The 56,874-nt window shown below is 69.6% G+C and carries 50 protein-coding genes and 2 pseudogenes (1 of these 52 only partly in view); 30 read left to right on the top strand and 22 right to left on the bottom strand.

The genetic code is table 11. From position 1 onward, the window contains the following. From lipA to IE325_RS44945, 3 genes are all read left to right on the top strand, one after another. Positions 1-956, top strand: the 3' portion of a protein-coding gene (gene lipA / locus IE325_RS44955) for a lipoyl synthase (protein ID WP_190076013.1). 10 nt of this gene lie to the left of the window's left edge; the window shows 956 of its 966 coding nt (coding positions 11-966); the start codon falls outside the window, past its left edge; its stop codon occupies positions 954-956. 256 nt (positions 957-1,212) lie between these two features. Continuing rightward, positions 1,213-1,413: an SCO2195 family GlnR-regulated protein gene (locus tag IE325_RS44950; RefSeq protein ID WP_190076012.1), complete on the top strand. Its 201-nt coding sequence runs from the start codon at positions 1,213-1,215 to the stop codon at positions 1,411-1,413. A 47-nt stretch (positions 1,414-1,460) separates the two neighbouring features. Beyond that, positions 1,461-2,162 carry a DUF4191 domain-containing protein gene (locus IE325_RS44945; protein ID WP_190076011.1) on the top strand — a complete coding sequence of 234 codons (702 nt, stop codon included), beginning with the start codon at positions 1,461-1,463 and terminating at the stop codon, positions 2,160-2,162. Between the two features lie 78 nt (positions 2,163-2,240). Here IE325_RS44945 and IE325_RS44940 read toward each other — a convergent pair whose 3' ends face one another. Continuing rightward, positions 2,241-2,708: an RDD family protein gene (locus IE325_RS44940; protein ID WP_190076010.1), complete on the bottom strand. Its 468-nt coding sequence runs from the start codon at positions 2,706-2,708 to the stop codon at positions 2,241-2,243. Between the two features lie 198 nt (positions 2,709-2,906). On the opposite strand from IE325_RS44940, the gene glnA reads away from it, so the two are divergent. The 4 genes from glnA to pspAB all read left to right on the top strand — a co-directional run bounded on the left by glnA (position 2,907) and on the right by pspAB (position 6,299). Then, positions 2,907-4,316, top strand: a complete 1,410-nt coding sequence (gene glnA / locus IE325_RS44935; RefSeq protein ID WP_190076009.1) for a type I glutamate--ammonia ligase — start codon at positions 2,907-2,909, stop codon at positions 4,314-4,316. Positions 4,317-4,424: 108 nt separating this feature from the next. Further along, positions 4,425-4,694, top strand: a complete 270-nt coding sequence (locus IE325_RS44930) for an SCO2583/SCO2584 N-terminal domain-containing protein (protein ID WP_190076008.1) — start codon at positions 4,425-4,427, stop codon at positions 4,692-4,694. Between the two features lie 104 nt (positions 4,695-4,798). Continuing rightward, positions 4,799-5,716: a zinc metalloprotease HtpX gene (htpX, locus tag IE325_RS44925; RefSeq protein ID WP_190076007.1), complete on the top strand. Its 918-nt coding sequence runs from the start codon at positions 4,799-4,801 to the stop codon at positions 5,714-5,716. Between the two features lies 1 nt (position 5,717). Then, a complete protein-coding gene (gene pspAB, locus IE325_RS44920; protein ID WP_190076006.1) occupies positions 5,718-6,299 on the top strand; it encodes a PspA-associated protein PspAB in 582 nt (193 codons plus the stop codon). Between the two features lie 22 nt (positions 6,300-6,321). Here the strand turns inward: pspAB and IE325_RS44915 are convergent, their stop codons facing one another. Further along, a complete protein-coding gene (locus IE325_RS44915) occupies positions 6,322-6,609 on the bottom strand; it encodes a hypothetical protein (RefSeq protein ID WP_190076005.1) in 288 nt (95 codons plus the stop codon). A 224-nt stretch (positions 6,610-6,833) separates the two neighbouring features. Here IE325_RS44915 and IE325_RS44910 point away from each other — a divergent pair, with 224 nt between their 5' ends. Next, complete coding sequence (locus tag IE325_RS44910) at positions 6,834-7,571, top strand: alpha/beta hydrolase (protein WP_190076004.1); 738 nt, start codon at positions 6,834-6,836, stop codon at positions 7,569-7,571. Positions 7,572-7,584: 13 nt separating this feature from the next. Here the strand turns inward: IE325_RS44910 and IE325_RS44905 are convergent, their stop codons facing one another. Further along, complete coding sequence (locus IE325_RS44905) at positions 7,585-8,934, bottom strand: DUF2252 domain-containing protein (protein WP_190076003.1); 1,350 nt, start codon at positions 8,932-8,934, stop codon at positions 7,585-7,587. Between the two features lie 314 nt (positions 8,935-9,248). Here IE325_RS44905 and IE325_RS44900 point away from each other — a divergent pair, with 314 nt between their 5' ends. Continuing rightward, positions 9,249-10,439 carry a winged helix DNA-binding domain-containing protein gene (locus tag IE325_RS44900; RefSeq protein ID WP_190076002.1) on the top strand — a complete coding sequence of 397 codons (1,191 nt, stop codon included), beginning with the start codon at positions 9,249-9,251 and terminating at the stop codon, positions 10,437-10,439. A 296-nt stretch (positions 10,440-10,735) separates the two neighbouring features. Here IE325_RS44900 and IE325_RS44895 read toward each other — a convergent pair whose 3' ends face one another. Further along, positions 10,736-11,056 carry a hypothetical protein gene (locus tag IE325_RS44895; RefSeq protein WP_190076001.1) on the bottom strand — a complete coding sequence of 107 codons (321 nt, stop codon included), beginning with the start codon at positions 11,054-11,056 and terminating at the stop codon, positions 10,736-10,738. 222 nt (positions 11,057-11,278) lie between these two features. Between IE325_RS44895 and IE325_RS44890 the strand changes: the two genes are divergently transcribed. The 9 genes from IE325_RS44890 (at position 11,279) to IE325_RS44850 (ending at position 20,429) form a co-directional block, all read left to right on the top strand. After that, positions 11,279-11,644: an arsenate reductase family protein gene (locus IE325_RS44890; RefSeq protein ID WP_190076000.1), complete on the top strand. Its 366-nt coding sequence runs from the start codon at positions 11,279-11,281 to the stop codon at positions 11,642-11,644. A gap of 123 nt (positions 11,645-11,767) precedes the next feature. Further along, on the top strand, positions 11,768-12,484 hold the full coding sequence (locus IE325_RS44885; protein ID WP_190075999.1) for an SCO2207 family protein: 717 nt from the start codon (positions 11,768-11,770) through the stop codon (positions 12,482-12,484). A gap of 249 nt (positions 12,485-12,733) precedes the next feature. Then, positions 12,734-13,765, top strand: a complete 1,032-nt coding sequence (gene glnII, locus IE325_RS44880) for a glutamine synthetase (RefSeq protein WP_190075998.1) — start codon at positions 12,734-12,736, stop codon at positions 13,763-13,765. A 99-nt stretch (positions 13,766-13,864) separates the two neighbouring features. Continuing rightward, positions 13,865-14,800, top strand: coding sequence for a DUF6891 domain-containing protein (locus IE325_RS44875; RefSeq protein WP_373315360.1), 936 nt, complete (start codon positions 13,865-13,867; stop codon positions 14,798-14,800). Between the two features lie 251 nt (positions 14,801-15,051). Next, a complete protein-coding gene (locus IE325_RS44870; protein WP_190075997.1) occupies positions 15,052-15,594 on the top strand; it encodes a winged helix-turn-helix domain-containing protein in 543 nt (180 codons plus the stop codon). A 72-nt stretch (positions 15,595-15,666) separates the two neighbouring features. Beyond that, the gene (locus IE325_RS44865; protein WP_190075996.1) at positions 15,667-16,692 is read left to right on the top strand and encodes an NAD-dependent epimerase/dehydratase family protein; all 1,026 of its coding nucleotides are present in this window, start codon (positions 15,667-15,669) and stop codon (positions 16,690-16,692) included. Between the two features lie 52 nt (positions 16,693-16,744). Further along, complete coding sequence (locus tag IE325_RS44860) at positions 16,745-18,019, top strand: sensor histidine kinase (RefSeq protein WP_190075995.1); 1,275 nt, start codon at positions 16,745-16,747, stop codon at positions 18,017-18,019. Beyond that, positions 18,004-18,657 (top strand): LuxR C-terminal-related transcriptional regulator, encoded by a 654-nt coding sequence (locus IE325_RS44855; protein ID WP_190075994.1) that lies wholly within the window; start codon positions 18,004-18,006, stop codon positions 18,655-18,657. The genes IE325_RS44860 and IE325_RS44855 overlap by 16 nt, the downstream gene beginning before the upstream one ends. Before the next feature lie 203 nt (positions 18,658-18,860). Then, entirely contained in the window at positions 18,861-20,429 is a 1,569-nt protein-coding gene (locus IE325_RS44850; RefSeq protein WP_190075993.1) for a DUF1996 domain-containing protein, read from the top strand. 68 nt (positions 20,430-20,497) lie between these two features. Here IE325_RS44850 and IE325_RS44845 read toward each other — a convergent pair whose 3' ends face one another. Next, complete coding sequence (locus tag IE325_RS44845) at positions 20,498-20,926, bottom strand: hypothetical protein (RefSeq protein WP_190075992.1); 429 nt, start codon at positions 20,924-20,926, stop codon at positions 20,498-20,500. A 71-nt stretch (positions 20,927-20,997) separates the two neighbouring features. Here IE325_RS44845 and IE325_RS44840 point away from each other — a divergent pair, with 71 nt between their 5' ends. The 5 genes from IE325_RS44840 to IE325_RS44820 all read left to right on the top strand — a co-directional run bounded on the left by IE325_RS44840 (position 20,998) and on the right by IE325_RS44820 (position 26,339). After that, a complete protein-coding gene (locus IE325_RS44840) occupies positions 20,998-21,561 on the top strand; it encodes a tetratricopeptide repeat protein (protein WP_190075991.1) in 564 nt (187 codons plus the stop codon). A 114-nt stretch (positions 21,562-21,675) separates the two neighbouring features. Beyond that, on the top strand, positions 21,676-23,601 hold the full coding sequence (locus IE325_RS44835) for a hypothetical protein (RefSeq protein ID WP_190075990.1): 1,926 nt from the start codon (positions 21,676-21,678) through the stop codon (positions 23,599-23,601). 82 nt (positions 23,602-23,683) lie between these two features. Beyond that, complete coding sequence (locus IE325_RS44830; protein WP_190075989.1) at positions 23,684-24,562, top strand: metal-dependent hydrolase; 879 nt, start codon at positions 23,684-23,686, stop codon at positions 24,560-24,562. Further along, complete coding sequence (locus IE325_RS44825; protein WP_190075988.1) at positions 24,562-25,593, top strand: PDR/VanB family oxidoreductase; 1,032 nt, start codon at positions 24,562-24,564, stop codon at positions 25,591-25,593. The genes IE325_RS44830 and IE325_RS44825 overlap by 1 nt, the downstream gene beginning before the upstream one ends. 56 nt (positions 25,594-25,649) lie before the next feature. Next, on the top strand, positions 25,650-26,339 hold the full coding sequence (locus IE325_RS44820; protein ID WP_190075987.1) for a TetR/AcrR family transcriptional regulator: 690 nt from the start codon (positions 25,650-25,652) through the stop codon (positions 26,337-26,339). Positions 26,340-26,346: 7 nt separating this feature from the next. On the opposite strand, the gene IE325_RS44815 is transcribed toward IE325_RS44820, so the two are convergent. The 5 genes and pseudogenes from IE325_RS44815 to IE325_RS44800 all read right to left on the bottom strand — a co-directional run. After that, the gene (locus tag IE325_RS44815) at positions 26,347-26,703 is read right to left on the bottom strand and encodes a 5-carboxymethyl-2-hydroxymuconate Delta-isomerase (protein ID WP_190075986.1); all 357 of its coding nucleotides are present in this window, start codon (positions 26,701-26,703) and stop codon (positions 26,347-26,349) included. Positions 26,704-26,731: 28 nt separating this feature from the next. Next, positions 26,732-28,336, bottom strand: coding sequence for a fused response regulator/phosphatase (locus tag IE325_RS44810; protein ID WP_190075985.1), 1,605 nt, complete (start codon positions 28,334-28,336; stop codon positions 26,732-26,734). A 74-nt stretch (positions 28,337-28,410) separates the two neighbouring features. After that, positions 28,411-33,816 carry a pullulanase-type alpha-1,6-glucosidase gene (gene pulA, locus IE325_RS44805; RefSeq protein WP_190075984.1) on the bottom strand — a complete coding sequence of 1,802 codons (5,406 nt, stop codon included), beginning with the start codon at positions 33,814-33,816 and terminating at the stop codon, positions 28,411-28,413. Between the two features lie 115 nt (positions 33,817-33,931). Next, positions 33,932-34,042: pseudogene (locus IE325_RS47320) on the bottom strand (non-reducing end alpha-L-arabinofuranosidase family hydrolase); the annotation flags it as partial. A gap of 55 nt (positions 34,043-34,097) precedes the next feature. Next, positions 34,098-35,288, bottom strand: a pseudogene (locus tag IE325_RS44800) (glycoside hydrolase family 30 protein); the annotation flags it as partial. Positions 35,289-35,625: 337 nt separating this feature from the next. Between IE325_RS44800 and IE325_RS44795 the strand changes: the two are divergent. Further along, positions 35,626-35,949, top strand: coding sequence for a hypothetical protein (locus IE325_RS44795; RefSeq protein ID WP_190075982.1), 324 nt, complete (start codon positions 35,626-35,628; stop codon positions 35,947-35,949). Between the two features lie 24 nt (positions 35,950-35,973). Here the strand turns inward: IE325_RS44795 and IE325_RS44790 are convergent, their stop codons facing one another. Beyond that, positions 35,974-37,332 carry an alpha-amylase gene (locus tag IE325_RS44790; protein ID WP_190076028.1) on the bottom strand — a complete coding sequence of 453 codons (1,359 nt, stop codon included), beginning with the start codon at positions 37,330-37,332 and terminating at the stop codon, positions 35,974-35,976. A 328-nt stretch (positions 37,333-37,660) separates the two neighbouring features. On the opposite strand from IE325_RS44790, the gene IE325_RS44785 reads away from it, so the two are divergent. Next, positions 37,661-39,724 carry a carbohydrate-binding module family 20 domain-containing protein gene (locus tag IE325_RS44785; RefSeq protein WP_190075981.1) on the top strand — a complete coding sequence of 688 codons (2,064 nt, stop codon included), beginning with the start codon at positions 37,661-37,663 and terminating at the stop codon, positions 39,722-39,724. Positions 39,725-39,789: 65 nt separating this feature from the next. Here IE325_RS44785 and IE325_RS44780 read toward each other — a convergent pair whose 3' ends face one another. From IE325_RS44780 to IE325_RS44765, 4 genes are all read right to left on the bottom strand, one after another. Beyond that, positions 39,790-41,451, bottom strand: coding sequence for a glycoside hydrolase family 13 protein (locus IE325_RS44780; protein ID WP_190075980.1), 1,662 nt, complete (start codon positions 41,449-41,451; stop codon positions 39,790-39,792). Positions 41,452-41,566: 115 nt separating this feature from the next. Next, the gene (locus IE325_RS44775; protein WP_190075979.1) at positions 41,567-42,466 is read right to left on the bottom strand and encodes a sugar ABC transporter permease; all 900 of its coding nucleotides are present in this window, start codon (positions 42,464-42,466) and stop codon (positions 41,567-41,569) included. Positions 42,467-42,479: 13 nt separating this feature from the next. Next, positions 42,480-43,484 (bottom strand): carbohydrate ABC transporter permease, encoded by a 1,005-nt coding sequence (locus IE325_RS44770; protein WP_190075978.1) that lies wholly within the window; start codon positions 43,482-43,484, stop codon positions 42,480-42,482. A 109-nt stretch (positions 43,485-43,593) separates the two neighbouring features. Then, complete coding sequence (locus IE325_RS44765; RefSeq protein ID WP_190075977.1) at positions 43,594-44,865, bottom strand: extracellular solute-binding protein; 1,272 nt, start codon at positions 44,863-44,865, stop codon at positions 43,594-43,596. 378 nt (positions 44,866-45,243) lie between these two features. Here IE325_RS44765 and IE325_RS44760 point away from each other — a divergent pair, with 378 nt between their 5' ends. Then, entirely contained in the window at positions 45,244-46,278 is a 1,035-nt protein-coding gene (locus tag IE325_RS44760) for a LacI family DNA-binding transcriptional regulator (protein WP_268256408.1), read from the top strand. Between the two features lie 142 nt (positions 46,279-46,420). Further along, positions 46,421-47,341 (top strand): phosphatase PAP2 family protein, encoded by a 921-nt coding sequence (locus IE325_RS44755; RefSeq protein WP_190075975.1) that lies wholly within the window; start codon positions 46,421-46,423, stop codon positions 47,339-47,341. Here IE325_RS44755 and IE325_RS44750 read toward each other — a convergent pair. Further along, positions 47,329-50,328 carry a bifunctional [glutamine synthetase] adenylyltransferase/[glutamine synthetase]-adenylyl-L-tyrosine phosphorylase gene (locus tag IE325_RS44750; RefSeq protein ID WP_190075974.1) on the bottom strand — a complete coding sequence of 1,000 codons (3,000 nt, stop codon included), beginning with the start codon at positions 50,326-50,328 and terminating at the stop codon, positions 47,329-47,331. The genes IE325_RS44755 and IE325_RS44750 overlap by 13 nt on opposite strands. Before the next feature lie 121 nt (positions 50,329-50,449). Here IE325_RS44750 and IE325_RS44745 point away from each other — a divergent pair, with 121 nt between their 5' ends. Together IE325_RS44745 and IE325_RS44740 are read left to right on the top strand one after the other, a co-directional pair. Continuing rightward, complete coding sequence (locus IE325_RS44745; RefSeq protein ID WP_190075973.1) at positions 50,450-50,971, top strand: pyridoxamine 5'-phosphate oxidase family protein; 522 nt, start codon at positions 50,450-50,452, stop codon at positions 50,969-50,971. Next, positions 50,971-51,423 carry a VOC family protein gene (locus tag IE325_RS44740; protein ID WP_190075972.1) on the top strand — a complete coding sequence of 151 codons (453 nt, stop codon included), beginning with the start codon at positions 50,971-50,973 and terminating at the stop codon, positions 51,421-51,423. Before IE325_RS44745 ends, IE325_RS44740 begins: the two co-directional genes overlap by 1 nt. 52 nt (positions 51,424-51,475) lie before the next feature. Here the strand turns inward: IE325_RS44740 and IE325_RS44735 are convergent, their stop codons facing one another. The 6 genes from IE325_RS44735 to IE325_RS44710 all read right to left on the bottom strand — a co-directional run bounded on the left by IE325_RS44735 (position 51,476) and on the right by IE325_RS44710 (position 56,119). Then, on the bottom strand, positions 51,476-51,910 hold the full coding sequence (locus tag IE325_RS44735) for an ATP-binding protein (RefSeq protein WP_229912540.1): 435 nt from the start codon (positions 51,908-51,910) through the stop codon (positions 51,476-51,478). A 58-nt stretch (positions 51,911-51,968) separates the two neighbouring features. Next, positions 51,969-52,361, bottom strand: a complete 393-nt coding sequence (locus tag IE325_RS44730; RefSeq protein ID WP_190075971.1) for a VOC family protein — start codon at positions 52,359-52,361, stop codon at positions 51,969-51,971. Continuing rightward, entirely contained in the window at positions 52,358-52,660 is a 303-nt protein-coding gene (locus tag IE325_RS44725) for an ArsR/SmtB family transcription factor (RefSeq protein WP_190075970.1), read from the bottom strand. Before IE325_RS44725 ends, IE325_RS44730 begins: the two co-directional genes overlap by 4 nt. A gap of 106 nt (positions 52,661-52,766) precedes the next feature. After that, on the bottom strand, positions 52,767-54,698 hold the full coding sequence (locus IE325_RS44720; RefSeq protein WP_190075969.1) for a S53 family peptidase: 1,932 nt from the start codon (positions 54,696-54,698) through the stop codon (positions 52,767-52,769). 138 nt (positions 54,699-54,836) lie between these two features. Then, positions 54,837-55,457, bottom strand: coding sequence for a DUF305 domain-containing protein (locus IE325_RS44715; RefSeq protein WP_190076027.1), 621 nt, complete (start codon positions 55,455-55,457; stop codon positions 54,837-54,839). Next, the gene (locus IE325_RS44710) at positions 55,457-56,119 is read right to left on the bottom strand and encodes a thioredoxin-like domain-containing protein (protein WP_190075968.1); all 663 of its coding nucleotides are present in this window, start codon (positions 56,117-56,119) and stop codon (positions 55,457-55,459) included. Before IE325_RS44710 ends, IE325_RS44715 begins: the two co-directional genes overlap by 1 nt. Positions 56,120-56,242: 123 nt before the next feature. Between IE325_RS44710 and IE325_RS44705 the strand changes: the two genes are divergently transcribed. Continuing rightward, positions 56,243-56,677: an Rrf2 family transcriptional regulator gene (locus IE325_RS44705; protein WP_190075967.1), complete on the top strand. Its 435-nt coding sequence runs from the start codon at positions 56,243-56,245 to the stop codon at positions 56,675-56,677. The last annotated feature ends 197 nt before the right edge of the window (positions 56,678-56,874 follow it).

Raw genomic sequence — 56,874 nt, 5'->3', positions numbered from 1 at the left:
TCACACCCGACGGACGCAAGATGCTGCGCCTGGAGGTCAGGAACGCCCAGACCCCCATCGAGCGCAAGCCCGAGTGGATCAAGACCCGGGCGAAAATGGGCCCCGAGTACACGAAGATGCAGAACCTCGTGAAGAGCGAGGGCCTGCACACCGTCTGCCAGGAAGCCGGCTGCCCGAACATCTACGAGTGCTGGGAGGACCGCGAGGCGACCTTCCTCATCGGCGGCGACCAGTGCACCCGGCGCTGCGACTTCTGCCAGATCGACACCGGCAAGCCCGAGGCGCTCGACCGTGACGAGCCGCGCCGCGTCGGCGAGTCCGTGGTCACCATGGACCTGAACTACGCCACCATCACCGGCGTCGCCCGCGACGACCTGGAGGACGGCGGCGCCTGGCTGTACGCCGAGACGGTCCGCCAGATCCACCAGCAGACGGCGGAGCGCGAGGCCGGCCGCACCAAGGTCGAGCTGCTCGCCCCGGACTTCAACGCCGTACCGGAGCTGCTGGCCGAGGTCTTCGCCTCCCGCCCCGAGGTCTTCGCGCACAACGTCGAGACGGTGCCCCGGATCTTCAAGCGCATCCGCCCGGGCTTCCGCTACGAGCGCTCCCTGAAGGTCATCACCGAGGCCCGCGACTACGGCCTGGTCACCAAGTCCAACCTGATCCTCGGCATGGGCGAGACCCGCGAGGAGATCAGCGAGGCGCTCCGGCAGCTGCACGACGCGGGCTGCGAGCTGGTCACCATCACCCAGTACCTGCGCCCGTCCGTGCGCCACCACCCCGTGGAGCGCTGGGTCAAGCCGCAGGAGTTCGTGGAGCTGAAGGACGAGGCCGAGCAGATCGGCTTCTCCGGTGTGATGTCCGGCCCGCTGGTGCGCTCCTCGTACCGCGCCGGCCGGCTGTACCAGATGGCCGTGGAGAAGCGCGGTTCGTACGTCGCCTCGCAGGCCGTCTGATGGCACGGAGTGCCACCGCGAGCGTGTGAATCTGCGCACAAGCAACTACGCCGCAGTAGCGACCAGTTGACGCGGCCCTGGACGTCCCCGCAGATAGGGGCCTCATCAGGGCCGCGTCAAGCTTTTCGGACGGCGCATCAAGGCTTCATTGGTGTTTGACCGGTCGGTCACGCCCTGGTAACACCAATCAGTGACCCTGGTTGTACACCCCGTGCACCACCCACCGAAGCCGCCATCCCGAGGGGGGACCTCCACCATGCAGGCCGCGCCCGTCCGCGCCACCGCCATCCCGTCCTTCACCGATGCACTCCGTGCCGTCGAGTCGATCCTCATGAGCGGCGGCCAGCGCACCGCCCGCCGCAACGCCTGGACCTCCGTCCTGGAGGACCGCCGCCGCGCCAAGGACCGGGTGGAGGCGGAGCGCGTCCTGGAGCAGACCCTCTCTCCCCGCCTCTGAGCACGCTGCCGTCGAAGGCGCTTGTGCGGCCACGTAGACTTCGTGGCATGGCGAGGAAGGAACCTGCAGCGGACGCTGCGAACCCCGGGCGACTCAAGCAGATCGCTCTGACCTACAAGATGACCCGCAGGGCCGACAAGAAGATCGGTCTTGTACTCGCGGCAGTCGGAATCGTCACCCTCGGTGTCTTCCTCGCGATCGGTTTCTTGATCGGTCACCCCATCTATCTCGGCATCCTGGGCCTGCTGCTCGCCTTCCTCGCGTCGGCGATCGTGTTCGGGCGCCGGGCCGAGCGGGCCGCATTCGGCCAGATGGAGGGCCAGCCGGGCGCGGCGGCGGCCGTACTGGACAACATCGGCCGGGGCTGGTCGACGACCCCCGCGGTGGCGATGAACCGCAGCCAGGACGTGGTCCACCGGGCCGTCGGCAAGGCCGGCATCGTGCTGGTCGCGGAGGGCAACCCGAACCGGGTGAAGACCCTGCTGGCCGCCGAGAAGAAGAAGATGAACCGCATCGTCGCGGACGTGCCGGTGCACGACATCCTGGTCGGCACGGGCGAGGGCCAGGTCGAGCTGAAGAAGGTGCGGACCACCATGCTGAAGCTGCCGCGCGTACTCACCGGCCCCCAGGTGACCGCCACCAACGACCGGCTCAAGGCGATGGGCGACCTGATGAGCAACATGCCGTTGCCGAAGGGCCCCATGCCGAAGGGCATGAAGCTGCCGAAGGGCGGGCCGAAGGCCCGCTGACTCTCCCTCGTACGAGGATCTGTACGAGAAAGGGGGCGCCCGGAGATCACTCCGGGCGCCCCCTTCGTCGTACCGCCGTCAGATCCGCACTTCCACGGTCCCCGCGAGCCGGTCGTGCAGGCCCCGGCCGTCGCGGTCCCAGATCAGGGCCGGGATGGCGACGCACAGCAGGGCCGTGCGCAGCAGGGCGCGCAGCGGGTTGACCGTGCCGGTCTCCAGGGTCACCACGCGCAGGCCGAAGAGCCGCTTGCCCGGGGTGAAGCCGACGGTGCCGACGGTCAGGGCGCCCATCACGAAGAACAGCAGCAGGGCCCAGTTGCTGGTCGACTGGCCGTAGCCGTCGGTGATGAGACCGTATGCGATCAAGACGCAGATGGCCCAGTCCACGGCGAGTGCTCCGAGCCGCCGTCCCGGGCGGGCGATGGAGCCGGGGCCCTCCTCCGGAAGGCCGAGCTGCTGACCCCTGTATCCGAAGTCGACACCGGCGTTCTCGGCGGCCGCGCGGGGGCCGGAGAGCCAGGATCCGATTGCTTGCCTCTTGTCCACGCGACCACGGTACTGTGCCCGTTTTGCGATGTGGACAGGTGGGGTGAGGTGCGGGATGTCCGGTTAACGTGTGTGAAACAAATGGGTCACGCCCGAGAAATCACCCGTCCCTAGGGTCGAGGTCAGCGTGTGCCACCGCACTGGCCGCACGAACGAACTACCACCCCGGCGCGGACGGTCGGGAGTAGGAGGAGCTGGATGTTCCAGAACGCCGACGAGGCCAAGAAGTTCATCGCGGACGAGGACGTCAAGTTCGTCGACGTCCGGTTCTGCGACCTGCCGGGCGTCATGCAGCACTTCACGGTGCCCGTCGAGGCGTTCGACCCGGACGAGGAGCTCGCCTTCGACGGATCGTCGATCCGTGGTTTCCAGGCGATCCACGAGTCCGACATGGCCCTGCGTGCCGACCTGTCGACGGCCCGTGTCGACCCGTTCCGCCGCGACAAGACCCTCAACATCAACTTCTTCATCCACGACCCGATCACCGGCGAGCAGTACAGCCGTGACCCGCGGAACGTGGCGAAGAAGGCCGAGGCGTACCTGGCGTCGACGGGCATCGCCGACACCGCCTACTTCGGCCCCGAGGCGGAGTTCTACGTCTTCGACTCGGTCCGTTTCGCCACCACCTCGAACGAGTCCTTCTACCACATCGACTCCGAGGCGGGCGCCTGGAACACCGGTGCCCTGGAGGACAACCGTGGTTACAAGGTCCGCTACAAGGGCGGTTACTTCCCGGTCCCGCCGGTCGACCACTTCGCCGACCTGCGTGCCGAGATCTCCCTGGAGCTGGACCGTGCCGGTCTGAAGGTGGAGCGCCAGCACCACGAGGTGGGCACCGCCGGCCAGGCCGAGATCAACTACAAGTTCAACACGCTGCTCGCCGCGGCCGACGACCTTCAGCTCTTCAAGTACATCGTGAAGAACGTCGCCTGGCGCAACGGCAAGACCGCGACCTTCATGCCGAAGCCGATCTTCGGTGACAACGGCTCGGGCATGCACGTCCACCAGTCCCTGTGGACCGGCGGCTCCCCGCTCTTCTACGACGAGGCCGGTTACGCGGGCCTGTCGGACATCGCCCGCTACTACATCGGCGGCATCCTCAAGCACGCCCCGTCGCTGCTCGCCTTCACCAACCCGACGGTGAACTCGTACCACCGTCTGGTGCCGGGCTTCGAGGCCCCGATCAACCTGGTGTACTCGCAGCGCAACCGCTCGGCCGCGATGCGTATCCCGATCACGGGCTCCAACCCGAAGGCCAAGCGCGTCGAGTTCCGGGCGCCCGACTCCTCCGGCAACCCGTATCTCGCCTTCTCCGCCCTGCTCCTCGCGGGCCTGGACGGCATCAAGAACAAGATCGAGCCGGCCGAGCCGATCGACAAGGACCTCTACGAGCTGGCTCCCGAGGAGCACGCGGGCGTCGCCCAGGTCCCGACCTCGCTCCCGGCCGTCCTCGACCGCCTCGAGTCCGACCACGAGTTCCTCCTCCAGGGCGACGTTTTCACGCCGGACCTGATCGAGACGTGGATCGACTACAAGCGCGCGAACGAGATCGCCCCGCTGCAGCTGCGTCCGCACCCGCACGAGTTCGAGCTCTACTTCGACGTGTGATCGACGCCTGACCGAGGCCACTGCGCCCGCGCCCCCGCTGCCCTACCGGCAGCGGGGGCGCGGGCGTATGTTCTATTCTTCCGTGGAGACGACACGGGGGTGGACGGGATGCCGGAGCGGCACGAACAGGACGACCAGGAGCGGGAGTTCGACCTCAAGTGGGCGGACAACGCCGAGCACAAGGAGCCCTCGGCACGCGCCCGGATGCTCGCCGCGCGCTGGAAGGAGAACCCTCCCGGCCCGGTGCCGTTCCGGGGTGAGCCCGATCATGTGGCGCGGCGGCAGCGCCGGTCGGGCTGGGTGTCCACGGCCATCGTGTTCGGCTGTGTCGCCGGGGTGATCGTGCTGCTGGGGTACGTCAACTTCCGCACCTACTGACCGGGGGCCTTTGCTGCTCCTAGGACCGATCGCGACCCGTTCATGGGCGTCGTCGGGTGCACACTGGGCAGTGGGACGAGTGCCTGAGTGCGGGGTGGTGCAAGATGCAGAGCCGCTTCCGGAGTGACCGGCGGTTGACCGCTCGTATGGGGGTCACGCTGTTTCTGCTCGGGTTGTTGTACGTGGGGTTCGTCGTCGCGCTGATCGTGCTGCTGAAGTCCTGGGTGCTCGTCGTGGTCGTGGCGGCGGGGCTGCTGGGGGCGCAGTACTGGTTCTCGGACCGGGTCGCGCTGTTCGCGATGCGGGGGCGGGTCGTGGAGCGGGACGAGTATCCCGAGCTGCACGGGGTCGTCGACCGGCTGTGTGCGATCGCGGATATGCCGAAGCCCGTGGTCGCCGTTTCGGATATGGACATGCCGAACGCGTTCGCGACGGGGCGCAATCCCGATCATGCCGTGGTCTGTGTGACGACCGGGCTGCTGCGCCGCCTCGAACCGGACGAGCTGGAGGGTGTGCTCGCGCACGAGCTGTCGCATGTGGCGCACAAGGACGTCGCGGTGATCACCGTCGCCTCGTTCCTCGGGGTGATCGCGGGGCTGATCGTGCGGTTCGCCTTCTACAGCCAGCTCTTCGGAGGCGGGCGGCGGGACCAGAACACCGCCGTGATCTTCGCCGCGGTGCTCGGGGTGTCGGCGGCCGTCTACGCGATCAGCTTCCTGCTGATCCGGGCCCTGTCCCGGTACCGGGAGCTGGCCGCGGACCGGGCGGCGGCGCTGCTCACCGGGCGTCCCTCGGCGCTGGCGTCCGCGCTCACCAAGGTGTCCGGGGACATCGCCCGGATCCCGACCAAGGACCTGCGGACGGCGCAGGCGTTCAACGCCTTCTACTTCACGCCGGCCCTGGGCCGCGACCCCGGTATCGCGCGGCTCTTCTCCACCCACCCGAGCCTGGAGCAGCGGATCGACCAGCTGGGGCGGATCTCCACCGAGCTGGGTGAGGCCGCGGCTCCCGGAGGGGCGTGAGATGGGGCTGCTGGACATTCTGCTCGGCCGTACCAAGCCGGTCGTACCCGATCTCGACCAGCTCTTCGCACTGCCGTCGGCGGCGGTGACCCTGGAGGCGGCGGCCGGGTTCCGGCCGACCGGCAGCGGGGCGGTGTGCTTCGCCACGGTCGAGGGCGCGGCCTTCGAGCAGACCCACCGCGAGGTCCAGGCGCTGCTCGACGCGGACGCCGAACGCGACGGCCGTCCCGTGCGCCTGACCCGGGACGACTACGGCTACTCCTGGCTGGTCTCCGAGCGGGCACCGGACCAGCTGCCGGAGCTGGTCAACGATCTGCACGCGGTGAACAGCGCGATGGAGGTCAACGGGTTCGGACCACAGCTGCTGTGTTCGCTGGCGGGGTTCGAGAAGGACGAGCATCGGCTCGCGCTCGTCTATCTCTACAAGCGCGGCACCTTCTATCCCTTCGCGCCGCTGCCGGGGACGGCCGAGCGCCGCGACAACCCGCTGGAGCTGCGGGTGAAGGCGACGCTCGGGAACGATCTGCGGATCGAGCAGGACCTGAACCGCTGGTTCCCGCTGTGGGGTGCCCCCGGTCTATGACCAGGGGCACCCGACCAGGGGCTCAGCTGCTCTTCTCGCGCTGCTGACGGCGCGACTCCAGAGGACGCTCGCGGCGGTAGCGGCGCTCCCACTTGGCCTGCATGTCGCGGCGGTCGCGGTAGGCGCGGTAGTCCGAGGGCATGGACCCTCCGGACGAGGATCCTCCCCCGGCTCCGCCGCTCGACGCGGAGGCGTCGCGGCCGTACCGCAGGTACAGGAACAGCACGGCGACGGCGGCGAGCCAGTACAGGTTGTTTCCGAATCCCAGGATCACCAGGACGGCGGTCCCGGACAAGACGATGGTGCCCATCACGGGCCTCCGTGTGCGTGGGTGTTGAAATCGATGTCCCGACGGGGCGCTGGGGAAGGCGGCCGTCCGTCGGTGCGTAGAGAGTAGCCCCGAGCCCGCAGGGTGACCCCCGCCCTGCGGAAAGCGGCGTGAACTGCTCCGTTACGCGTGTCCAGGGTAGGGAGACGGTCACTCGGCGTGCATCTCCTTTTCCCGGGACCCAAGTGCCGTGAATGAATGGGCACATGACCGACCTCTTCTCATTCACACACGCCCATGACGGAGAACTGCTCAGCGGGGTGTACGGCGGTGACGCCGACGCCCAGGCCACCGTGGTCCTCCTGCACGGCGCGGGCATCGGCACCAAGGACCGGCTGCTGCCGCTGCTCGCCGAGTTCGTGTCCCGGGGCCGGCGCGGGATCGCCTTCGACTTCTCGGGGCACGGCGAAAGCACCGGCGAGCTGCGGGAGTTGAGCCTGCGGCGCCGCTTCGAGCAGGCCGTCGCCGTCATCGACACGCGGGTGCCGGCGGGCGGTCGGCTGGTCCTGGTGGGATTCAGCATGAGCGGACAGACGGTGGCGGATCTCGTCGGGCACTACGGGGAGCGCGTCGCGGCGGTGGGGCTGTGCGCGCCCGCGGTGTACTCGAAGGAGGCGTGGGATGTGCCGTTCGGCGAGGGGGACGGACGGTTCAGCGAAATCATCCGCAGGCCGGACGGCTGGCGCGGGGCGCCCGCGCTCGATGTGCTGCGGGACTACGAGGGGCGGGCGGTGCTCGCGGTGCCGGAATCGGACGCGATCATCCCGCCGGCCGTGACGGAGGCGATCCAGGACGCGCTGAGCGCTCACGCACGGTTCACGCGGTTCGATGTGCCGGGCGCGGAGCACATGCTGGGGATGTGGTTCGAGGAGCACGCGGAGGACCGGCGGGAGTTCGTGACGACGGTGCTGGCGGACGGGGCGGGTGACGGCGGGAGCCGCTGACGGTCGGCTCTGGTCAGATCTCGGGTGCGGCCCGCACCACCCCCGCCTCGACGGCCGCGCGCAGGGCCGTGTGGTCGGCGGCGGTCTGGTCGGCGTAGGCCATGGCGAAGTCGGCGACCGCGCGGTCGAAGGTGTCGGCGCCGCCGAGGTAGCCGGCGATGGCGATACGGTCGCCGGAGCGGGCGTGGGCCCGGGCGAGGGCGGTGCCGCACAGCCGGGCGTATGCGCTCAGCTCGTCCGGGCCCATCCCGGCGACGTCCGCCGTGCCCTTCATGTCGCGCAGCTGACGCCAGTAGAACGCCCGCCCCTGCGGCCCCGACATCCAGCCCAGGAAGATGTCACCGGCGGCCTGCAGCAGCCGCTGGCCCGCGACGACGCGATGGCCGGGGTGGACGTACGGCCCGCTCGGCAGATGCTCCTCCAGTACGGACTGCCGGGCCTCCTTGATCTGCAGGAACAGCGGGTCGCCCGCGTCGCGTCCGGCGAGCAGCACGATGAAGCAGCGCAGGCCGACGCTGCCGACGCCGACGACCTTGCGGGCGGCGTCGACGAAGCGGTAGCGGTCCAGGAGCAGTCGGCGCTCCTCGGAGAGGGTCGAGCGGTAGTCGCTGAAGATCTTGCGCAGGGAGGCCATGTCGGAGGTGCCCGCGCGTTCCAGGAGCGGCGGGTCGTGGACGATGCGTCGCCGTCCGTCGACGGTCTCGGTCAGCTTGCCGAAGGCCCGCAGGCTGGTGCGGCGGCGGGCGCGGCCGAGGCTGGCCTCGACCCGGCGATGGCGGCGGGTGGAGCGGATCAGCGGCAGGAGCTGCTCGGCGTCGATGCGCGTGTACCAGACGTCGAGCTCGCCCAGCCGGGCCAGCCGGCGCATCGCGAGGCGGTACCCGGCGACGGCCTCCCGGGCGGCGTGGGCGGCCTTGGCCTCCGGGTGGCCGTTCTCGCGGGCGGCCACGGCGACGGAGGTGGCGAGGCGTTTGACGTCCCACTCGAACGGGCCGGGGAACGTCTCGTCGAAGTCATTGAGGTCGAAGAGCAGGTGGCGTTCCGGGGAGGCGTACACACCGAAGTTGAGCAGATGGGCGTCGCCGCACAGCTGCGCGGTGAGGCCGGTGTGCGGGGCGGCGGCGAGATCGGCGGCCATCACGGCGGCACCCCCGCGCAGGAACGCGAACGGCGACGCCGCCATCCGCCCGTATCTGATCGGCAGCAGCTCCGGCAGCCGGTCACGCCCCTGCCGTTCCAGCACGGAGACGGGGTCCGGGCGGTCGACGGACGCGATCCACGCGGAGTGCGCGGAACGGCGGGCACGCTTGCGGGCGGCCTTGCCCCGCAGGCATCGGTCGGCGGGGTTGATCGGGCTCGTCATGAGGCGACGGCCCTGCGTCCGACGCCCTCGTGTCCGACCGACATGTCCTGAAGCTGCCGCGCACCGACCACCCTGCCCATCGAGCCTCCCGCTGCCCCAGCCGTCCGGCGCGGACGGTCCGCCACCTCCTGATCGCAGTGAATGCGGGGGCGGGGGGTTGCGCATGTCGGGGCGGCGGATCGGGTGACGGGGGAGGTGGGTGGGCGGTGGCCGTGCGACGGCGGGTGGTGGACGGGTGGCGGCGGGCGAGGGCCGTTGTCAGTGGGGAGCGGGAGGATGGAGGCAGGTGTGGTCGGTCGTGGGTGGAGGTCGGGATGGGCGGCGGGGTGCGGTACATCGGGGTGGCCGAGCGGCGGGCTCGGCTGGGGCTGCGGCATCGGCTCGCCGGGGAGGCGCGGGCGCAGGGTCCGGCGGACGTGGCCCAGTCGCTGGTCGCGCTGCACGGCAGCGATCCGGCGACCGTGTATCTGGCCGTGGGCGCGCGGCTGACGGACCCCGCGAAGACCGTCGCCGAGACCGAGCGCGTGCTGTACGAGGACCGTGCGCTGGTCCGGATGCACGGCATGCGGCACACCGTGTTCGTGTTCCCCGCCGAGCTGACCGCCGTCGTGCACGCCTCCACCGGCCTCACGGTCGCCGCCCGGGAGCGGGCCGCGCTGATCAAGCACATGGCGTCGGCGGGAGCGCCGGACGCGGCCTGGCTGGCGGAGGTGGAAGAGTCGACGCTGGCCGCGCTGGCGCGCCGCGGACAGGCGACGGCGGCCGAACTCGCCGAGGACGAGCCGCGGTTGCGTGAGCAGTTCGTGTACGCGGCCGGGAAGAGCTACGAGGGAACGCACAGCGTTTCGACACGGCTGCTGAGGGTGCTGGGCGTCGAGGGGAAGGTCGTGCGGGGACGGCCGCTGGGCTCCTGGTTGTCCACACAGTTCCGGTGGGCGGTGGCACCCGAGCATCCCGAACTGGAGGTGGCCGAGGCCCAGGCGGATCTCCTGCGGCACTGGCTCGCGGCATGCGGACCGGCGACGGAGGCCGACCTCAAGTGGTGGACGGGGTGGCGGGTGACGGAGGTCCGCCGGGCACTCACGGCGATCGGGGCACAGGCCGTCTCCCTCGACGAGGGGACGGGGTACGTCGTCGACGGCGACGTCGGCCCGGTGGCGGGGCCCGCCGAGCCATGGGCGGCGCTGCTGCCGGGGCTCGACCCGACGGCGATGGGGTGGCAGGCGCGGGACTGGTATCTCGCACCGGAGTTGCGGCCGTCCCTGTTCGACCGGAGCGGCAATGTGGGGCCGACGGTGTGGTGGAACGGGCGCGTCGTGGGCGGGTGGGCCCAGCGTCCGGACGGGGAGATCGTCTGGCGGTTCCTGGAGGACCTCGGCGGCTCGGAGCGCCGCGAGGCCGATGCGGCGGTCGCGGTGGAGGCGGAGCGACTGCGGAGGTGGCTGGGCCCGGCCCGGGTCACCCCTCGGTTCCGGACGCCGGTGGAGCGGGAGTTGGGGAGCTAGGGGCGGGGCGAACGCTTGCGGACACCGGCGCCGCAAGCCGGGCGGGCGGGATCTCCCGACCCGCCGGTGCGCATGCTCCTCCGGATCGGCGGCCCCGCTCAACACCGGTCCCCCACCCCGTTCCAGCTGGCGGAACATCTCAACGCCGCTCGCATCCCCCAGCCCGTCCGGCGTTTGAGGACAAGGCCCCTTCAGGGCCGGCAGCGGGGGTCTGCTGGGGGCGGCAGCCCCCAGGCGGGGGCGCACACTACAACGCCGGGCGCGTCCGGCACACGGACGGCACCCGGCGTCACGGCTTACCTCGAGTACCGCATCAGCGCCCTGACCATGTGGCACGTCGTGGTCGACGGCGGATGGACGCCGATCGTCTCCGCCGTGTCCCGGATCGTCTCGTCACGCGCCTGGTTCGGCATGTAGACGCCCGAGTCGAGCAGCGCTATCGCGAGGCGCATCGCCTTGAGGCGACGGTTGTGCGTGATGTACCACTCGCGCGGGCGCCCCGGCGGCAGCGCCCGCTTCTCCAGCGGTGCGTACGGCAGATCGAGCAGCACCGGATGCTTCGCGGTGGACTGGGTGGGCAAGGCCTTGCGGGTCGGCTTCAGTGCGGCAGCGGGCACAGGCATCCTCCTGTCGCGGTCAGAGCGCCGTCCGGACCCCCCGGCGACACTCTCGAACACTGCTTACAGTTTACTGCCCGCCACTGACATCCGACGAACCCCGAACACCCATTAAATGCCCTGGTCAGCAACTAAATTGTCACCGTGTCACACAGGACCCGGGAGCCACCCGCACCAGGCCGAGAAAATCGAACACACCGCACTCGGGATACCGTTGCCCGCATGGAGATCTGGATCAACCCGGCCTGTTCCAAGTGCCGCAGCGCCCTCACCCTGCTAGACGCCGAGGGCGCCGACTACACCGTCCGGCGTTACCTGGAGGACGTGCCGAGCGACGACGAGATCCGGGAGGTGCTCGACCGGCTGGGACTGGAGCCGTGGGACATCACCCGGACCCAGGAGGCCGCGGCGAAGGAGCTCGGCGTCAAGGAGTGGGCACGGGACGCGAGTTCGCGGGATCAGTGGGTGAAGGCGCTGGCCGAGCACCCGAAGCTGATCCAGCGCCCGATCATCACCGCGGACGACGGTACGGCCGTGGTCGGACGCACCGACGAGGCGGTACGGGACGCCCTGTCCCGCGAGGGCTGAGACTCCCCCGGCGCGCCGGAGTGTGACGCAGGTTACTCAAGCGGCCCCTGAAACCACTGAGTAACCTCGTTCGGTATCTCGTACATAGCGACGTACGCTCCCCTACCTCTTCAGGAGGCGCGCATGTCGCGCAGGAGAACTCTCAGCACGAAGAAGAAGCTGGCGCTGCTGGTCAGTGCGGCGACGGTGGCCGGAGGCGGCGCCTTCGTCATGGCGAGCACCTCGAACGCCTCGCAGGCACCGACCGTCAAGTCCGCCGCGGATTCGACCGTCTGCCAGGGTCTGGCCACCGCGCTCGGCAACAACGAGCGGTTCATCGCGGATCAACGGGCGAATCCCGACGCGCAGTCCCAGGCGAGGATCGCCAACCGCGAGGCCGTCATCCAGCAGATCAAGGTCCAGCAGGAAGCGTCCGGGTGTGTCGCCGGGGAGTCGGCTCAGGGCTCCCAGACCGCACAGCCGAGCGCACCCGCGCAGGACGCCGGTAACGCGGGCGACACCGGCAACGCCGGAAACGCCGGGGCCGGCGAGGAAGCGGGCAACGCGGGCGACGCGGGCGCGGGCAACGCCGACGGCGGAGCCGCTGCCTCCGGCCAGCAGGTCTGCAACGGCTCCACCGTCACGCTCTCCGGCGAGGGCGGCGCCCCGGCCGCCTCCAGCAACCAGTTCCCGGTCGGTACCCAGCTGAAGGTCACCAACCTGGACAACAACAAGTCCACCACGGTGGAGGTCACCTCGGTCTCCGGCAGCTGCGCGCTGCTGAACAACGCGGCCTTCGAGCAGGTCCGTGAGCCCGGCAAGTTCCTGATCCGCCGGGCGCTGATCGAGAAGGTGGGGTGAGACGCGGCACAGCAAGCTCGTACGTGTCATGGGTCCTGCCACTTGCGGCCACGGGTGGCAGGACCCGCGTACGTATACGGGGTACGTGAATCGCGCCACACCAGTACCAGGTAACACGGGGTTCACATACGGGCAACGGCCGGGAAATCGCCTGTTGACAGGCTCGCGGACATCAAGCGCGGCACCCCGGTGCCGCAGCGCCGCAGCACCCGCAACTGCGCCTAGACCCACCCCCGAAGGATGTGTCCCGTGACCTTCAAGGCTGAGTACATCTGGATCGACGGCACCGAGCCGACGGCCAAGCTGCGCTCCAAGACCAAGATCATGACGGGTGCGCCCGCCGGTCTGGACGCGCTGCCGATCTGGGGCTTCGACGGGTCCTCGACCAACCAGGCCGAGGGTCACGCCTCGGACTGTGTGCTCAAGCCGGTCTTCACCTGCCCCGACCCGATCCGCGGCGGCGACGACATCCTGGTGCTGTGCGAGGTCCTGAACATCGACCTCACCCCGCACCCGTCCAACACGCGTGCCGCGCTCACCGAGGTCGCGGAGAAGTTCGCCGCGCAGGAGCCGATCTTCGGCATCGAGCAGGAGTACACCTTCTTCCAGGACGGCTACCCGCTCGGCTTCCCCAAGGGCGGCTTCCCGGCCCCGCAGGGCGGCTACTACTGCGGTGTCGGCGCCGACGAGATCTTCGGCCGTGACGTCGTCGAGGCCCACCTCGACAACTGCCTTCAGGCCGGTCTCGGCCTGTCCGGCATCAACGCCGAGGTCATGCCCGGCCAGTGGGAGTTCCAGGTCGGCCCGCTGGCCCCGCTGGAGGTCTCGGACCAGATGTGGGTGGCCCGCTGGCTGCTCTACCGCACCGCCGAGGACTTCGGCATCTCCGCGACGCTGGACCCGAAGCCGGTGAAGGGCGACTGGAACGGCGCCGGTGCGCACACCAACTTCTCCACCAAGGCGATGCGCGAGGGCTACGACGCGATCATCACCGCGTGCGAGTCGCTCGGCGAGGGCTCCAAGCCGCTCGACCACGTCAAGAACTACGGCGCCGGCATCGACGACCGTCTGACGGGCCTGCACGAGACCGCCCCGTGGAACGAGTACTCCTACGGCGTCTCCAACCGCGGTGCCTCGGTGCGTATCCCGTGGCAGGTCGAGAAGGACGGCAAGGGCTACATCGAGGACCGCCGTCCCAACGCCAACGTCGACCCGTACGTCGTCACCCGCCTGATCGTCGACACCTGCTGCTCGGCGCTGGAGAAGGCCGGCCAGGTCTGATCCGCCCAGGGCTCCGCGAAGGGGCGTCCACCGTCATGGTGGGCGCCCCTTCGCCGTGAGTTGGCCGCGTTGTCAGTGGCGGGTGTCATCGTGGAGGGCATGGAGAACGGCATGGGGCCGGACGGCGAGGGGCTGGCCGTCAAGGTCGAGACGGAGTACGGCGAGACGTATGCGCGGCCGTCCGAGCGGCAGTTGCGCGACCTGGTGCACCGGCTCGGCGAGCGCGGCGACAACTGGCTGGTGATGCAGCGGATACCGGACGTGCCGGATGTCTTCGCCCAGGTGTGGCACGAGCGGCGCGGTGACTATCAACTGGAGCACCGCGAGGACCGCGAGCGCTTCCTCGGCACCATGGTCCCGGACGCCGCTGCGGTGGCCGACGCGCTGGTGGGCTGGGCGCGGCTGCGGGGCGGCTGGGACAGCGGGTTCGCCTGGACGCCGGTCGCCATGGACCCGCCACCGGAGGTGCCCGGGCTTCCCCGCGCGATACGGGAGCAGGTGGAGGACCGGGTTTCCGAGCTGCTGCGGTGCGGGTACGACGACCGGGCCACGCTCGCGGAGGCCGCCGAGGAGTATCTGGTCGACGGCGAGGAGCGGCCGGTGTCGCCCGCGCAGGCCCGGGAGCTGGTCGACCGGCTGTGGCGGGAGCGGCTCGACGAGCAGTCGGCGTGGGAGGGCGTCACCGATCCCGAGCGGCTCTCGGGAGCCTTCCGTGCGCTGGAGACGAGCGGCATCACCGCCCGGGAGAACTTCACCTGCTGCCGGGGCTGCGGCATGGCGGAGATAGGCGCGGAGCGTGCGGACGCACGGGGGTTCGTCTTCTTCCACCAGCAGAGCACCCAGCACGCCGCGGGCGGGCACGGACTCAGCCTCTACTACGGCGGGTTCGACGGCTCCGAGGAGACCACCACCGCCGTCGGACACGAGGTCGTCGCCGCGCTCACCGGCGCCGGGTTGTCCACGCAGTGGGACGGCTCCCCCGGCAGAGCGATCAACGTCACGCCGTTGACCTGGGACAAACGGCTGGAGGGATGAGACGAAGGGTCCCCTCCCGGGCGGCTGTCTGCTTCAATGGGGGCATGGCCAGCATCCAGCAGCAGGGTTCCGCGACAGGTCGCCATGACCTCGAGCCCTTCTGGCCTTCTCGTCAGCACCATGACTTCGACCGGGTGTGTTGCCGCGCGGCGAACGCGCGGGCCCTCTAAAGCCGTCACCCCGGCCTTCGGCCAGCGCGAACGACGTTCCTCTCCCAAGACGGACCTCTCGCGCGAAAGAGCTGACCTCTCATGGCGACCACTCGTTCTCTGACCTCCGCTCCCACCCTCCACCCGACCGGTACCCGGCATCATCTGCGTGCCGTGGACCGGGACGAGGTGATCGACGTCGCGGACCTTCTGCCGCCGGGCGCCACCTGGCTGCCCGCTCCCCAGCACTCCCTGCCCACCCTGCCGGGGCAGCCGCCGATGATCGGCTACCTGGTGCTCGTCCCGGCCGACCAGCAGCCGCCGGTCCCGAAGACCGCCGAGGCCGAGGGCGACCCGCTCGTCACCGTCGACACCGTGCGGCGCACGGCGTCGGTCGACGGGCAGGAACTCGACCTGACCTACCTGGAGTTCGAGCTGCTCGCCCATCTCGTGGCCAACCCGCACCGGGTGCACACCCGGGATCAGCTGGTGACCACCGTGTGGGGATACGGGCATGTGGGGGACGGCCGTACCGTCGACGTCCATATCGCCCGGCTGCGCCGCAAGCTGGGCGCCGAGCACCGGGCCACCATCCGCACGGTGCGCAGGGTGGGGTACAAGTACGCCCCGCCGGTCGGCCGCTGATGCCGAAGCCCGCTGTCTGCTGACGGCAGAGTCCTGTTCCGTCCCGCGTCTGCACCGGGCAGAGTCGTCGGCATGAGGCTACTGGTGCTGGGTGGTACGGAGTTCGCGGGACGGGCCGTCGTGGAGGCCGGCCTCGGGCGGGGCTGGGAGGTGACCGTCTTCCACCGGGGGCGGCACGAGCCGGTGGCGGGGGTGCGGTCGCTGCACGGTGACCGCACCGCGGCCGATGGGCTCGCCGCTCTCGCGGACGGTGAGTGGGACGCCGTGGTCGACACCTGGTCGGCGGCGCCCCGCGCCGTGCGGGACGCGGCGCGGCTGCTGCGGGGCCGCGCCGGGCGGTATGTGTATGTGTCGAGCCGCTCGGTGTACGAGTGGGCCCCGCCCGCCGGATACGGCGAGGACGCGCCCCTCGTCCAGGGCGCCGAGGCCGGTGCGGAGCAGACCGACTACGCGCGGGACAAGCGGGGCGGCGAGCTGGGCGCGGTCGAGGAGTTCGGGTCGGACCGCTCCGTACTGGTGCGGACCGGGCTGCTGCTCGGGCCGTACGAGAACGTCGGGCGGCTGCCCTGGTGGCTGGGGCGGATCGCGCGCGGCGGCCCGGTGCTGGCGCCGGGGCCGCGCGACCTGCCCCTCCAGTACGTCGACGTCCGCGACCACGCGGAGTGGATCCTCGGCGCCGTGGAACAGGAGCTGAGCGGGCCGTACCACCTCACCAGCCCCCAAGGGCACGCCACCATGGGCGAGTTGCTCGACGCCTGTGTGGCCACCGTCGGCGGGGGCGCCGAGCTGCGCTGGACCGAGCCCGAGGTGATCCTGGAGGCGGGCATCGAGCCATGGACCCAGCTGCCGGTGTGGGTGCCGCCGGGCAGCGACATGCATGACGCGCTGCACAGTGCCGATGTGTCCCGGGCCGTCGCCGCGGGGCTGCGCTGCCGTCCCGTCGCCGAGACCGTCGCCGACACCTGGCGCTGGCTCCAGGACATCGAGGGGACCGCACCCATGCGGTCGGACCGGACGGTGAAGGGGCTCGATCCGGAGGTGGAGGCGAAGGTGCTCGCGAGCGGCGGCCACGGGGGTGTATCTGGCACCACCCCCTGATCCGGGGGTTCCGCCCCGTGACCGGCACTGTCGCCTCGGCGAGACTGACGGCATGACCAACGACATGAAGAGCAGGCATGGCTCGACGGCACGGGGCATGGGGCTCGCCGCGCTGCGGGGGCTGGCGCTCGCCCTGATCTCCCTGCCCGGTGCCGTCCTGTGCCTGGTCCTCTCCCTCGTGTCCATCGCGCTGATACCGATCGGCGTCGGCATCGTCACGACGCCGTGGGTGCTGACGGGGGTACGGATGTTCGCCGACTGGCGTCGGGTACTCGCGGCCGAGTGGGGCGGGGTGCGGATCCCGCCGGCGTACCGGCCGCTGCCGAAGGACGCCAATCCGTGGAGCCGTACCTTCGGGATGCTGGGCGATCCGGCGACGTGGCGGGATCTGCGGTGGCTGCCGGTGGACATGACGGCGGGGTTCGTCACGGCGCTGCTGCCGGCCGTGCTGCTGCTCTATCCGCTGGAGGGGTTCGCGATCGCGGCGGGGCTGTGGCGGGTCTTCGCGGATGTCGACGGCGGCACGTACTGGTACGGCTTCGTGCCGGTCACGGATCAGACGTCCGCGCTCGGCGCGGCTGTTCTCGGGCTCGGCCTCCTCGTGTGCGCGCACTTCTTCACCGCGCGGCTGTTCCAGTTCCACTTCCGGCTGACCCGCGCGGTCCTAGGTTCCAACCAGGGTGAACTCGCCGAACGCGTAAGGGTGTTGACGGAAACCCGGCGCGACGCCGTGGACACCTCCGCCGCCGAACTGCGCCGTATCGAGCGCGATCTGCACGACGGGGCCCAGGCCCGCCTGGTCGCGGTCGGCATGGATCTCGGCACCATCGAGATGCTGATGGAGAAGGACCCGGCGAAGGCCAGGCAGCTCGTCGCGCAGGCCCGGCAGTCCTCCGCCGACGCCCTCTCCGAACTGCGCGACCTGGTGCGCGGCATCCATCCGCCGGTGCTCGCCGAGCGCGGACTGGGAGACGCCGTACGGGCGTTGGCGCTGCGGCTGCCGATCGCGACCGAGGTGAACGTCGAGCTGACCGGGCGGGCGGAGGCGCCGGTGGAGTCGGCGGCGTACTTCGCCGTCAGCGAGGTGCTCACCAACGCCGTCAAGCACGCGGGCGCCGACCGGATCTGGATCGACGTACACCACACCGACGAGATGCTGCGTATCAGCGTCACCGACAACGGCAAGGGCGGCGCGGTGATCGGGGCCGGCTCGGGCCTGGCCGGGATCGAGCGGCGACTGGGTACATTCGACGGCGTCCTGGCCGTCAGCTCGCCCGCGGGCGGCCCCACCATGGTCACCATGGAGATTCCTTGCGCGTTGTCCTAGCCGAAGACCTGTTCCTGCTGCGCGACGGACTCGTCCGGCTCCTGGAGGCCTACGACTTCGAGATCGCGGCGGCGGTCGAGACCGGCCCCGAGCTGTCCCGCGCGCTGGCCGAGCTGGAGCCGGACGTCGCCGTGGTCGACGTACGCCTGCCGCCGACCCACACCGACGAGGGGCTGCAGTGCGCGCTGGAGGCCCGGCGGCGCACGCCCGGACTGCCGGTGCTGGTGCTGTCGCAGCACGTGGAGCAGCTGTACGCGCGGGAGTTGCTCGCCGACGGCAGTGGCGGGGTGGGGTATCTGCTGAAGGACCGGGTGTTCGACGCGGAGCAGTTCGTGGACGCCGTACGACGGGTCGCGGCGGGCGGTACCGCGATGGACCCGCAGGTGATCCAGCAGTTGCTGAGCCGGCGCGCGGCCGACGACCAGCCGCTGGCCCGGCTCACGCCCCGGGAGACGGAGGTGCTGGAGCTGATGGCGCAGGGGCGGTCCAACGCGGCGATCGCCGAGCGGCTCGTCGTCACGGAACGGGCCATCGCCAAGCACACCGCCAATATCTTCGCCAAACTGGGCCTGGAGGTGTCGGACGACGACAACCGTCGCGTGCTGGCGGTTCTCGCGTATCTCGACCATGGCCGGTAAAACCGGACCCGCCCATTAACCCGCCGTCAGGGATCAACAACTCGCGGTGTTTCAGAGGCGTTTGAGAACACAGTGCTCTCACGAATCTCTCAACAATTTCCGGGACGGCTGAACACCCCTGGGACCCCCTCCGTATGAATGGGAGCCGCTTCACTCCTGTCGGGCGCCTCGATGCCCCCGAAAAAGGAAGTCAGAGGAGTTCCATGGGACGCAACACAAGAAAACGCCGGATGCCGCTGGCCACCAAGGCCATAGCCGGGACGGCGGCCCTAGCGCTCGGTGGGGGCGGGCTTGTATGGGCCAACTTCTATGCTTCGGCGCATGAGGACGAGAACTCTGGGTGGAACCAGACGAAGTCCACGAACGCCCAGGTCGCGACCATCAACTGCCCGGACGTCGGCCAGAAGCTGTCGGACGTGCCGGAGGGCGCGCGCCAGGGGGTCGCCAAGGAGCTGGCGCTGCTCGACCAGCAGATCACGGATGCCTACACGCGTCTCGCGGAGACGCGGCAGGCCCAGGCCGGGGACGCCAACTACGTCAACAACGCCATCCTCGGCCCGCTGAAGTCCAAGCGTGTGGCCACGCTCGACCGGATCGGCATCAACATCAACCGGGCCGGTGGCCAGCGGCCGCAGGGACTGGACCAGTTCGCCCAGTGCCAGGGGGTCCAGGCCGAGCAGCCGGAGGTCAACGACGGCAACGGTGACGGCCAGAACAACGACGGTCAGAACAATGACGGTCAGGACCAGAACAACGACGGTCAGGACCAGGGGCAGGACGGCGGCCAGGACCAGGGCCAGGACAACGGCCTCGACCCGGTGCCCGAGGGCAATGGGGGCCAGGCCGGCAACGGCCCGGTGGCGCAGGACTTCGTCAACATCCAGGACGTCCAGCCCAACTCCCGCAACCTGCCGAACGGTCTGGCCGCGAACGGCGACTCCGGCTCGACGGGTACCTTCACCACCGAGTGCGGCACCAACGAGAACGGCAACGCCAACACGGACAACGTGATTGTCGCTCCCGGTGTCGACAACGGCGCCCACCACCGCCACGACTACGTCGGTAACCAGGACAACACCGCCTTCACCAGCGATGAGCAGTTCCTGGCGGCCGACACCAGCTGCCAGAACCAGGCCGACAAGTCCACGTACTACTGGCCGGTGCTGCGTCTGCAGGACGGTACGGACGAGGCGGACGCGAACGAGGCCGGTGGCGGTCTGGAAGGCAACGTGGGCAAGGTCCTGCGCGCCTCCCAGGCGGAGCTGAAGTTCGTCGGTAACAAGACGAGCGAGGTCGTGGCGATGCCGACGGCCCTGCGCATCATCACCGGTGACGCCAAGGCCTTCACCAACGGTCTCGCGAATGCCAACACCTCCTGGAGCTGCACCGGCTTCGAGGACCGGCAGTTGACGGAGCAGTACCCGATCTGCCCCGAGGGCAGCTCCGTGGTGCGGACGTCCAACTTCCAGAGCTGCTGGGACGGCCAGAACATCGACAGCGCCAACCACCGTGACCACGTTGCCTTCGTCCAGGCGGACGGCAGCTGCGCGAACGGTTTCAAGGCGATCCCCCAGCTGCAGGCCAAGCTGGTCTACGACGTTCCCGCCCCGCAGATCGAGAACGGGCAGGTCGTGAACCCGTTCGCGGTGGACGGCTTCCCCGAGCAGCTGCACAAGCCGATCACTGACCACAACGACTTCATCAACTTCATGTCCGAAGACCTGATGAACCAGGTGGTCCAGTGCATCAATTCGGGCCAGGACTGCAACTGACCCTCAACTAGAAAGCCGGCGGTGGGATCTCCCACCGCCGGCTTTTCTCATGTCCGGATTCCGTGTGGTCAGCCTTCGTGCGAGGCGGAGTGGCCGTCCGAGTGACCGGAGTGGTCGGTCCCGATCTGTATGTCCCCGCCCAGCTCGTTCCGCAGCGACGCCACCACGTCCTCGTGGCCGACGGCGACCCACTTGCGGCCGACGAGGTAGTAGCCGCCGTAGTCCTTCGCACCGCTCAGCCACTCGGCCTGGCCGCGGTCGGTGGCGAACGTGGCAAGGATGTACTTCTCCTTGCCGGTCTTGCAGATCGCCTGGCGGATCTCATCGGCGTCGGTCTGCATGTTCGGATCGCACTTCGCCATGGCGGCCAGATGCTCCAGGCTGCCGGTCGCCGTCTTCGGCGCCTCGGCCTCCTTCTCGCCGCCGGAGCCACAGCCGGCCAGCGCGAGCACCGCCACCGCGCCGGACAGCGCGAGCATCGGTCGGGTCAATGTCATCTGTTCCTCCGGTCCATGCCACGGCGAGCCCCGGCCGGGGGCCCTCCACTCCCATACGGCTGTGGAGGGCGATGCGCTCAAAACAGAGGCTCTCATGGGCACGGGTGTGCGAGTGTGGCCCGGTGAACCAGGACTGGGAAGACCGCGTGAGTGCGGCATGGGCGACGTTCGACAGCTACCCCGAGGACAGGGCGGCCGACTTCCGCGCCGTCATCGACACCCTCGTCGCCGAACTGCCCGACGACAGCCCCCTCGGCCCCTTCGAGCAGGCCTGCGCCTGGGACTCCACAGGGCACTCGGACAAGGCGGTGCCGCTGTACCGGGAGGCCCTGGCGCGAGGGCTCAACGGCTACAAGGGGCGGCGGGCCAAGATCCAGCTGTCCAGCTCGCTGCGGAACGTCGGCCAGGCGGAGGAGGGCGTCAAGCTGTTGACGCCGGAACTGGACGCGCCGTCCGATGAGCTGGACGACGCGGTACGGGCGACGCTGGCGCTGTGTCTGTCGAGTCTGGGGCGGGATCGGGAGGGGTTGGCGCTGGTACTGGAGGCCCTGGCGTCTCATCTGCCGCGATATCAGAGGTCGATGGCAAATTACGCGCGGGAGCTGGTGGCTGCGCCGGTTGGGAATCGCCCCTAAGGGGCGCGGGGAACTGCGCGACCAGCCACGACGCACCGGCAGACGACAGACAACCGATCGCGGCACATCCTCCATCCGTGGTGACCTACCGCCCATTCGCTCGTTCTGCTGAACGTGCAGTCACAGGATGTCGCCCCGCGCCCCGCAGCCGAATCCGTCGATCCGGTCGTCGATGTCGAGCGGGCCGAGGCCGCGCTCGTCGAGCACTACCCGCGTCTCGTGCGGCTCGCCTACCTGGTGCTGCCGCCGAGCCTCGGTCGCAACCGGCGTGTGGTGACCGCGCACTCCCTCACCCAGCGCGCGCTGCCCCGGGGCCGGGTGGTGCCGGCGCCGGTGATCCCGGCCCAGTCGACCGGCCGTGACGGTGATCCCGGGTACGCCTTCCTGCGGCTGCGGGTTCTGACCACGGCGCTGGAGGCGGGCCTGACGCTCAAGCGTCCGGCGTGGCCCAAGCGCTCCCAACTGCCGCCCCTGCTGCCCCAGGTCTGGGGTCTGCGCCTCTTCCCCCGGTCGGGCGGCGCCGACGAACTCGCCCTGGACCAGCGGCTGTCGGCGCTGTCCGGCCCGGCGCGGGCGGCCTACGTCCTGCGCGGACTGGAGAAACTCCCCGACGGCGACGTACGGCACATCCTTGCGGCGGCCGGTGTCGAGGACGCGGATGACGCCCTGGAGGACGCCGACGCCGTACCGGCGCAGTACGCGCTGCTCGACTCCCCCGAGTTCGACCCCTGCTCGTTGCAGGCCCGGCCCACCGACCTCATGCGGCGCAGGCAGCATCTGCGGGCCGCGCTCGCCGCCGGGGCCGCGCTCCTCGTGTGCGGGGCGCTGCTCGGTCTGCCCGGTGAGGGCTGGGCGCCGGATGGCCCGGCCGCGCCCTCGTACGCGCAGAACCCGGCGGCCGAGGCCGCTCTCGACCCGGCCCAGTTGACCAAGGTCCCCGCGCTGGCGTGGCAGTCGTCCGCGCGTACCGACTTCTCGGTGTGGCCCGCGCGCGGCGATCTCACTGGCGACTCGGCCCTGCTGCGCCGCGCCCTCGCGGTCTGGGCCCGCCCCGGCGAGAAGGTCACGGTGTCGGCGACCCCCGGCACCCCGGCGGGCGGCCCGCCCGGCGCACCGCAGCTGCTGTACGCGGGGACCGTCGACACCGCACGTATCGTCCTGCTCTACGACGGTCTGCGCATCGCCCGCTACGCCGAGCCGACGGACGGCACGGCCGGTGCCGCCCTGGACTTCTCGCGGGTCGACGGCGCCACCAGGGCGGAGGCGGGCGCGGTGGTGCTGAGCCGGGCCGACGGCAATGTCCGTTATCTGCTGGCGCCCTGGGTGAAGGAGGCGGCCGAGCGGGATCTGCTGAAGCCGGCCGGCGGGGCGATGGATCTCACGGTGGTGGACGGGGTGACCTCGCCGATGGCGAGCCCCATCGCCCAGCAGACCGGCGCCTGCTCGTCGTGGAACGTGCTGCAGCTGACCGACAGCACCGGCACCCGGCTGCTGACCGACCTGGCCGAACTGGTCCCGGCCCGCCTCACCACGGGCCGCCCCGGGGCGACCGAGGAGGTGGCCGGCACCCGGGCGCTGCACGCCTGGGCGCCGTACTCCTGCTGGCTGGGCGCGTTGCGCTCCGCGGGGGTGCGTACGGTCAACGCCTGGTCGTTCGCCGCGCAGCCGCTGCCCGACGGCACCGGTTCGGCGGACTGGGTGTGCACCCGCGCCGAGACCTGGCGGGGCGGCGGCGAGCGGGTCATGGCCCAGTTCCGCACGCCGGGTTCGACGAGTGCGGCGGTGGCGGCGAAGGCGCAGAACGTGTCGGCGTGCGGAGCGCGCGATCCGCATGTGCTGGCCGGGGTGCTGTGGAAGGCGAAGGCGGGCGACTGGTATCTGCTCGCGGCCGGTGCCCGTGACACCGGCGCGATCCGGGCCACGGGCGGTGTCCGGGGCTCCGCCCAGGGCAACCTGCTGACGGCGAGGGCGAAGCAGGGCGCACAGGCCGAGCTGACGGGCACGCTGGAGAGCGGGCGGGCGGTCAACGGGCTCAAGTGAGCCGGAAGCGTTGCTGACAGTCGCGTAAATAAGGTGCCGCACGGGGCTTCACCCGGCGCCTACCCGTCAGTACATTGACGCCATGTCTAATACGCAGGACCGGGTGCCTCTCAAGGCCCGCAAGGTGTCCTTCTCCTGGGACGACACCCCGCTGCACTGGGTGCCGGGGGATCCGTTCACCACGCACACCATCAATGTGCTGCATCTGCTCCTGCCGGCCGGTGAGCGATGGTTCGTGCATGTCTACAAGCAGGTGCTGCCCTACATACGGGACGAGCGGCTGCGCGAGGACGTGGTCGGGTTCATCGGGCAGGAGGCGATGCACTCACAGGCCCATGACGAGGTGCTGCCGCATCTGCGGGAGCAGGGGCTCGATCCGACGCCGTACACCGCGCAGGTCGACTGGTTCTTCGAGAAGCTGCTCGGTGACCGCACCCTGCCGCCGGGCCGGGCGCGGCGCTGGTGGCTGATGGAGCGGGTGGCGCTGATCGCGGCCATCGAGCACTACACCGCCTTCCTCGGCGACTGGGTGCTCAACGCCGAGGAGCTGGACCGCAGGGGCGCCGATCCGACCATGCTGGACCTGCTGCGCTGGCACGGCGCCGAGGAGGTCGAGCACCGGTCGGTCGCCTTCGACCTCTTCCAGCACGTCGACGGCGGCTACCGGCGACGTGTGCGGACCTGGGCCACCGCGTTCACCGCGATCGTCTTCCTCTGGCAGCGCGGGGCGCGGTTCTTCATGGAGAACGACCCGACGCTCATCGACGGCAAGGCGAGCTTCAAGGACTTCTACGTCGCGGGCCGACGCGGCACGCTGCCCGCCACCGGGGACATGCTCAAGTCCATACCCCGCTATCTGAGCCGCGGTTACCACCCCTCCCAGGAGGGCTGCACCGAGCAGGCCGTCGCATATCTGGCCTCCTCCCCCGCTGCCCTGGCCGCGGAGAAGGGTGTCGCCTGATGCCGAAGCTCCGGACGCTGGTCGTCGTCGCCGGTGCCGCGGTGCTCGCCCGCCGGGCCCTCCGCCGCCGTATCCGGACCTCACCGCTCTGGCCGATGCCCGCCCTCGACGAGCCGACCTCCGGGCGGCCCCGGTCGCGGGCGCTGCGGGTGCTGGTGGCCGCGCGGGAGGAGGTCGCCGACGGTGTCGTACGGCTACGGCTCGAAGGGCACGACCTGCCGCGCTGGGAGCCCGGCGCGCATCTCGACCTTGTGCTGCCATCGGGGCTCGTGCGGCAGTACTCGCTGTGCGGCGACCCCGAGGACACCTCGTCGTACACCGTCGCGACCAGGCTGGTCCCGGACGGACGGGGCGGCTCGCGCGAGGTCCACGAGCAGGTGCGGGAGGGCATGGAGCTGGAGGTGCGGGGGCCACGGAACCGTTTCCCGCTCGTCGAGGCCGAGTCGTACGTGTTCGTCGCGGGCGGCATCGGGATCACACCCGTGCTGCCGATGCTGCGGGCGCTTGGCGAGGGTGCCGAGTGGAGGTTGCTGTACTGCGGGCGTGACCGGGGGTCGATGCCGTTCCTTGAGGACATCGAGAAGTTGGGCCGCGGCGGGGACCGGGTGACGGTCGTGGAGGGGCCGGCGGACGTCGACGGCTTCCTCGCGGACGTGCCCGAGGGTGCGGCCGTCTACTGCTGTGGGCCGCAGGGGTTGATGGACGCGGTGGAGGAGCGGTTCCCGCGGGTGCGGTTGGAGCGGTTCGCGCCGCGCGCCTCGGCGGACGGGGACGCCTTCGAGGTCGAACTGCGGCGCAGCAGGCGGACGTTGACGGTGGCGGCGGACTCGTCGGTGCTGGCCGCCGTCCGCGCGGAGCTGCCGAACACCGCCTACTCCTGCGAGCAGGGATTCTGCGGGACCTGCCAACAGCGGGTGCTGGAGGGCGAGGTGGACCATCGGGACGAGTTGCTGACCGACGCGGAGCGGGGCGACTCGATGCTGATCTGTGTGTCGCGGGCGCGGGGTGATCGACTCGTACTGGACATGTGAACGACCATGGTCGGTCCGGTCCGTTCGGGGCCGGAATCGATCGGTAAGGTGTTCGCATGACTATCGGGGTACGGCGAAGAATGGGAGTCGAGGAGCGGCGCCAGCAGTTGATCGGCGTCGCCCTCGAACTCTTCAGCCAGCGCTCGCCCGACGATGTCTCCATCGACGAGATAGCGTCGGCCGCAGGCATCTCGCGCCCGCTGGTCTACCACTACTTCCCCGGCAAACTCAGCCTGTACGAGGCCGCGTTGACGCGTGCCTCGGAGGACTTGGCGGGCCGTTTCATGGAGCCCAGGGAGGGGCCGCTGGGGGCGCGGCTGCTGCGCGTGATGCGGCGCTTCTTCGACTTCGTCGACGAGCACGGCCCCGGCTTCTCGGCCCTGATGCGCGGCGGCCCGGCCGTCGGCTCCACGGCGACGAACGCGCTCATCGACTCCGTACGCCAGGCCGCGTATGTCCAAATCCTTTCGCATCTGCGCGTGGAGGATCCACCCGCGCGACTGGAACTGGTCGTCCGCTCCTGGATCTCGCTCGCCGAGTCGACGGCCCTGATCTGGCTCGACGGCCGCCGCATCCCCCGCGCCGAGCTGGAGGTCCAGCTCGTCCACGACTTCGCCGCCCTGGCCGCCGTCAGCGCCGCCCACGACGAGGAGATGGGCACCCTGCTGCGCCGCGTCCTCAAGGACGAGCCGACCGACGGCCCGTTCAGCGATCTGGTCGCCCGGCTGATCGCGCTGGCGTCCTAGCGAGCCCCTACCGCTGGAACTTGCGGTACGACGGATCCAGGTCGCGCACCTCCGCCGAGGCGTGCAGCACGGTGCCGTCGTCCACGATGTGCTTGCGCAGCAGTTCCAGGACCGTCTCGGTCAGCTTCGCCTTGGTCTCGTCGGTGCGGCCGGCGAGCAGGCCGAGAGTGACGTGGACGATCGCGTGGCCCTGCTCCTCGGGGTCCTCGTAGCCGAAGGCCGTGTACGGGCTGGGGCGGAACTGAGTCTTGCACGCCTCCGGCTTGGCCGCAGCGATCTCGACGGTCGCGGTGTGCAGGTCCCGGGCGAAGCCTGCCCGGTCGAGGGAGATCGTGTTCGAGTAGTCGACGGTGATCTGCGGCATGAGCACTCCTGTTCTACGACGGCAGGGCTCACCCTAACCTCAGGGCCAGCATCGCGATGTCGTCCTCCCGGTCGTGCCCGAAGCAGGCCAGCAGGGTGTCGCACAGGGCGTCGAGGCCGCCCGGGGCACCGACGGCGGCCGCGCGGAGCTGCTCCATGGACGTGGCGAGGTCGACGCCCCGGGTCTCGATGAGGCCGTCGGTGACCATGAGGAGGCGGTCCCCGGGCTCCAGGACCAGCTCGGTCGGCTCGGGCCGGTCCAGGGCCAGCCCCAGCAGCGGACCGTCCACCGGGACGTACTCCGCCCCGCCCGCATCCCGCACGAGCACCGGAGGAATGTGCCCCGCGTTGGCGATCCGGACCTGCCCCGAACCCGGGTCGGCCAGGACCAGACACACGGTCGCGGTGACCTCGGGGTGGTAGTGCGTCAGCATCCGGTCGAGCCGTTCGGCCAGTGCCCGCGGGTCGCTCTGCTCCACGCTGTAGGCGCGCAACGCGTGGCGGATCTCGACCATGACGGTCGCCGCGTCCAGCGAGTGCCCGACGACGTCCCCGACCGCGGTGAGCACCCCGTCCCGGGTGCGCAGGGCGGCGTAGAAGTCCCCGCCGATCTCGGCCTGCCGGGACGCCGGCACATATCGCACGACGAGGTCGACGCCCGGCAGCTCGGGCAGGCGGTGCGGCTGGGGCAGGAAGCTGTGCTGGAGGGTGAGGGCGACTTCGCGCTCCGCCTGGTACATCAGGAGGGGTTCGGCGGCGAGGGCGGTGGCCTGCGCGAGGCGCGCCACCGGGGGTGCCGCGTGGCGCCGTGGGGCGTCCGCGGGTGTCGCTATGCAGACCCAGGCCCGGCCCTCCTGGGCCGACGCCAGCAGCAGGTGGGCGTCCTCCTGGACGCCGGGGCGGAAGTGGCCCGTCGGCCACAGGACCGCCGGGACCACGGTGCCGTGCACACCGCCCCGTCTGCCCGCGATCCGGGTGATCAGCCGGGCCGCGGCCTGGTGCGGGGCCGCGTCGGACAGGGCGAGCCGGCTGCGGGAGGTGCCGTGGTGTGCCTCCCCGTCCGGGCCGATGACGAAGACGACGGCCGGTGTGCCGGTGAGACGGGCCGCGCCCGCGGCGGCCGCGTCGGCCAGTTCACTCAGACAGCGCGCGGTCTGGACGGTGACGATGGCCTCGGCCAGCAGGGTCAGCCGGTGCGCGAGCGCCTCCGCGGCGGTGCGCCGGCGTGCCCTGCGGACCGCGGCCTGGACGATGGCCTGGATCTCCCTGGGCTCGGCGGGCACGGTCAGATAGCCGTCGGCGCCCACGTCCAGTCCCCGGCACCGGTCCTTCGCGTCCACGGCCGTCGCCGAGAAGTGGACGACGGGCAGCGCGGCCGTGGAGGGCCGGGACTTGACCCGGCGGCACAGTTCGAAGCCGCTCATGTCCGGCAGTCCGATGTCGACGAGGGCCACATCGGGCAGGGCGCCCGCCCGCAGCCGTATGTCCAGTTCGCTCAGTGCCTCGCCGGCGCTCGCGACCGGTACGACGTCGTGGCCGGCGCGGCGCAGCACCGCGCCCATGGCATAGCGGTTGGTCGGGACGTCGTCGACGACCATCACGGTCGTGCCCGAGTGCTTGACGTGTGCGTTCATCGTCGGCAGCCCTTGGATACGCGTGAGTGGGGCGGCCCCGTGATCGGGTCCGCCCCACTCAAGCTAGCGTCGTATCAGGGGGTTCGGGCGAAGACCGCCACAGTACGACCCGGAACGGCGAACATGCCCGTTTCCTCGTCGTAGGACGCGGACTTGACGATAGGGTCCGCACCCGAGGCCTGCGCCGGATGCAGTCGGTAGCCGTCCCCGGCGAGCGGGGCGACGCGCTGCTCCTGTCGCTCGGGCGTCGCGTTGAAGACGACGACCAGGTCACCGAGGCGCATGGTGATCACACCCGGTGTCTCCTCCTTGCCGGACAGCGGGAAGGACAGCTTCGACTGCACCTGTTCGGCCGTGCCCAGGGAGAAGGCGCCCTCCGTCGAACGGATCCGCAGCAGGTCCGCGTACGCCGCCGAGGCGCCGTCGATCTGCCCGCAGCCGACCTTGACGCTGCCGAGCAGCGGCTTGGCGTACGGCCACTTGGAGGCATTGTCGGCCGCCGGCGGCAGCCCCCGCCCGAAGCCGTTGCCGTCGGCGCAGTTCCAGTGGATGGCGTTGAACCAGTCGCCGCTGTCGTAGGAGTTGCGGTCGAGGGACTTGGAGCGCAGCAGGTCGGTGCCGGCCTGGGAGAGCGCCGGGCCCTGCGACAGGGTCGCCGTGGCCATGGCGAGAACCTGCATCCGGGCACGGTCGGCGGCGCTGGTCGTGGCGGGCAGCTTGTACGTCAGCGCGTCGAACAGGGACTCGTTGTCGTGCGCGTCGGCGTAGGCGAGGGCGTCGCCGGGGGCGGCCGCGTAGCCGGCGGGTGCGCCGTTGTAGTCGACCTCGGAGCCCTGGACCTCCTTGCCGTCGGTGTCGGTGAAGCGGTAGTCGGCGAGGTTGCCGGACAGGCCGACCTTGATCAGGTCCTGGTAGTGCAGCAGGCGGGCCTTCTGCTCCGCCGGAGTGCCGTTGTTCTTGGACGAGTTGGGGTCGGTGTAGAGCCCGGAGGCGAAGCCCTGGATGCCCGGGTCCTCGTCGAAGGGCCCGCCGCCGCGCACCGCGTCACGCGCCCGGTCGGAGAAGGTGGCGATGCCGGTGCCGGCCATGTTCTTCTGCGTGGCCTGCACGAACCGGGCGTCGTCGGCGACCTCGCCGAAGTTCCAGCCCTCGCCGTAGAGGATGATCTTCTTGCCGTCGACGCCGTCCTCGGCGAGGGTCAGGGCGTCGAGCGCCTTCCTGACCGCCAGGATGTTGGCCTTCGGGTGGTGGCCCATGAGGTCGAAGCGGAAGCCGTCGACCTTGTACTTCTTGGCCCAGGTGACGATCGAGTCGACGACCAGCTTGCCCATCATGGTGTTCTCGGTGGCGGTGTTGGCACAGCAGGTGCTGTTCGCGACCGAGCCGTCGGCGAGGAGCCTCTGGTAGTAGCCGGGGACGATCCGGTCCAGGACGGAGGTGTCCGCCTGCCCGCTCGCCGCCGTGTGGTTGTAGACGACGTCCATGACGACGCGCAGGCCGTCCTCGTTCAGCGCCTTGACCATCCGGCGGAACTCGACGGTACGGGCCGTACCGTCCGGGTCGGAGGCGTACGAACCCTCCGGGACCGTGTAGTGGTACGGGTCGTAGCCCCAGTTGTAGGCGTCCTTCGCGGCGATCTTCGCCACGCACGCCTGCTGCTGCTCGGAGTCGGCCGGGAAGGAGGCGAGGTCGCAGTCGGCGGCCGCCTGGTCCTCCCGGCGTTCCGGGATGGTGGCGATGTCGAAGGCCGGCAGCAGATGGACGTACGACGTGCCCGCCTCGGCCAGCTTCTTCAGGTGCTTGGAGCCGTCGCTGAGCTTGTCGGTGAAGGCGAGGTAGGTGCCCTTGTCCTTCGCGGGGACCGTCTTGTCCGCCACCGAGAAGTCCCGGATGTGCAGCTCCTGGATCTGGGCGTCCTTCAGCGGTACGGCCTTGGGCTTGGTGTACGTGGACCAGCCGGTCGGCGCCAGGCCCCGGTCGTCGAGGTCGACGGCGAGGCTGCGCTCGGAGTTCGCGGTGAGGGCGACCGAGTAGGGGTCGGTGACCTTGTTGGTGACGACCTTGCCGACGCTGGGTGCCCAGACCTGGACGACGTACCGATAGGGCTTGTTCTTCCAGGACTTGGGGCCGGTGACGGACCAGACGCCGGTGGTGCTGTCGCGCCGCATGGCGACCGTGGAGTCGCCGATCTCCAGCTTCACCGACTGTGCCGTGGGCGCCCAGACGGCCAGCGTCGGACGGCCCTTGTCGAAGACCGGCCCGAGGTCGGAATTCGTCGCGCCCGGGTAGAGGTCGTCGAGTACGCCGGCGATCTGCACACCGGTCGCGGCGAGCACGGCACCGTTGGCCGCGCGCTGGGAGGCGACGACCTGGCCGCGCAGGGCCTCGCGGACCCGGTCACGGTCACGGGGGTCGACGGTCCAGGCGGCGTAGTCCTTCAGGTGCGGGAACTTCGCCTTCTGGGCGTCGGTGAGCGAGACCTTGGCCAGCCGCAGCCACTTGGCGTCGCCGGTCAGCGCGCCGTCCTTCACCGCGATCCCGCCGTCCCTGCTGTACAGCAGCTGGGTGGAGGCGGCGGCCTCGGAGCCGTTCCAGGCCACGGTGTTCCGGTCGATCCAGACCGCCTTGGAGGTGGTCAGGTCGAGGGCCGCGGCGGACCCGGCCGGCTGCGGGAGCAGGTACTTCTCCTGGCCGCTCAACAGCCACACCTCATGGCCGTTCGCCGTGAGGTCCAGCGACTGGTCGGTGGGCAGGTCCTTCTCGTCGCCCTTGTGGAGGATGTAGCTGAGGCTGGTGGCACCGTCGGTGAGCGGTACCTCGAAGACCGCACCATAGGTATCAGTCTTGACCGGCTTCAGGGGGTTCGACCACTCGGTGGGGTTCGCGGCACCCGTCCAGGTGTGCAGGCCCCAGCCGTCGTAGTTCCCGTCGGCACGGTGGTAGTGGATGACGGCCTTGCTCTTGTCCTGCTCAGGAAGGTCCGGACGCTCGGTGACTACGTCTGCCTTGCCCTGCTCGATCCAGACCTCGCCGGTCTTGGTGACGTCGATCGTGCGGTCGGCGGAGACGTCCTTGTTGCCGTCCTTGTCGATGACGAGGAAGCCGACACCGGAGGCGCCGGGCTTCAGCTTGACGTAGGCGAAAGCGCCGTAGGCGTCCCGGCCGACGAAGGGGTGGCTCTTCGGCCACTCGGTGGACTCGCCGTCGGCGAGGTCGCCCCAGGCGTACAGGCCCCAGTTCGCGTAGTCGCCGTCGGTGCGCTTGTAGTGGACGACCGCGTAGTCCCGGGAGGAGGCGCTGGGCGTCTCGGGGGCGGACGGGGTGCCGGTGGTGGAGGCCGCGGTGGCGCTCGCCCTGCGGCCCGCCGAGTCGATGACGACGGCCTTGTAGCGCAGGGCGGTTCCGACCGGTACGTCCTTGCCGATGGTCTGCGTGACCTTGTACGGGGCGTGGTCGGCGGAGCCGAGGGTCTTCCACTTGCCGCCGCCGACCTGGGCGGCGAAGACGACGCGGTTGAGCTGCCCGCCGTCGACGTCGGCGCCGATCTCGACGGTGCCGGTGGCTCCGGCGGCCGGGGCCTTGAGGGTGATCGTCGGCGCGGTGGCGGGCTGGGGAAGCTTGCCGGCGGCCTTGTAGACGACGGCCGAACCGGCGGGGACGGTGACCGTGAGCTGACGCTCGGCGTCGGACTTCAGCGAGCCGTCACCGCCGTAGATCCCCTTGAAGCTCATGCCCGCCGAACCGACCGCGAAGGTCGCCGTCTTCGACTCGTCGGCGTTGTTGAAGGCGACGACGTACTCGACACCCGTCTTGGCGTCGGTACGGGAGAACGCGTAGACGCCGGCGCCGTCCGCCGCGTACCGCTCCGTCTGGACTCCGTCCGCGAGGGCCGGGTTGGCCTTGCGGAGCTTGGAGAGGGCGCTGATCTGCTGGTACAGGGGCCCGTCGGTGTCGTAGGCGTCGCTCGCGTGGGTGCGGTCGGTGCCGATCTGGTCGTCGTCCAGGTAGTCGGCGGTCTTCGAGGCGAACAGGGTCTGGCGGGCGTCCTTGTCGCCGCCCGCGCCGGTGAAGCCCTGTTCGTCGCCGTAGTAGACGACCGGGTTGCCGCGGCTGAGGAACATCAGCTCATTGGCGAGCCTGTCCTTGGCTAGGAGTTCGGCGTCGGTCGCGTCGGGGTTGTCCTGGTTGAGGAAGTACCCGATGCGGCCCATGTCGTGATTGCCGAGGAAGGTGACCTGTTCGTAGGCGTTGGCCTTGTCGGTCGTGTACTTGTAGTCGTCGCCGAAGACGCCCGCGAGCTCGCGCGCGCTGCCGCCCTGGGAGGCGTACTGCCGTGCGGCTTCCTGGAAGGGGAAGTCGAGGGTGGCGTCGAGGCGGCCCTGGGTGACGTACGGCGAGGTGATCGACGTATCGGCGGAGTAGACCTCGCCGAACATGAAGAAGTCGTCGCGGCCCTGCTTGGCGGCGTAGGCGTCCAGCGCCGTGGCCCACTGGGTCCAGAACTCCATGTTGACGTGCTTCACGGTGTCGATCCGGAAGCCGTCGATGTCGAAGTCCCGCACCCAGCGCTGGTAAATCTTCTCCATGCCGGTCACGACCTCGGGACGCTCGGTCCACAGGTCGTCGAGGCCGCCGAAGTCGCCGTGCGTGGAGCTCTCACCGGCGAAGGTGGAGTCACCGCGGTTGTGGTACATCGTCGGGTCGTTGAGCCAGGACGGGACCTTGGCGTTCTTCCCGGCGGCGGCCGTGGGCGTGCGCGGGAAGGAGTCGGTGTCGACGGCCGGGAACCCGGACCTGCCGTCCGCGTAGTCGGCGTCGTCGAACGGCTTCCCGTCCTTGGTCAGATACGGGAAGGCGCCCTTGGAGAGATAGTCGTAGGACTTCTCCTCGTAGTCGACGACATCGGCGGTGTGGTTGGTGATGACGTCGAAGTAGACCTTCATGCCCTTGGCGTGCGCCTTGGAGATGAGGGTTTCGAGGTCCTTGTTGGTGCCGAAGTGCGGGTCGACCTGGGTGAAGTCGGTGATCCAGTAGCCGTGGTAGGCGGCGGAGGCGTTGCTCCCCGTCCCCTGCACGGGCCGGTTCTTGAAGATCGGCGCCATCCAGATGGAGGTGGTGCCGAGGCCCTTGATGTAGTCGAGGCGCTTGGTCAGGCCCTTGAGATCGCCGCCCTGGTAGAAGCCCTTGTCGGTGGGGTCGTAGCCGGTGGAGAGGCGGGAACCCGTCAGGCCGCCCTTGTCGTTGCCGGTGTCGCCATTGGCGAAACGGTCCGGCAGGACGAAGTAGAACTGCTCACGGGTGGAGTCGTGCCGGGCGGGCTCGGCGGCGAGCCTGGCGTCGGACGGGGGCGCGGGCGGAGTCTCCGCCCGTGCCGCGAGAGGCTGGACGAGTGCTGCGGCCAGCGCGGTCACGGTGACCGCAGCGACCCGTCCGATATGGGCGGTTCGACGCCTCGACGGCGACGGCCATCTCGATATCACAGATGGGCTCCTAGCGATTACGGCTCTGTGGGTCCGACCCCGCGCGACCGTATCGCCGCCGAAAGGTTTACAGCAAGAGGCTTGAAATCATCGGTAAGAACTTTCACGAAGTCCGTCAGCAGGCGGAGTTGGTCTGGGTGAGCAGCCCCAGCCGCCGGGGCAGCGTGTTGTACGGGCCGGAGGCGGCCGGATCCAGGCCCTGGTACAGGTAGCGCAGCCGGCACGCTGCCCGGTAAGGCAAGCCGCTCGGCCGACGAGGCCTTGATGGTGTACGTGACCAGGGAGCGGGCCGGAACCGTGGCGGTCAGCGCTCCCCCGCTCACCGGGACGGCCGACTGCTGGGCCATGCTGCTGGAGCCGTTGGTGAGGTAGGGGGTCGCGGTGCCGTTCGTGATCCCGGTGTTCGGGAGGCGGTACGACACCTGCTGGGCCGCGCTGCCCGCGTTGAGCGCGACGACGGCGAGCGTGCCGTCGGGGTTGCGGAAGGCCGACAGCTTGAGGTTCGGGTCCGGGGTCGTGGCGCCGATGCGGGTGGCGCCGGGCCGGATGAAACGGCTGTAGTTGGCCATCGCCCACAGCCGCTTGGAGACCCGGTAGCCGTCGCCGTCCATCTGGATCAGGCCTCGGGTGGCGCCGGTCGAAGCGCCGTACCAGTAGACATAGCCGCTGGTGTTTCCCTTGGTCAGGGCGTCATGGATGGCGGAGGCCACGGTGAGGCCGTCGTAGCCGCTGCCGTCGTCCCAGTTCTCGTTCCAGGTGGTGCCGTCGGGCGACCACTCCGACATCCAGGTGCGTTTCTGGGTGGGCAGCGGACCGTCGACGCGGCTGGCGTAGGTGTGGCCGGTGTGGGTGGCGACGTAGCCGCGGGCGGCCGGGTCGGCTTCGATGGCGCTGGTGTAGCTCTTCTGCTGGTTCCAGCCGAAGGAGTCACAGCAGGCGACCTTGAGTCCGGCGGCGTTCGCGACCGGCCCGAGGACCTTGGTGAACTCGGTGGCCTGGGCGGGGGTGAGCCGCATGGAGTCGTACGTCGCCGTCCAGTCGGGCTCGTTGGTGAACCCGAGGTCGGTGACGCCGATGCCCTCCTGGCCGTAGAACTTGGCGTACTGGACGAGGTAGTTGGCGTACGCCTTGCGCCAGTCACCGCTCGCGCAGCTGGCGCCGGTCAGCCCGCACAGGGTGCCGCCATTGGCGTCCTGGCCATTGGTCTTCATGTAACCCGGGGCCGTCCAGGCGTCGGCGTAGAAGCGGTTCACGCCGTAGGCCTTGGCCTGCTTGGCGAGCCACACCTGGCCCTTGTCGTAGCCGTCCCAGGTGTACTTGGGGGTGGCGTTCGGGCCGCCGGGGTCGGTGGGCTGGATGCCGGAGTCGATACCGAGGCGCAGGATGCTGAGGCCGGCGCCGGTGGTGCGGTTGAACAGCAGGTCGAGGATCTCGCGCTGTTTGGGCGCCGACAGTCCCTGCGAGCCGTTCATGATGGCGGCGCGTCCGAAGTGCTCGGAGATGCCGAAGCCGTCGATGGGCTGGTGTCTTGCCGCCCCGTCGATGGTCGCGGAGGTCGTGGCCCAGGCGTTCGGTGTGCCGACGGCCGTGAGACCGACGGCGGTCAGGAGGACGGATAACGAGGTCACCGTCCACTTTCTGAGTCTGCGCATCATGATTCCGCCAATCGTGGGAGCGCTCCCATACGCATGTCGTGGCGGACCGTAGAGCGGTGACCGGGACACGTCAACCCCACGCGCTATGCGTGCACCCCCGCTCGCCCCACATAATCGATCGCCCCCGTGCGATGGCTCCGGCTACCGTCCTCGCGTGAAACAGGAACCGCCCCTCGTTCGCGACCTCTTCCCCGAGCTCGTCGCCGAACTGGCCACCCTCCTGGAGGAGGAGGGGGAACACTGGCTGGCCATCTGCGTCTGGGACGTCCGCATGGTCGCCGAGTGCGGCTGCGGGGACGACTTCTGCCAGAGCATCCGGACGGCGGAGCATACGCCCGGACAGCCGTACGGCCCCGGTCATCGCTGTGTGCCGCTGCTGCCGGCGACGGGCGATCTGATCCTCGACGTCGTGAACGGCCGGATCATGTACATCGAGATACTGGATCGGCCACCCCTGCGGCAGCGCGTGCAGCCGTGACAGGGGTGGCCGAAAAGAGGGTGCTCAGCAGCTCGACTTACCGGCGTAGATCGCCAGTGCGGTGTTGGCCCCCAGGGTGGCGCTGAACTGCCCGCTGGAGTTCACGGTCACCGTCGTGTTGCTCTGCACATTGCAGTACGTGCCCGCCGCGAGCGACGTCTGATAGGTGCGGGTCAGGCCGCTCGACTCGTGGTTGATGGCCACGAATCCCTTGCTGCCCCGGCCGAAGGCGATGGCGTCGCCTCCGTTGTCCCACCAGTTGGTGACGGCCTCGCCACGGGTGGCGTTGCGGAAGGCGACCATGCGGATGATCTCCGGCCAGGCGTGCTGGCACTTCCAGCCGTCCTGGTAGCAGGCGCTCACGGAGCCGCCGTTGGGCGGGCCGGCGTCGGTGCTGGACCACTCGTAGCCGGAGTTGATGTCCGGGGCGCCGTACGGGTAGGCGAGCATGAAGACGTTGGCGAGGGTGTAGTTCGCGCCATCCTTGTAGTTGAGGGTCGAGCCGTTGCGCTCGGTGTCGTGGTTGTCGACGAAGACGCCCGCGACCCCGCTGCTCAGGTAGCCCCAGCCCTCGCCGTAGTTCTTCAGGTACGCGAGGTTCTCGTTGTTGAAGACCCGCTTGAGGTCGTAGGCGTAGCGGAACTCCTGGACGTCCCCGTTCCCCGTGTACTCGGTCGGCTGGACGGCCTCCCCGCTGCCGTAGATGACCTCCTGCTTCCAGTACACCGACGGGTTGCTGAGGCGCGACTTGATGTTGGCGAGGTCGGCCGCCGGGATGTGCTTGGCCGCGTCGATGCGGAAGCCGTCGACGCCGTAGCCGAGGAGGGTGTTCATGTAGCCGGCGATCGTGGCGCGGACGTACTCCTCGCCGGTGTCCAGGTCGGCGAGGCCGACGAGTTCGCAGTTCTGGACGTTGGTGCGGTTGGTGTAGTCGCTGATCGACGCCGTGCAGTCGTTCATGTCGGCCGAGGAGTACAGGCCGGGGTAGTCGTACTTGGTGTACGACGATCCGCCGGTGCCGGTGCCGCTGCCCGCGGACATGTGGTTGATGACGGTGTCGGCGACGACCTTCACACCCGCGTTGTGGCAGGTGTTGACCATGTTCCGGAAGGCGGTTGCGTCACCGAGACGGCCGGCGATCTTGTAGCTGACCGGCTGGTACGAGGTCCACCACTGGGAGCCCTGGATGTGCTCGGCGGGCGGGGAGACCTGGACATAGCCGTAGCCGGCGGGGCCGAGGGTGTTGGTGCACTCCTTGGCGACCGAGGCGAAGTTCCACTCGAACATCACCGCGGTGACGTCCTTGGTGCCGGGCGGGGCGGCGGATGCGGTGCCGCCGGGGGCGATGAGGGCCGCGGCCCCCGCTGCCGAGAGTGCGGTCAGCGCGGCGGCGAGGGCCGTACGCCGTCGCTTCCTGTGGCGCTTCGGGGGCGCCGAGCGGGTCGATATCACAGGCTGAACTCCTTGCGAGAGCGGCTCAGTTCGGATCCCCCTGCGCCGCGGCGCGGCGTCGTTGCCGGGCGCCGGCGAGAACGTACCGCTAACGAAAGCTTTACAGCAAGAGGTTTGAAATTCACAGAAAGAACTTTCACCGGTTGCCTTGACGTGCCTTCACAACTGCCCCACCCTCACGGGTAGTTGAATGCCCGACCACGGTGTGGATCTTCAGACCTCCGACGACTTGTGCCCGACTTCACTTCCGGAGCCGCACATGCCTCTCAGACACCGCCCTCCGGGCGTCCTCCGCCGCGCCGCGACCGCCGCGGCGGCGGGTGCCCTGGCGCTCGCGGGTGCGACGGCCTTACCCGCGACGTCCGCCCATGCGGACGCCACGACCTCCGGCGATGTGATCGCCAACCTCTGGTCCTACAACTGGAACTCGGTCGCCGCCGAATGCACGAACGTGCTCGGCCCGAACGGCTATGGCGCGGTGTGGGTCGCCCCGCCCGCCGAGTCGCTCAAGCAGACCAACTACTACTGGTGGGATGTCTACCAGCCGTTCTCCTACGACCTGAACGGCCGGTTCGGTACGGCGGCCCAGTTCGCCTCGATGGTGGACGCCTGCCACGACGCGGGCGTGAAGGTATACACCGACGCGGTGATCAACCACACCGCCGCCCAGACCGGCACCGGCTACCACGGCACGACGATCACCAACAAGTACGACACCCCCGACTGGGATCCGGACGACTACCACACGTCGGCGGAGTGCAACGACTCCGACATGATCATCGACGACTGGTCGAACCTCACCGAGATCCAGAACTGCGAACTGCTCGGCCTGCCCGATCTGGAGACCGAGGACGACGACGTCCGCTCGGGCATCGCGGCCTACCTGAACAAGCAGATCGCCCTCGGTGTCGACGGCTTCCGCATCGACGCGGCCAAGCACATGCCGGTCGCCGACCTCAACGCGATCTGGGCGAAGCTGGACGACACGACGGCGGGCGGTGAGCCGTACATCTTCCAGGAGGTGTACCCGGGTTCGACCCCGGCGGCCTCCGACTACTACTCCGCCGGTGACGTCCTGGACTTCACCTACGCGAGCCGCGTGAAGTCGGCGTTCCAGGGGAATGTGAGCGACCTGGAGTCGCTGCCGTCCTCGGGCGTGCTGCCCCCGGCGAACTCGGTGTCCTTCGTGACCAACCACGACACCGAGCGCAACGGCCTGCACATGAGCTACAAGGACGGCGACACCTATCGGCTGGCCAACGTCTTCCAGCTCGCCTACAAGTGGTCGACGCCGACGGTGTACTCCGGCTTCGAGTTCTCGTCCTCCGACCAGGCCCCGCCCAACTCGGGCGGCGGCTTCGTCACGGACACGAACTGCTCGAACGGCTGGTACTGCCTCCAGCGCGACGCCGCCGTCACCGGCATGGTGAAGTGGCACAACGCGGTGGGCTCGGAGGCGGTGGCCAACTGGGCGTCGAAGTCGTCGAGCGTGATCGGCTTCGGGCGGGGCACGGCGGGCTACGTCGCGCTCAACAACGGATCGTCGGCGGCGACGTACACCTTCGCGACCGGGATGGCCGACGGCACGTACGCGAACGTCATCGACAACGGCGCCACGACGGTCACGGTCTCCGGCGGCAACGCGACCCTGACCCTCCCCGCGAAGAGCGCGATCGCCTTCTACGACGGCGAGTTCACGCCCTGCGACACCTCCTGCGAGGACCCGGACGACGGCACCTCGGTGACGGCGACCTTCGACACGTACGCGCCCACCGCATCCGGCCAGGACGTCTACGTCGTCGGCTCGATCGCGGCGCTCGGCGGCTGGGACCCGGCGAAGGCGGTGAAGCTGTCGTCGACCGGGTATCCGAACTGGTCGGGGGCGGTGAACGTGCCGGTCAACACGTCCTTCGAGTACAAGTACGTGAAGAAGGACACCTCGGGGAACGTCACCTGGGAGTCCAGGGCCAACAGAGCCGCGGCCGCCTCCGCCTCGGCGGTCGGCTTCCACGACTCCTGGAACCTCGCCGACACCACCGACGTGACCTTCAACGTCAACGCCACCACCGACTGGGGCACCAACGTCTACGTCGTAGGCTCCATCGCCTCGCTCGGCTCCTGGAACACGGCCGACGCGATCCCGCTGTCGTCGGCGTCGTACCCGACGTGGAGCAGGTCCGTGGTCGTCCCGAAGAGCACGGCCTTCGCGTACAAGTACATCAAGAAGGACGGCTCCGGGAACGTGACCTGGGAGTCCGGCACCAACCGCTCGTACACGACGGGGAATTCCTCGGGGTACGCGACGGGTGACAGCTGGAAGTAGCCAGCGCTAGGGCCCGCTGCCTCCTCCGGCAGCGGGCCCTTCGCTGTGCTCTGCGAGATCGCCGGTCAGGCGGTCGTCCACCACACCGTGGTGTCGCCCGGCACCTTCGCCTCGCCGTCCGCCTCGGTGATCTCACCGCTGGTCAGCAGTACACGGCCGTGGGCGGGCAGGGTCACGGACTCGCCGGTGGTGTTCGCGACGCACACGAACTCACCGCGCCGGAACGCCAGGACGCCCTCGGGCGCCCGGAGCCACTCCACCTCGACGCCGGCCCCGAGGTCGGGGTGCTCACGGCGGGCGGCGAGGGCGGAGCGGTACAGCTCCAGAGTGGACTCGGGGTCACCGGACTGCGCCTCGACGCTCAGCTCGCCCCACCCCTCCGGCTGCGGCAGCCAGCTGCCCCCGCTGCCGAAGCCGTACGACGACCCGGTGCGCGTCCAGGGGATCGGCACCCGGCAGCCGTCACGAAACCCGTCCTGACCGGCGCCGCGGAAGTACGCCGGGTCCTGGCGCACCTCGTCGGGGAGGTCGACGACGTCCGGCAGGCCGAGTTCCTCGCCCTGGTAGACATAGGCCGAGCCGGGGAGCGCGAGCATCAGCAGCGTCGCCGCGCGGGCCCGGCGCAGGCCGAGTGCCCGGTCGCCGGCCGTGCGGATCTGGGTGCCGAGGCCGGGCGGGTTCGCGAAGCGGGTGGCGTGGCGGGTGACGTCGTGGTTGGAGAGGACCCAGGTGGCGGGGGCGCCGACGGGGCGCATCGCCTCCAGGGTGCGGTCGACGACCTGGCGGAGCTCGTCGGCGTCCCAAGCGGTCGACAGATACTGGAAGTTGAAGGCCTGGTGCAGCTCGTCCGGGCGGACGTAGTTCGCCGTCCGCTCCACGGTCGGGGTCCACGCCTCCGCGACGAAGATGCGCTCACCGGCGTACTCGTCGAGAATCGTGCGCCACTGCCGGTAGATGGCGTGGACGCCGTCCTGGTCGAAGAACGGCATGACATCGTTGCCCAGCAGCTTGAGCTGGTCGTGGGATCCGAGGTCCGGGAGGCCCTCCGCCTTCACCAGGCCGTGTGCGACATCGATACGGAAGCCGTCGACGCCCATGTCCAGCCAGAACCGGAGGATCGAGCGGAACTCGTCGCCCACCGCCGGGTGTTCCCAGTTGAAGTCGGGCTGCTCGGGCGCGAACAGGTGCAGATACCACTCGCCGTCCGCGACCCGCGTCCACGCCGGGCCGCCGAAGATGGACTCCCAGTCGTTGGGCGGGAGTTCGCCGTTGGCGCCCTTGCCGGGACGGAAGTGGTAGCGGTCGCGGAGCGGGGAGCCGGGGCCCTCGGCGACGGCCCGCTTGAACCACTCGTGCTGGTCGGAGGAGTGGTTGGGGACCAGGTCGACGATGATCCGCAGCCCCAGCTCACGCGCGTCGTGGATCAGCGCGTCCGCGTCGAGCAGATTGCCGAACATCGGGTCGACGGCACGGTAGTCGGCGACGTCGTAGCCGGCGTCGGCCTGCGGCGAGGCGTAGAAGGGGCTGAGCCACACGGCGTCCACACCGAGGTCACGCAGATACGGCAGACGGGAGCGTACGCCTTCCAGATCGCCCATGCCGTCACCGTTGCTGTCGGCGAAACTGCGCGGATAAACCTGGTAGATCACCGCGTCCCGCCACCAGTCGCCGCGCTTGGCTTCGGTGGGGGTCGGGGCCTGGGCGATGGCGGAGTGCTGCTGGCTCATGGCGTCCTTGGTACGTAAGGGAGTCATCAGGTCAGAAGGAAGTGACGAGGCGGTCGCGGTGACAGCGGGGTCGGATGGACACCGCGACCGCCTCGGGTTTCGGGGAGGGCGGGGCTCAGCCCTTCGTGCCGCCTGCCGTGAGGCCGGTCACCAGGTTCCGCTGCACGAAGTAGAAGAACGCGGACACCGGTATGGCGATCAGCACCGCCGTCGCGGCCATCAGGTTGCGCTGTGCGTCGTGCTCGCTCACGAACGTCTGCAGACCGACCGCGAACGTGTACTTCGTGTCGGACAGCATGAACGTCGACGCGAACGCGACCTCGCCGAAGGCCGTGATGAAGCTGTAGAACGCGGCGACCGCCAGGCCCGGCTTGGCGAGCGGCAGGATCAGTCGCGCGAAGGTGCCGAAGGGGGACAGCCCGTCGACGCGCCCCGCCTCGTCGATCTCGAACGGGATCGTGTCGAAGTAGCCCTTCATCAGCCAGGCGCAGTACGGCACGCTCGTGGAGCAGTAGACGAGGATCAGACCGAGGTAGGTGTCGATCAGCTGGACCTCGGACAGGATCTGGTACATCGGCACCATGAGGACGGCCACCGGGAACATCTGGGTGACGAGCAGCACCCACATGAACTTCTTGTAGCCCGGGAACCGCATCCGCGAGACCGCGTAGCCGGTGGTCGCGGAGATGATGACGCCGATGAACGTGGTGCCCAGCGTGACGATGAGCGTGCTGGTCATCCAGTCGAAGAACTCCGTCTCCTGAAGGACGAAGGAGTAGTTGTCCAGCGTCATCTTGCTCCAGATGCCGCCGGGGTGGAGATAGTCGTCCTTGTCCGGGCCGAGGGACAGGAAGACCAGCCAGGCGACGGGGAACAGCGCGATCAGGCTCGCCACGATGAGGATGCCGTGGGAGACGAGGGACGTACCGAGGCCGCGGCGGCCTGCCTTGCGCGGGGTGGCCGTGGTCATGGAGTCCTGCTCGCTCACGGGGGTCTCGACAGTGGTCGTGGTCATGGGGACTCCCGCCTCAGATCGCGAGCTGCTGGTCATTGCGGTTCAGCCAGCGGCGGTAGAAGGAGGTGAAGACGATCAGGATGGCCAGCAGCAGCATGCCGTACGCGGCGGACTGCGCGAAGTCGCGTGGTTGCTGTCCGAAACCGAGGTAGTAGGCCCAGGTGACGAGGATCTGCGCGTCCGGGGCGGTGTCGCCGAACAGCAGGAAGATGATCGCGAACTGGTTGAAGGTCCAGATGATGCCGAGGAGTACGACGGTGGAGCTGACGGACCTCAGACCGGGCAGGGTGACATAGCGGAACTGCTGCCATCTGCTGGCACCGTCCATCTCGGCGGCCTCGTACAGCGAGGAGTCGATGGACTGGAGCCCGCCGAGCAGCGAGAGCATCATGAACGGCACACCGCACCAGGTGTTGACCATGATCGCGGCGAACCGCTGCCAGAAGGTGTCCTCCAGCCACAGTGGTGTGGGCAGGTGGAGGGTCTCCAGGAACGAGTTGATGATGCCGCCGTCGGCGAGCATGAACCGCCAGCCGAAGACGGTGACGAAGGTCGGCACGGCCCACGGCAGGATCAGGATCAGCCGGTACAGGGTGCGGCCGCGCAGCTTCTGGTTGAGCAGCAGGGCGAGGCCGAGGCCGATCGTGTAGTGGAGGGTGACGCAGGCCGCCGTCCAGAAGATCGTCCAGATGAAGTGCGACCAGAAGCGGTCGTACGCCGTGTCGCCCCAGAGGATGTCGGCGTAGTTGTCGAGGCCGATGAACTTGTAGGTGGCGTCGATGTGGTTGACGCCGATGGTGCGGGCGCTGTTGAGGCTGTTGGCGTCGGTGAGCGTGAGGTAGAAGCCGTACACCAGGGGGTACACGACGAGCACGCCGAGGACGATCACCACCGGGGCGATCATCGCGTAGGCGTACCAGTGCTTCTGGTAGCCGTGCTTGAGGCGCCGGCCGAGTCCGGACCGCGGCTCGCGGTCACCGCGGCGCTTGCCGGTCGCGCGGTCGATGGCGACTGTCATGGTTCGACAACCTTCTCGAAGATCAGCAGTTGGGGGGTGTACGGCGCACAGGCCGGTGGCCGCCGGATCCCTCCCCCCTTGAGCAGGGGGATCCGGCGGCCACTCGGGGTCACTTACTGAAGTCCGGGACCAGCTTGGCGATCGAGGTCTCGGCGGTGCCCAGGCCCTTGTCCAGGGACTCCTTGCCACCGGCGATCTTCAGCAGCTCGGTGTCCAGCGGGCCCCACAGGGAGCTGTACTCGGGCAGCGCGGGGCGCGGCTGGGCGGCGGCGAGGACGCCCTGGTAGCCAGCGATGCCCGGGTCGGCCTTGACCTGGTCGGTGTAGGCGTCGTCACGCGTGGGCAGCGTGTTGTTCTTCAGGGCGATGGTCTCCTGGGCCTTCGCCGAGGTCATGAAGTTCACGAACTTCGTCGCGGCCTTCTGGTGGGCCTCGTCGGAGCCCGCGTAGACCGACAGGTTGTGGCCGCCGGTCGGGGCGCCCGCCTTGCCGCTGGAGCCGGCCGGGACCGTGGCGATGCCCAGGTTGGCCTTGTCCTTGAACGCGGAGCCCTTGTAGAAGTTGGTGATCTCCCAGGGGCCCTGCATGATCGCGGCGACCTTGCCGCTGACGAACGCCTCCTGGATGTGGGCGTAGGCGTCGGCGGTGGTGTCGGCCTTGTGCAGGCCCTTGCCGTCGAAGAGGCTCAGCCAGGTGCCGTAGCCCTTCTTGGCCTCGGCGGAGTTGACGGTGATCTTCTTGGCGTCGGCGTCGACGGTGTCGGTGCCCTCGCCGTAGAGGAACGTCTGGGCGTAGTAGGCCTGGGTGGAGCCCCAGTAGCCGTCGACGCCGGTCTTGTCCTTGATCGTGGCGGCGGCCTTCTTCAGGTCGTCCCAGGTCTTGGGGGCCTCGACGCCGGCCTTCTTGAACAGGTCCTTGTTGTAGACGAAGGCGAGGGTGTCCGTGGTGAACGGAACGCCGTAGACCTTGCCCTCGTACTTGGCCTGCTCGATCAGGCTGGGCTGGAACTTGGCCTGGTCGGTGAGGGCGTCGGTGCCGTCCAGCGGCAGGAAGAAGCCCTTCTTGGCGAAGGCGGGGGTCCAGCCGACCTCGGAGCGCAGGATGTCCGGGGCGCCCTTGGAACCGGCGGCGGTGTCGAACTTGTTCTGCGCCTGGTCGAAGGGGACGTTGACGTACTTGACCTTGATGTCCTTGTTGGCGGCCTCGAACTCCTTGACCAAGGCCTGGTACGTCGGCGCCTCATTGGTGGCGTTGGAGGTGTCCCACCAGGTGATGGTGACCGGCCCGCTCGAGTCGCTGCCACTGTCGTCCCCGCCGCCGCAGGCCGTCGCCGCGAGAGCGAGGGACGCCACCAGCGCGGTGGCCGCTATGCCACGCCGCATGAGTTCTCCTTGAGGGTGAAAGCCCGTGTGGTGCGGAGGCGGCCCCGTCTGCCTGCCTCTGCTGTGCCGACTGCGCCGTTGCCGCCGCCGGGCGACGTGAACGTAACAGCGTTGAAAGCCCTACGAAAGACCTTGCAGAAAAAAAGTGCAAGAGAACGCGGAAGTTACCGGGACGTGACCGCTCGGCTACCGCTGTGAGACGCTTCTTTACACGGGTGGGACCGCATGACGGCGGGCTGTGCAAGACTCTGCAAGCTCTTGCCATCACTTTCACGAGGGAGCGCGATGAGGCAGCAGCCCGGGCCGGGACGGCCAACAGGTCGCCCACGGCGTCCGATTGGTGTGCAAGGCGACATACGGCCGGTACAGTCCAGTGCCGTGACCACACGGCTTGCCGACATCGCTGCTCAGGCGGGGGTGAGCGAAGCGACCGTCAGCCGCGTCCTCAACGGGAAGCCGGGCGTCGCCGCCACCACTCGCCAGTCCGTGCTGGCCGCACTCGATGTGCTCGGCTACGAGCGCCCGGTGCGGCTGCGACAACGGAGCGAGGGCCTGGTGGGCCTGATCACCCCGGAGCTGGAGAACCCGATATTCCCGGCCCTGGCCCAGGTCATCGGCCAAGCGCTCACGCGCCAGGGCTACACCCCGGTGCTGGCCACCCAGACCCCGGGCGGCTCCACCGAGGACGAGCTCACGGAGATGCTCGTCGACCGCGGAGTGGCCGGCATCATCTATGTCTCCGGCCTCCACGCCGACACCACCGCCGATATGCAGCGCTATGAGCGACTGCGCGCCCAGGGCGTCCCTTTCGTCCTGGTCGACGGCTTCTCCCCCAAGGTCCAGGCGCCGTTCATCTCCCCGGACGACCGCGCGGCGATGAACCTCGCGGTCACCCATCTCGCGTCGCTGGGCCACACCCGTATCGGTCTGGCGCTGGGCCCCAAGCGCTTCGTCCCGGTCCAGCGCAAGATCGAGGGCTTCGTGCGTACGGTGCAGGACCAGCTGCACCTGCCGACGGACGTCATCGAGAACGAACTGATCCAGCACTCCCTGTACACGCTGGAGGGCGGCCAGGCGGCGGCCGTGGCCCTGATCGAGCGTGACTGCACCGCGGTGGTCTGCGCCAGCGACATGATGGCGCTGGGCGCGATAAGGGCGGCCCGACAGCTCGGCCTGGACGTCCCCAAGGACATCTCGGTCGTGGGCTTCGACGACTCCCCCCTGATCGCCTTCACCGACCCGCCCCTGACCACCGTCCGCAAGCCGGTCCCGGCGATGGGCCAGGCGGCCGTCCGCACCCTTCTGGAAGAGATCGGCGGGACTCCGGCGCCCCACAGTGAATTCGTGTTCATGCCGGAACTGGTGGTGCGCGGTTCGACGGCTTCGGCCCCCGGTGACAGAAGCCGTCCGTAACTCGTCCCCAGGGCGGAGAATAAGCACGTCCCGCCCCTGCGTTGGTAGGAGTGAGGGCGGTACGGCCGCCGTAGAACGTGCGTCCTGGACCCGACCGGGGGATGATCGGTCGGGGAAGGCTTTTCTGGCAGACTCTGTGCCTATGGGTGACGCGACCGTGACGACATTGGAAGGCCGGGAAACGGCCGTTCCGGACCCTGTCGCGGACGAGACAGGGCGGGGTCCCCTGCGCCGGCTGCGCACTCCGCGCCGCCCCCGCCTCTGGTTCGAGATCCTGCTGATCGCGGTGAGTTACTGGACGTACTCACTCATCCGCAACGCGGTCCCGGAGCAGAAAGCGGAGGCCCTGCGCAACGCCGACTGGCTCTGGGAGCTGGAGCACCATCTCGGCATCGCGTTCGAGGAGTCGATCAATCACGCCGTGAACGGCGTGACTTGGCTCATCGTCGGCATGAACTACTACTACGCGACCCTGCACTTCATCATCACCCTCGCCGTCCTGGTCTGGCTCTACCGCAGCCACCCCGGCCGCTACGCGGCGACCCGTCTGGTGCTCTTCGCGACCACAGGTGTGGCCCTGGTCGGTTACTACCTGTATCCGCTCGCGCCGCCCCGGCTGATGACCAACACCGGTTTCATCGACACGGTCCTGGTCCATGACACCTGGGGTTCGATGGCGTCCGGCGATCTGAAGAACATGTCGAACCAGTACGCCGCGATGCCGTCGATGCACATCGGCTGGTCGGTCTGGTCGGGCCTGACGATCTTCGCCCTGGCCCGCACCCCCTGGGTCCGTATCCTCGGACTGCTCTACCCGACGGCCACCCTGCTGGTCATCGTGGCCACGGCCAACCACTTCTGGCTGGACGCGGTGGGCGGCCTCATCTGCCTGGCCTTCGGCTACACGGTGGCACGCCTCTGGTACGGCACGTTGCCCTACGCACTCCCCCGGACGGTGCCCAAGCCGCGTAAGGCCCCGCACCGCGAGAGAACCGTAGGCGCTACGCGCACGCCCACCGAACCCGCACAGGCGCCGCAGGGATCGTCGCCTCACCCGCCATAGAACAGCTCGTCCACGACCCCCCGGGCCCGCCGCGTGGTACGCCGGTACGCATCGAGCATGTCCCCCACGTGACCGGGCTCGTACCCCAGGTAGCGCCCCACGGCGGCCACCTCACGCGCGTCCGAGGGAAACGTGTCCCCCGCCCGCCCCCGCACCAGCATCACGGCGTTGCGCACCCGCGTGGCCAGCACCCACGCCTCGTCCAGGATCTCCGCCTCCTCCGCCGGGATGAGCCCCGCCGCACAGGCCGCCGCGAGGGCCTCACGTGTCCGGGTGGTCCGCAGCCCCGGCTCGGCCCATCCGTGCTGGAGCTGCATCAGCTGCACGGTCCACTCGACGTCGGAGAGACCGCCCGGGCCGAGCTTGGTGTGCAGCTTGGGATCGGCACCGCGAGGCAGCCGCTCGGACTCCATCCGCGCCTTGAGCCGCCGGATCTCCCGCACGGCGTCCTCACCGAGCCCCTCGGCGGGATAACGCAGCGGATCGATCAACTCCACGAACCGCCCGGCCAGCTCCTCGTCGCCGGCGACCGGCTCGGCCCGCAGCAACGCCTGCGACTCCCACACCAGCGACCACCGCCGGTAGTAGGCCTCGTACGACTTCAACGTGCGCACCAGCGGTCCCGTCTTGCCCTCCGGCCGCAGATCGGCGTCGATCAGCAACGGCGGATCCGCACTCGGGATCTGGAGCAGCCGCCGCATCTCCTCGACCACACGGTTCGCGGCGACACCGGCCTCATGCTCATCGACCCCGTCACGGGGCTCGTGCACGAACAGCACATCGGCGTCACTGCCGTATCCCAGCTCGTGCCCCCCGAACCGCCCCATGCCGATGATCGCGAACCGGGTGGGCAGGGTGTCCCCCCACCCCTCACGGACAACCGCCCGCAGGGTCCCCGCCAGAGTCGCCGCGGTCAGATCGGAGACGGCACCCCCGACCCGGTCCACCAACGCGCCCTGATCGGCCTCGGCCGGTTTCGTCTCGGTGCCGTACGAGTCGACGATGTCGGCGGCGGCCGTACGGAACAGCTCCCGGCGCCGTACGCCACGCGCGGCCGTGACCGCCTGAACGGCGCCGTCCGCGCGCCGCACCCCGGCGAGGATCTCCTGTTCCAGATGCGCGCGCGTGCGGGGTTCGAGCCCGCTCCCCCCGTCCCCGTCCCCGAGCAGCGCCACCGCCTCCGGCGCCCGCATCAGCAGATCGGGAGCGAGCCGGCCGGCCGACAGCACGCGCGCGAGGTTCTCGGCGGCGGCGCCCTCGTCCCGCAACAGCCGTAGATACCAAGGGGTCTTGCCGAGCGCGTCCGACACCTTGCGGAAGTTGAGCAGCCCGGCGTCCGGATCGGCCGAGTCCGCGAACCAGCCCAACAGCACGGGCAGCAGGGTGCGTTGGATCGCCGCCTTCCGTGTCACCCCGGACGCCAGCGCCTCCAGATGCCGCAGCGCCGCGGCGGGATCGGCGTACCCGAGCGCGATCAGCCTCTCCCGTGCCGCGCCCGCGCTCAACCGGGCCTCGCCGGGGGCGAGTTGGGCGACGGCGTCGAGCAACGGCCGGTAGAAGAGCTTCTCGTGCAGTCGCCGTACGACACTCGCGTGCCGTCGCCACTCGCGGTTCAGCTCGGCGACCGCGTCGACGCGCAGCCCGAGCGAACGGCCGATACGCCGCAGATCGGCGTCGTCCTCGGGGACGAGGTGGGTGCGGCGCAGCCGGTAGAGCTGGATGCGGTGTTCCATGGAGCGCAGGAAGCGGTACGCGGTGTCCAGCTGGGCGGCGTCGGCACGTCCGACGTATCCGCCGGCGGCGAGTGCCTGCAAGGCGTCCAGGGTGGTGCCGCTCCGCAGCGAGGCGTCGTCCCGGCCGTGCACCAACTGCAGCAGTTGCACGGCGAATTCGACGTCCCGCAGCCCGCCGGGCCCCAGCTTCAGCTGGCGGTCCAGCTCCGCCACCGGAATGTTCTCGACGACCCGGCGCCGCATCTTCTGCACATCGGCGACGAAGTTCTCCCGCTCGGCGGCCTTCCAGACCAGCGGTTCGAGCGCGGCGACGTACTCCTCCCCCAGCTCGATGTCACCGGCCACCGGCCGGGCCTTGAGCAGCGCCTGGAACTCCCAGGTCTTGGCCCAGCGCCGGTAGTAGGCGAGATGGCTGCTGAGCGTGCGCACCAGCGGACCGTTCCGCCCCTCGGGCCGCAGATTGGCGTCCACGGGCCAGATGGAGCCCTCGACGGTCGTCTCGGAGCAGATCCGCATCATGTGCGAGGCGAGCTTCGTGGCCGACCGCAGTGCCTTGCTCTCGTCCGCGCCGTCGGGTGCCTCACCGACGAAGATCACGTCCACGTCGGAGACGTAGTTGAGCTCATGGCCACCGCACTTGCCCATCGCGATCACCGCGAGCCGGCACTGTGCGGCGTCCTCCGGGGCGGCGGCGCGGGCCAGGGCGAGGGCGGCGCGCAGGGTCGCGGTGGCGAGGTCGGCGAGCTCGGCGGCGGTCTGGGCCAGATCGGTGGTGCCGCACACGTCACGTGCGGCGATGGACAGCAGGCAGCGCCGGTAGGCGACGCGCAGCGACACCGGGTCGGTGGCGTCGGCGAGGCCCTGCTCGAACTCCTCGACCTCGGGGTGCAGGTCCCGCGGCTCGTACATGACCAGCGCCTGCCAGTCGCCGGGGTGCCGGGTGAGGTGGTCGGCGAGCGCGGCGGAGGCGCCGAGGACACCCAGGAGGCGGTCGCGCAGGGGCTTGGCCGCTATCACCGTGTCGAGCAGTTCGCGGCGGGCGGCGGGGCCGGGCTGTGCCTCGACGAGCCGGACGAGACCGTGCAGGGCGAGGTCGGGGTCGGCGGTGGCGCCCAGGGCCTCCAGCAGCACCGGATCGTCCCTCAGCTGCGCGAGCCCGGCGCTCTCCAGGAGCCGTTCCGCGGCCGACGGGTCGGTGAATCCGTGCCGCAGCAGCCGTGTGAAGGTACTGCTCCTGCGCCCCGGCGCCGTCATGCTCGCCCTCCCGTCCGATCAAGGTCGTACCCGGTCGAGCCTAGCCGGAGTACCTGTAAGTGGCGCCGATGAATTCCGGCGTCCCGGCCGGTCTGTCCTGTGGAGCCACTGGAGGTGTCCGATGACCGAGAAACAACCGCAGACCCGACTGGATACGCGCTACAGCGACGACAAGGCCGAGGCGATCCCCTGGTCACAGGCGGAGAGGCTGCTGACCGGGGCCGAGCTGTTCTGGATCTCGACGGTACGGCCGGACGGGCGGCCGCATGTGACGCCGCTGCCGACGGTGTGGTCGGGGGGCGCGCTGCATTTCTGCACGGGCCCGGAGGAACGCAAGGCGAGGAACCTCGCCCTGAATCCGAACGTCGTCCTGACGACCGGCACGAACACCTGGAACGAGGGTTACGACCTGGTCGTCGAGGGCGAGGCGGTACGCATCACTGATGACGCCCGGCTGCGCGAACTGGCCGCCGGGTGGGAGGCGAAGTACGGCGCCTTCTGGCATTTCGAGGTGGACAACGGCCGTTTCCGGCACGGAGGGGGGCACGCCTATGTCTTTTCGGTGGCGCCCCGGACGGTTTTCGGCTTCGGTAAGGGTGAGCCTTTCAGCCAGACCCGTTGGCGTTTCACCATGGAGGACTGATGGACTTCACCCTCGAAGTGATCCCGCTGCCCGTGAGCGACATCGACCGGGCCCGTGACTTCTACCGCGACAAGGTCGGCTTCCATGTCGACATCGACCAGGAGGTCATGCCGGGCATGCGCATCGTCCAGCTGACGCCTCCGGGCTCGGGTTGCTCGATCGCCCTGGGCGACAGCATCTGGGAGATGACCAAGGGCGAGACCAGGCCGGAGCCGGGCTCCTACCAGGGCCTCCAGCTCTGTGTGGCCGACATCAAGGCGGCCCACGCGGAGCTGCTCGAACGGGGCTTGGAGGTCTCGGAGCCGGTGCAGTACACCCCCGACGACGGCGCCACGTTCATGTACTTCCAGGACCCCGACGGCAACGGCTGGTCGATCCAGGAGTACCGCCGCCGGGCCACGGAGCCGCTGCACCGGTTCCTCTCGGAGCAGGCGAGCGGAGCGGGTGAGTAATTCGCCGAAGGGGCGCGGGAACCCTCCGGGGGAATGCTCCCGCGCCCCACGGTCAGCCCCCGATGAGGAACCGTTCTTCCGCTAGTCCGGCAGAACACCTTTCGAGCGCTCCGATACCTCCGAAGGCTCCGTACAGCCCGGTGATCGGCTCGACGTCCTTCAATTGCCGCCCCTCGCGCGCGGTGGCCCGCGAGAGCACCACATCCAGGCTCGGCCGAAGCACGGCGTAGGGGTCCCAGGATGCCGTCGAGGACGAGGTCATAGCGCCCCGGGCGTAGGCGCACGCTGCATCGGTCATGACGTTCTGGACCACAGCGTTCTGGGTCGCGGCCTCCGGAAGACAGGGCGGGACGAAACCGGAGCGGACCCATACGCAGAAACTGTCGGTCGGTATATCGACGGTCGGCTTTTCCGCTGCCGATGCCAGCCTTTCCGCGACAGTGGACTTCCCGGCCCCGGGCGGCCCGCCGATCAGAACAATCGACAAGGGACGACTCCTCCTCCTCGGGAATGGAATTCGAGGCCGGAGCCTAACCGGATGCGACCTACTGAGGCTGCGTCGCGATCTGGATCAGATTGCCGCAGGTGTCGTCGAAGACGGCGGTGGTAACGGGGCCCATCTCCAGGGGCTCCTGGGTGAAATGGACGCCGAGGCCGTGCAGGCGGTCGTACTCCGCCCGGACATCGTCGACGGCGAACTGGGCGAGCGGGATGCCGTCCATGACGAGTGCGTCGCGGTAGGTCTTGACCGCCGGGTGACCGGCCGGTTCCAGGAGGAGTTCGGTGCCCTCGGGCTCGTCGGGCGAGACGACGGTCAGCCACCGGTCCTTCTCGCCGAGCGGGACGTCGTACTTCTTCACAAAGCCGAGGATCTCGGTGTAGAAACGCTCCGCCTTGGCCTGGTCGTCGACGAAAACGCTGGTCAGATGGATCTTCATGGGGTGCTCTCCTCCGGTCCGGGCGGCTCGGGCGCGGGCCATCGCTCGGCGATCTGCCGCAGTGGCGCCGTATTCAGGTCGTGGTACTTGTACCGACCCTCCCGCCTGCTCTCGACGAGCCCGGCGGCATCCAGCACGGCGAGGTGCTGGGAGACTCCCTGCCGGGAGATGGTGAGCTGATGCTTCATGCTCAGCCGCCCGCATATCTCGAACAGTGTCTGCCCGGATTTCTCGGTGAGCTCGTCGAGGATTATGCGACGGGTGGGGTCGGCCAAGGCTTTGAAGAGGTCTTCGGCCACCACGACAGCATAGGCAAGTCATCACTTGCCTATCAAGTGCCCGGGGCGGGGTGACGCGGATGCCCTGTGCGGACCGGCCCGCGCCACCCCTGACGCATCCCCCCGATCAACGACGCCGATACGACTCCACGTATCCGCCCGCCGGCGTCCCGACCCCGGTCACGTCGTCGTAGCCCTTCACGGCGCTCAGGGAGCTGTCCTTGCCGAGGCTGCGTGCGGACGTCGTCAGGCCGTCCGTCGCGTCGTAGCCGTTGACGAAGTCGACGCGGGCCACGGCGAGGCCCGAGCCGGTCGGGTTGTCCGTGACGTCGTGGTAGGCCTTCGAGCCGTGCCTGGCGTAGATCGCCGGGTTGGCGAAGCCGAGGGGCTTGCCGGCGTTCGCCTCCTGGGCGAGGGCCTGGACGCCCGCGATGACCGGTGCGGCGAGCGAGGTGCCGCCGAGGCGGTACTCGTCGTAGGCCTGGGTCCTGCCGTCCGGGAGGGTCTGGGTCTGGCCCACCAGGAACCCGGTGTTCGGGTCGGCGATGGCCGCGATGTCCGGGACGACGCGGTTGCCGTCGGCGCTGTTGGCCCGAGCCAGCGCGTCGGGGACGACGCCCTTCTGCCAGTACGGTTCGGCGACCGTACGGCTCGTGCCGCCGCCCGCGCCCGAGGTGAACGCGCCGGGGAAGCCGGCCCAGGTCTTGCCGTCGGCCGAGAGTTCCGCCTTCTGCGTGCCCCAGCCGGTCTCCCAGAGGTATGCGTCACCCTTGCCGACCGCCAGCGACGTGCCGCCGACCGCCGTCACCCACGCCGAACTCGCCGGGATGTCGACCTGCTTGGTGCCGGAGCTGGCGACCTCGTCGCCGTCGTCGCCGGAGGAGTAGTAGAACCCGATGCCCTCGACCGCGCCGAACTGGAAGACCTGGTCGTAGGCGGCCGCGAGGTCGGGTGTCTGGGCGTCCTCGGTCTCGCCCCAGGAGTTGGAGACGATGTCGGCGAGGTGGTTGTCGACAATCTTGCTGAGGGAGTCCAGGAGGTCCTCGTCGTAGCAGGACGCGGCGCCCACGTAGGTGATGTGCGCGTCCGGTGCCACCGCGTGCGCGGCCTCGACGTCGAGGGTCTCCTCGCCGTACCAGCCGGCCGCGCCGCACTCCTTGGTCCGCGTGTACTTCGCGGGCAGGACCTGGCTCAACTGGCCCGTGCGCCAGGCCGCGTCGCCGTTGCGCTTGGCGTACGTCGCCGCGTCGTAGGCGATCGTCGGGGAGGCGTACGCGTCGGTGATGGCGATGCGCACCCCCTTGCCGGTGCGCTTGCCGGCGCCGTACGCCGCCCGCAGCTGCTTGCCGGTGTAGCCCTTGACCGCGTACGGGATCTTCGTGCCGTACGCGTCCGGGAGGGACTTCGCCACATTCGAGCCGTGGTACGTCGAGAACGGGCCAGCGTTGCGGAACACCGTCTCCGGCGGCGGGAGTTGGTCCTTGTGGCTCGCCAGGTGCGGGGCGTTGTCGAGGCCGGTGACGGTCAGGACGGCGTCCTTGACCGCGTCCGGCACCGAGGCGGCGGTCGCGGGCGCGCGGTAGGTCCTCGCGCCCTTGGTGTAGTTGTGCAGCTGGGTGCCGAACGCCTTCTCCGCGGCGGCGACATCGCCGCTGACGGCGACGTAGTGCTGGGTGACGCCGGTGACCTTCAGGCCGGCCGAGGTCAACCAGCCCTTCACCGCCGCCACTTGGGCCTTGGTCGCGCCGAAGCGGGCCTGGGCCCGGCTCGCGCTCAGATACTTGCCGTAGGACGCCGACTCCGGGTCGGACACGGCCTTCGCGTACGCGGCCAGCCCGGCGGCATCCCTGCCCCGGAGGTAGACGCGTGCGGCGACCTGGGCGTCGTCCGAGGTCGCACCCTTGTCCACCCGGTTGGTGGCCCACGCGGGCTTGGTGCCGGCGAGCTTGTCACGGCCCGGGTTGTCCGCGGCCTGCGTCGCCGGTATGCCGAGCGCCAGCGTGCCGATGAGGAGAGAAAGACTCACCGAGGCGCGCAGCGCGGCACGTCGAGATCTCATGGAACCCCCTGTGCGATTCGTGTGCGAGTGGATCACCCGACGGTGGCCACTTAAGCGACGAACCGTTCACGCCAGGGGAATGCGCGGCCCAAGAAGGTCCCAACTAACCTAATGACAAGGCCATTTCAACGGCCCCGGCTACGACCTCGGCTTCGCGCCCCGCTTCTTCAGCAGGTCCGCCATCAGATCGATCTCCGACTGCTGCGCGTCCACCATGCCCTGGGCGAGCCGCTTCTCCACATCCACCGTGCACTTGTCGACACAGCCTTCGGCCATGTGGATGCCGCCCTTGTGATGGTCCGTCATCAACTGGAGGTAGAAGATCTCCGCCTGCTTGCCGCTGAGGCCCTCGAGCTTCTTCATCTCGGAGTTGGTCGCCATGCCCGGCATCAGCGAACCTTCCCCGGCGGACGGCATGTCGCCCATGCCCATCCAGGCCATCGGCGCCTGCGACGACACCTTCGGCAGCGCCCACAGGTCCAGCCAGCCCAGCATCATGCCGCGCTGATTGGCCTGCGTCTGCGCGATGTCGTACGCCAGCAGCCGCACCTCTTTGTCGTCCGTGCGGTCGCGCACGATGTACGACATCTCCACGGCCTGCTGATGGTGCACCGCCATGTCCCGCGCGAACCCGGCATCCGCCGAGTCGGCGGCCGGCGTATCGCTCGAACCGCCGTCCTCGGCGACGGCGTAGGTGAGCGCGCCGACCGCGACGAGCACGGCCGCCGCGGTCCCCGTGATCCAGCCGACGTGCTTCATCACTCCGACAGACCACCCGTGCACGCCGCACCCGGCTCGGGCGTCTGCTTGCCCTGGACGTACGTCTCGAAGAACTTCCCGACGTTCGGGTCCTTCGCGCTCGTCACGCTGCGCTGGTGACCCCACGCGCTGAGCATGATCGGGTCCTTCTGCTTCTCGTCCGGGCTCATCAGCGTGTACGGCGTCTGCTTGACCTTGGCCGCCAGTGCCTCGATGTCGGCCTTGGAGGCCTTGGAGGTGTACGTCACCCAGACCGCGCCGTGCTCCAGCGAGTGCACGGCGTGCTCGTTCTTGAGCTCCTTGGTGTAGACGTCGCCGTTGCAGTTCATCCAGGCCTGGTTGTGGTCGCCGCCGACCGGAGGCTCCGACGAATACTTCACGCTCTTGCTGACATGGGTGCGCCCGAGCGTCCCTTCCCAGGTCCGCACCCCGTCCTTGCCGGTGACGAACTTGCCCTTGGTCGTCGCGTCGGCCGCCGTGTCGGTGTCGTCGGACTGCGACCGGATGAGCACGACACCACCGACGACGAGTCCGGTGACGACCACCGCGCTGGCCACGATCGTGAGGATGCGGTTGCGGCGCTCACGAGCACGCTCGGCACGCCGCATCTCTTCTATCCGCGCTTTGCGGGAGGCGTTGCTCTTGTTCTTGGCGGAGCCCATGAGTCGTTTGTCCTTCTGGGGAAAGGGACGGTCGGGTCCGCTGATCGTAATGGGGAAGGTGTGACCTCCAGTAGGGCGGCCGATATTTTGAACCTCGGATGCGCATTATCTACGCTTCCCGGCATGCGGCTGTTGCGCTCCACCGATCTGGCACTGCGCCTCCTGATGCGGCTCGCCGTCCTCGGGGACGCCACGCCGACAACCCGTGAGGTCGCGGCGGACATGGAGGTGCCGTACACGCATGCCGCCAAGGTGGTCGCCGAGCTCCAGCACATGGGCCTGGTCGACGCCCGTCGGGGCCGTGGCGGCGGGCTCTCGCTCAGCGGGACGGGCCGTACCGCCTCGGTCGGCGCGATCGTGCGGGCCTTCGAGGGGGACGGCGACGTCGTCGAGTGCGAGGGCGACAATCCCTGTCCGCTCAACTCCGCGTGCCGGCTGCGCGGCGCGCTGCGGCGGGCCCAGGAGGCCTTCTACGCCTCGCTGGACCCGCTGACGGTGGCCGACGTGATCTCGGACCCGACGGGGCCGCTGCTGTTGCAGATCGGCCGCGCACCCTAGGGCCTGTCCGGCGGATCAGGTCGGCTGCAAGAAGCAGGACCCACGACAACGCGGCTGGGGGTCCCCCCACGCCCTTAAGGCAGTGGGGGAGTGCGTGCCAGGGCCCGCGACGCCGGCATGATCCGCCGGACAGGCCCTAGGTGTATTGACCCGCAGGGTTGTTCACGCGGCTGATCGGTGGGTGGCCGCCGAGTGCG

It is taken from the genome of Streptomyces lanatus (genome assembly GCF_014655715.1).
Lineage (GTDB): Bacteria > Actinomycetota > Actinomycetes > Streptomycetales > Streptomycetaceae > Streptomyces > Streptomyces lanatus.
The sequence above is the reverse complement of the archived record's forward strand: the minus strand, read 5'-3'. Positions and strand labels throughout refer to the sequence as shown.

Coding starts and splice junctions, on each gene's coding strand:
- IE325_RS44730 (WP_190075971.1), bottom strand. CDS start 52,361: ATGAAGATCCATCTGACCAGCGTTTTCGTCGACGACCAGGCCAAGGCG.
- IE325_RS44740 (WP_190075972.1), top strand. CDS start 50,971: ATGGACTTCACCCTCGAAGTGATCCCGCTGCCCGTGAGCGACATCGAC.
- IE325_RS44850 (WP_190075993.1), top strand. CDS start 18,861: ATGGGACGCAACACAAGAAAACGCCGGATGCCGCTGGCCACCAAGGCC.
- htpX (WP_190076007.1), top strand. CDS start 4,799: ATGCAGAGCCGCTTCCGGAGTGACCGGCGGTTGACCGCTCGTATGGGG.
- IE325_RS44810 (WP_190075985.1), bottom strand. CDS start 28,336: ATGAACGCACACGTCAAGCACTCGGGCACGACCGTGATGGTCGTCGAC.
- IE325_RS44820 (WP_190075987.1), top strand. CDS start 25,650: ATGACTATCGGGGTACGGCGAAGAATGGGAGTCGAGGAGCGGCGCCAG.
- IE325_RS44765 (WP_190075977.1), bottom strand. CDS start 44,865: ATGCGGCGTGGCATAGCGGCCACCGCGCTGGTGGCGTCCCTCGCTCTC.
- glnA (WP_190076009.1), top strand. CDS start 2,907: ATGTTCCAGAACGCCGACGAGGCCAAGAAGTTCATCGCGGACGAGGAC.
- IE325_RS44890 (WP_190076000.1), top strand. CDS start 11,279: ATGGAGATCTGGATCAACCCGGCCTGTTCCAAGTGCCGCAGCGCCCTC.
- IE325_RS44785 (WP_190075981.1), top strand. CDS start 37,661: ATGCCTCTCAGACACCGCCCTCCGGGCGTCCTCCGCCGCGCCGCGACC.
- IE325_RS44710 (WP_190075968.1), bottom strand. CDS start 56,119: ATGGGCTCCGCCAAGAACAAGAGCAACGCCTCCCGCAAAGCGCGGATA.
- IE325_RS44705 (WP_190075967.1), top strand. CDS start 56,243: ATGCGGCTGTTGCGCTCCACCGATCTGGCACTGCGCCTCCTGATGCGG.
- IE325_RS44720 (WP_190075969.1), bottom strand. CDS start 54,698: ATGAGATCTCGACGTGCCGCGCTGCGCGCCTCGGTGAGTCTTTCTCTC.
- IE325_RS44715 (WP_190076027.1), bottom strand. CDS start 55,457: ATGAAGCACGTCGGCTGGATCACGGGGACCGCGGCGGCCGTGCTCGTC.
- IE325_RS44905 (WP_190076003.1), bottom strand. CDS start 8,934: ATGACGAGCCCGATCAACCCCGCCGACCGATGCCTGCGGGGCAAGGCC.
- IE325_RS44870 (WP_190075997.1), top strand. CDS start 15,052: ATGGCGACCACTCGTTCTCTGACCTCCGCTCCCACCCTCCACCCGACC.
- pspAB (WP_190076006.1), top strand. CDS start 5,718: ATGGGGCTGCTGGACATTCTGCTCGGCCGTACCAAGCCGGTCGTACCC.
- IE325_RS44865 (WP_190075996.1), top strand. CDS start 15,667: ATGAGGCTACTGGTGCTGGGTGGTACGGAGTTCGCGGGACGGGCCGTC.
- IE325_RS44885 (WP_190075999.1), top strand. CDS start 11,768: ATGTCGCGCAGGAGAACTCTCAGCACGAAGAAGAAGCTGGCGCTGCTG.
- IE325_RS44745 (WP_190075973.1), top strand. CDS start 50,450: ATGACCGAGAAACAACCGCAGACCCGACTGGATACGCGCTACAGCGAC.
- IE325_RS44825 (WP_190075988.1), top strand. CDS start 24,562: ATGCCGAAGCTCCGGACGCTGGTCGTCGTCGCCGGTGCCGCGGTGCTC.
- IE325_RS44945 (WP_190076011.1), top strand. CDS start 1,461: ATGGCGAGGAAGGAACCTGCAGCGGACGCTGCGAACCCCGGGCGACTC.
- IE325_RS44780 (WP_190075980.1), bottom strand. CDS start 41,451: ATGAGCCAGCAGCACTCCGCCATCGCCCAGGCCCCGACCCCCACCGAA.
- IE325_RS44750 (WP_190075974.1), bottom strand. CDS start 50,328: ATGACGGCGCCGGGGCGCAGGAGCAGTACCTTCACACGGCTGCTGCGG.
- IE325_RS44910 (WP_190076004.1), top strand. CDS start 6,834: ATGACCGACCTCTTCTCATTCACACACGCCCATGACGGAGAACTGCTC.
- IE325_RS44915 (WP_190076005.1), bottom strand. CDS start 6,609: ATGGGCACCATCGTCTTGTCCGGGACCGCCGTCCTGGTGATCCTGGGA.
- IE325_RS44930 (WP_190076008.1), top strand. CDS start 4,425: ATGCCGGAGCGGCACGAACAGGACGACCAGGAGCGGGAGTTCGACCTC.
- IE325_RS44770 (WP_190075978.1), bottom strand. CDS start 43,484: ATGACAGTCGCCATCGACCGCGCGACCGGCAAGCGCCGCGGTGACCGC.
- IE325_RS44950 (WP_190076012.1), top strand. CDS start 1,213: ATGCAGGCCGCGCCCGTCCGCGCCACCGCCATCCCGTCCTTCACCGAT.
- IE325_RS44775 (WP_190075979.1), bottom strand. CDS start 42,466: ATGACCACGACCACTGTCGAGACCCCCGTGAGCGAGCAGGACTCCATG.
- IE325_RS44840 (WP_190075991.1), top strand. CDS start 20,998: ATGCGCTCAAAACAGAGGCTCTCATGGGCACGGGTGTGCGAGTGTGGC.
- IE325_RS44815 (WP_190075986.1), bottom strand. CDS start 26,703: ATGCCGCAGATCACCGTCGACTACTCGAACACGATCTCCCTCGACCGG.
- IE325_RS44900 (WP_190076002.1), top strand. CDS start 9,249: ATGGGCGGCGGGGTGCGGTACATCGGGGTGGCCGAGCGGCGGGCTCGG.
- IE325_RS44830 (WP_190075989.1), top strand. CDS start 23,684: ATGTCTAATACGCAGGACCGGGTGCCTCTCAAGGCCCGCAAGGTGTCC.
- IE325_RS44845 (WP_190075992.1), bottom strand. CDS start 20,926: ATGACATTGACCCGACCGATGCTCGCGCTGTCCGGCGCGGTGGCGGTG.
- IE325_RS44875 (WP_373315360.1), top strand. CDS start 13,865: ATGGAGAACGGCATGGGGCCGGACGGCGAGGGGCTGGCCGTCAAGGTC.
- IE325_RS44755 (WP_190075975.1), top strand. CDS start 46,421: ATGGGTGACGCGACCGTGACGACATTGGAAGGCCGGGAAACGGCCGTT.
- IE325_RS44860 (WP_190075995.1), top strand. CDS start 16,745: ATGACCAACGACATGAAGAGCAGGCATGGCTCGACGGCACGGGGCATG.